Origin of the sequence: Pseudomonas abyssi, from assembly GCF_002307495.1 — a bacterium.
GTDB lineage: Bacteria > Pseudomonadota > Gammaproteobacteria > Pseudomonadales > Pseudomonadaceae > Halopseudomonas > Halopseudomonas abyssi.
Map to the genome: position 1 here is coordinate 56,419 of NZ_NTMR01000017.1, position 57,671 is coordinate 114,089.

At 55.7% G+C, this 57,671-nt stretch carries 46 protein-coding genes and 1 pseudogene (2 of these 47 only partly in view); 14 read left to right on the forward strand and 33 right to left on the reverse strand.

All coding sequences use genetic code 11. The features are described 5' to 3' along the window. The 3 genes from CNQ84_RS13565 to CNQ84_RS13580 form a co-directional block, all read left to right on the forward strand. Positions 1–122, forward strand: the final stretch of a protein-coding gene (locus CNQ84_RS13565) for a LysR family transcriptional regulator (protein ID WP_096005394.1). The gene continues 781 nt to the left of window position 1, outside the view; only the last 122 of its 903 coding nucleotides appear in the window; its start codon lies beyond the left edge, outside the window; it ends in the stop codon at positions 120–122. Between the two features lie 83 nt (positions 123–205). After that, on the forward strand, positions 206–955 hold the full coding sequence (locus tag CNQ84_RS13570) for a class I SAM-dependent methyltransferase (RefSeq protein WP_096005395.1): 750 nt from the start codon (positions 206–208) through the stop codon (positions 953–955). A gap of 1,153 nt (positions 956–2,108) precedes the next feature. After that, on the forward strand, positions 2,109–2,474 hold the full coding sequence (locus CNQ84_RS13580; RefSeq protein ID WP_342745765.1) for a DUF3742 family protein: 366 nt from the start codon (positions 2,109–2,111) through the stop codon (positions 2,472–2,474). A 4-nt stretch (positions 2,475–2,478) separates the two neighbouring features. On the opposite strand, the gene CNQ84_RS13585 is transcribed toward CNQ84_RS13580, so the two are convergent. The 5 genes from CNQ84_RS13585 to CNQ84_RS13605 form a co-directional block, all read right to left on the reverse strand. Continuing rightward, on the reverse strand, positions 2,479–3,987 hold the full coding sequence (locus CNQ84_RS13585) for a conjugal transfer protein TraG N-terminal domain-containing protein (protein WP_096005397.1): 1,509 nt from the start codon (positions 3,985–3,987) through the stop codon (positions 2,479–2,481). Positions 3,988–3,999: 12 nt separating this feature from the next. Next, positions 4,000–4,335: a hypothetical protein gene (locus CNQ84_RS13590; RefSeq protein ID WP_096005398.1), complete on the reverse strand. Its 336-nt coding sequence runs from the start codon at positions 4,333–4,335 to the stop codon at positions 4,000–4,002. Further along, complete coding sequence (locus tag CNQ84_RS13595) at positions 4,332–5,657, reverse strand: integrating conjugative element protein (protein WP_096005472.1); 1,326 nt, start codon at positions 5,655–5,657, stop codon at positions 4,332–4,334. Before CNQ84_RS13595 ends, CNQ84_RS13590 begins: the two co-directional genes overlap by 4 nt. A gap of 80 nt (positions 5,658–5,737) precedes the next feature. Further along, on the reverse strand, positions 5,738–6,667 hold the full coding sequence (locus CNQ84_RS13600) for a TIGR03756 family integrating conjugative element protein (protein WP_096005399.1): 930 nt from the start codon (positions 6,665–6,667) through the stop codon (positions 5,738–5,740). Then, positions 6,664–6,993, reverse strand: coding sequence for a TIGR03757 family integrating conjugative element protein (locus CNQ84_RS13605; protein ID WP_245841401.1), 330 nt, complete (start codon positions 6,991–6,993; stop codon positions 6,664–6,666). The genes CNQ84_RS13600 and CNQ84_RS13605 overlap by 4 nt, the downstream gene beginning before the upstream one ends. Positions 6,994–7,367: 374 nt before the next feature. On the opposite strand from CNQ84_RS13605, the gene CNQ84_RS13610 reads away from it, so the two are divergent. Next, positions 7,368–8,138, forward strand: a complete 771-nt coding sequence (locus tag CNQ84_RS13610) for a hypothetical protein (RefSeq protein WP_096005400.1) — start codon at positions 7,368–7,370, stop codon at positions 8,136–8,138. Between the two features lie 146 nt (positions 8,139–8,284). Here the strand turns inward: CNQ84_RS13610 and radC are convergent, their stop codons facing one another. Continuing rightward, positions 8,285–8,761 carry a RadC family protein gene (radC, locus tag CNQ84_RS13615; protein WP_096005474.1) on the reverse strand — a complete coding sequence of 159 codons (477 nt, stop codon included), beginning with the start codon at positions 8,759–8,761 and terminating at the stop codon, positions 8,285–8,287. Between the two features lie 470 nt (positions 8,762–9,231). On the opposite strand from radC, the gene CNQ84_RS21130 reads away from it, so the two are divergent. Next, entirely contained in the window at positions 9,232–9,945 is a 714-nt protein-coding gene (locus CNQ84_RS21130; RefSeq protein ID WP_425439971.1) for a trypsin-like peptidase domain-containing protein, read from the forward strand. A 50-nt stretch (positions 9,946–9,995) separates the two neighbouring features. Here the strand turns inward: CNQ84_RS21130 and gspF are convergent, their stop codons facing one another. The 17 genes and pseudogenes from gspF to CNQ84_RS13705 all read right to left on the reverse strand — a co-directional run bounded on the left by gspF (position 9,996) and on the right by CNQ84_RS13705 (position 29,126). Next, positions 9,996–11,198, reverse strand: coding sequence for a type II secretion system inner membrane protein GspF (gene gspF, locus CNQ84_RS13620; protein ID WP_096005401.1), 1,203 nt, complete (start codon positions 11,196–11,198; stop codon positions 9,996–9,998). A 7-nt stretch (positions 11,199–11,205) separates the two neighbouring features. Further along, the gene (gspE, locus tag CNQ84_RS13625; protein ID WP_096005402.1) at positions 11,206–12,651 is read right to left on the reverse strand and encodes a type II secretion system ATPase GspE; all 1,446 of its coding nucleotides are present in this window, start codon (positions 12,649–12,651) and stop codon (positions 11,206–11,208) included. A 347-nt stretch (positions 12,652–12,998) separates the two neighbouring features. Continuing rightward, positions 12,999–15,317 (reverse strand): annotated as a pseudogene (gene gspD, locus CNQ84_RS13630) (type II secretion system secretin GspD); the annotation flags it as partial. Beyond that, positions 15,314–15,856: a type II secretion system protein GspM gene (gene gspM, locus CNQ84_RS13635; protein WP_096005403.1), complete on the reverse strand. Its 543-nt coding sequence runs from the start codon at positions 15,854–15,856 to the stop codon at positions 15,314–15,316. The pseudogene gspD and the gene gspM, both read right to left, overlap by 4 nt. Beyond that, positions 15,853–17,061, reverse strand: a complete 1,209-nt coding sequence (gene gspL, locus CNQ84_RS13640) for a type II secretion system protein GspL (RefSeq protein WP_096005404.1) — start codon at positions 17,059–17,061, stop codon at positions 15,853–15,855. Before gspL ends, gspM begins: the two co-directional genes overlap by 4 nt. Beyond that, the gene (gene gspK, locus CNQ84_RS13645) at positions 17,058–18,053 is read right to left on the reverse strand and encodes a type II secretion system minor pseudopilin GspK (protein WP_096005405.1); all 996 of its coding nucleotides are present in this window, start codon (positions 18,051–18,053) and stop codon (positions 17,058–17,060) included. The genes gspL and gspK overlap by 4 nt, the downstream gene beginning before the upstream one ends. Before the next feature lie 8 nt (positions 18,054–18,061). Beyond that, positions 18,062–18,514: a type II secretion system major pseudopilin GspG gene (gspG, locus tag CNQ84_RS13650; RefSeq protein ID WP_096005406.1), complete on the reverse strand. Its 453-nt coding sequence runs from the start codon at positions 18,512–18,514 to the stop codon at positions 18,062–18,064. A 411-nt stretch (positions 18,515–18,925) separates the two neighbouring features. Continuing rightward, the gene (locus CNQ84_RS13660) at positions 18,926–19,906 is read right to left on the reverse strand and encodes a LysR family transcriptional regulator (RefSeq protein ID WP_096005408.1); all 981 of its coding nucleotides are present in this window, start codon (positions 19,904–19,906) and stop codon (positions 18,926–18,928) included. Beyond that, positions 19,906–20,367: a hypothetical protein gene (locus tag CNQ84_RS13665; protein ID WP_096005409.1), complete on the reverse strand. Its 462-nt coding sequence runs from the start codon at positions 20,365–20,367 to the stop codon at positions 19,906–19,908. The genes CNQ84_RS13660 and CNQ84_RS13665 overlap by 1 nt, the downstream gene beginning before the upstream one ends. A gap of 5 nt (positions 20,368–20,372) precedes the next feature. Then, complete coding sequence (locus tag CNQ84_RS13670) at positions 20,373–21,422, reverse strand: peptidylprolyl isomerase (RefSeq protein ID WP_245841407.1); 1,050 nt, start codon at positions 21,420–21,422, stop codon at positions 20,373–20,375. Beyond that, the gene (locus CNQ84_RS13675) at positions 21,394–21,915 is read right to left on the reverse strand and encodes a YbjN domain-containing protein (protein WP_051610876.1); all 522 of its coding nucleotides are present in this window, start codon (positions 21,913–21,915) and stop codon (positions 21,394–21,396) included. Before CNQ84_RS13675 ends, CNQ84_RS13670 begins: the two co-directional genes overlap by 29 nt. A 47-nt stretch (positions 21,916–21,962) precedes the next feature. After that, on the reverse strand, positions 21,963–22,622 hold the full coding sequence (locus CNQ84_RS13680) for a DNA repair protein (RefSeq protein WP_096005411.1): 660 nt from the start codon (positions 22,620–22,622) through the stop codon (positions 21,963–21,965). A 30-nt stretch (positions 22,623–22,652) separates the two neighbouring features. Then, positions 22,653–24,350 (reverse strand): putative porin, encoded by a 1,698-nt coding sequence (locus CNQ84_RS13685; RefSeq protein WP_096005412.1) that lies wholly within the window; start codon positions 24,348–24,350, stop codon positions 22,653–22,655. Between the two features lie 52 nt (positions 24,351–24,402). Beyond that, entirely contained in the window at positions 24,403–25,119 is a 717-nt protein-coding gene (locus CNQ84_RS13690) for an energy transducer TonB family protein (protein ID WP_036989886.1), read from the reverse strand. Between the two features lie 29 nt (positions 25,120–25,148). Continuing rightward, on the reverse strand, positions 25,149–25,571 hold the full coding sequence (locus CNQ84_RS13695; RefSeq protein WP_096005476.1) for an ExbD/TolR family protein: 423 nt from the start codon (positions 25,569–25,571) through the stop codon (positions 25,149–25,151). Positions 25,572–25,583: 12 nt separating this feature from the next. Next, complete coding sequence (locus tag CNQ84_RS13700; RefSeq protein WP_096005413.1) at positions 25,584–27,455, reverse strand: DUF2341 domain-containing protein; 1,872 nt, start codon at positions 27,453–27,455, stop codon at positions 25,584–25,586. Positions 27,456–27,515: 60 nt separating this feature from the next. Then, positions 27,516–29,126 carry a ShlB/FhaC/HecB family hemolysin secretion/activation protein gene (locus tag CNQ84_RS13705; RefSeq protein WP_096005414.1) on the reverse strand — a complete coding sequence of 537 codons (1,611 nt, stop codon included), beginning with the start codon at positions 29,124–29,126 and terminating at the stop codon, positions 27,516–27,518. Positions 29,127–29,599: 473 nt separating this feature from the next. Here CNQ84_RS13705 and CNQ84_RS13710 point away from each other — a divergent pair, with 473 nt between their 5' ends. From CNQ84_RS13710 to CNQ84_RS13725, 4 genes are all read left to right on the forward strand, one after another. Then, complete coding sequence (locus CNQ84_RS13710) at positions 29,600–30,286, forward strand: STN domain-containing protein (protein WP_096005415.1); 687 nt, start codon at positions 29,600–29,602, stop codon at positions 30,284–30,286. 85 nt (positions 30,287–30,371) lie between these two features. Then, complete coding sequence (locus CNQ84_RS13715) at positions 30,372–30,860, forward strand: RNA polymerase sigma factor (protein ID WP_051610880.1); 489 nt, start codon at positions 30,372–30,374, stop codon at positions 30,858–30,860. 30 nt (positions 30,861–30,890) lie between these two features. After that, positions 30,891–31,901 carry a FecR family protein gene (locus CNQ84_RS13720; RefSeq protein WP_096005416.1) on the forward strand — a complete coding sequence of 337 codons (1,011 nt, stop codon included), beginning with the start codon at positions 30,891–30,893 and terminating at the stop codon, positions 31,899–31,901. Between the two features lie 19 nt (positions 31,902–31,920). Beyond that, complete coding sequence (locus tag CNQ84_RS13725) at positions 31,921–32,259, forward strand: hypothetical protein (RefSeq protein WP_096005417.1); 339 nt, start codon at positions 31,921–31,923, stop codon at positions 32,257–32,259. A gap of 9 nt (positions 32,260–32,268) precedes the next feature. Here CNQ84_RS13725 and CNQ84_RS13730 read toward each other — a convergent pair whose 3' ends face one another. Next, positions 32,269–32,724 (reverse strand): hypothetical protein, encoded by a 456-nt coding sequence (locus CNQ84_RS13730; protein ID WP_096005418.1) that lies wholly within the window; start codon positions 32,722–32,724, stop codon positions 32,269–32,271. Between the two features lie 149 nt (positions 32,725–32,873). Here CNQ84_RS13730 and gspH point away from each other — a divergent pair, with 149 nt between their 5' ends. The 4 genes from gspH (at position 32,874) to CNQ84_RS13750 (ending at position 35,280) form a co-directional block, all read left to right on the forward strand. Then, positions 32,874–33,359 (forward strand): type II secretion system minor pseudopilin GspH, encoded by a 486-nt coding sequence (gene gspH / locus CNQ84_RS13735; protein WP_096005419.1) that lies wholly within the window; start codon positions 32,874–32,876, stop codon positions 33,357–33,359. A gap of 2 nt (positions 33,360–33,361) precedes the next feature. Beyond that, entirely contained in the window at positions 33,362–33,727 is a 366-nt protein-coding gene (gene gspI / locus CNQ84_RS13740) for a type II secretion system minor pseudopilin GspI (RefSeq protein ID WP_096005420.1), read from the forward strand. After that, the gene (locus CNQ84_RS13745) at positions 33,727–34,413 is read left to right on the forward strand and encodes a prepilin-type N-terminal cleavage/methylation domain-containing protein (RefSeq protein WP_096005421.1); all 687 of its coding nucleotides are present in this window, start codon (positions 33,727–33,729) and stop codon (positions 34,411–34,413) included. Before gspI ends, CNQ84_RS13745 begins: the two co-directional genes overlap by 1 nt. Before the next feature lie 162 nt (positions 34,414–34,575). Further along, entirely contained in the window at positions 34,576–35,280 is a 705-nt protein-coding gene (locus CNQ84_RS13750) for a hypothetical protein (RefSeq protein ID WP_096005422.1), read from the forward strand. 136 nt (positions 35,281–35,416) lie between these two features. Here CNQ84_RS13750 and CNQ84_RS20395 read toward each other — a convergent pair whose 3' ends face one another. From CNQ84_RS20395 to CNQ84_RS13790, 9 genes are all read right to left on the reverse strand, one after another. Then, positions 35,417–35,761 carry a hypothetical protein gene (locus CNQ84_RS20395; protein WP_133065903.1) on the reverse strand — a complete coding sequence of 115 codons (345 nt, stop codon included), beginning with the start codon at positions 35,759–35,761 and terminating at the stop codon, positions 35,417–35,419. A gap of 301 nt (positions 35,762–36,062) precedes the next feature. After that, positions 36,063–36,365, reverse strand: a complete 303-nt coding sequence (locus CNQ84_RS13755) for a hypothetical protein (RefSeq protein WP_096005423.1) — start codon at positions 36,363–36,365, stop codon at positions 36,063–36,065. Between the two features lie 56 nt (positions 36,366–36,421). Beyond that, the gene (locus tag CNQ84_RS13760; protein ID WP_096005424.1) at positions 36,422–37,252 is read right to left on the reverse strand and encodes a transposase; all 831 of its coding nucleotides are present in this window, start codon (positions 37,250–37,252) and stop codon (positions 36,422–36,424) included. A 76-nt stretch (positions 37,253–37,328) separates the two neighbouring features. Continuing rightward, entirely contained in the window at positions 37,329–50,564 is a 13,236-nt protein-coding gene (locus tag CNQ84_RS13765) for a filamentous haemagglutinin family protein (RefSeq protein WP_096005425.1), read from the reverse strand. Between the two features lie 276 nt (positions 50,565–50,840). Then, positions 50,841–52,082 (reverse strand): substrate-binding domain-containing protein, encoded by a 1,242-nt coding sequence (locus CNQ84_RS13770; RefSeq protein ID WP_036989900.1) that lies wholly within the window; start codon positions 52,080–52,082, stop codon positions 50,841–50,843. A gap of 646 nt (positions 52,083–52,728) precedes the next feature. Then, a protein-coding gene (locus CNQ84_RS13775) for an IS5-like element ISPst8 family transposase (RefSeq protein WP_096005426.1) occupies positions 52,729–53,582 on the reverse strand; the annotation gives its coding sequence in 2 pieces (ribosomal slippage) (positions 52,729–53,240 and positions 53,240–53,582; 855 coding nt in all). Positions 53,583–53,612: 30 nt separating this feature from the next. Further along, positions 53,613–54,833 carry a ComEC/Rec2 family competence protein gene (locus CNQ84_RS13780; RefSeq protein ID WP_096005427.1) on the reverse strand — a complete coding sequence of 407 codons (1,221 nt, stop codon included), beginning with the start codon at positions 54,831–54,833 and terminating at the stop codon, positions 53,613–53,615. Between the two features lie 128 nt (positions 54,834–54,961). Continuing rightward, positions 54,962–55,252 carry a FecR/PupR family sigma factor regulator gene (locus CNQ84_RS13785; protein WP_096005428.1) on the reverse strand — a complete coding sequence of 97 codons (291 nt, stop codon included), beginning with the start codon at positions 55,250–55,252 and terminating at the stop codon, positions 54,962–54,964. 9 nt (positions 55,253–55,261) lie between these two features. Next, entirely contained in the window at positions 55,262–56,185 is a 924-nt protein-coding gene (locus tag CNQ84_RS13790) for a hypothetical protein (RefSeq protein ID WP_133065904.1), read from the reverse strand. A 390-nt stretch (positions 56,186–56,575) separates the two neighbouring features. Here CNQ84_RS13790 and CNQ84_RS20400 point away from each other — a divergent pair, with 390 nt between their 5' ends. Continuing rightward, positions 56,576–57,671, forward strand: partial view of a hypothetical protein gene (locus CNQ84_RS20400; protein ID WP_133065905.1) — the 5' portion only. It continues 266 nt past the right edge of the window; only the first 1,096 of its 1,362 coding nucleotides appear in the window; the start codon lies at positions 56,576–56,578; its stop codon lies off the right edge, out of view.

Sequence of the window (57,671 nt, forward strand, 5' to 3'; positions counted from 1 at the left end):
GCCAAGGTTACTTTCTTGTTTGGCCAAAATCTTCTTCCAAAGAGGCCCTGATTCTGAGATTCGCGAAATTTTTGACCGAATCACTTAGCACGGGATCGCGGCATATCCACTCTCAGGAGTAAAACTCCTGATTGTCTGGAGTTTTTTCCGTTTTTATAAAAATTGAAACCCTGCAAATCTATGGAAAACCATAGGAAGGCAGGACATGAAAGACGAAATACACTTTCAAGTTTCGAACTATTATGATGAGCTTTCAAGTATATACGATGAAATATTTGATGACTCTGTGAGTAGGGCGGAAGACCTGATTATATCAGAAGTCCTTAGCCAGCTAATCCATGAGGGGTTTCATGTACTAGATTGCGGCTGTGGCACCGGCCTTGGTAAAGAACTGATATCAGCTAAAAACGTCCATTACCACGGAATAGATATATCAAAAAAAATGATAGAGCAAGCGCGTGCCAAGCATCCTGATTCCACCTTCCATATAAGCGACATGGCAGATCTAAGCCACTACGAAGACGAATCGTTCGACGCGATAATATCTATTAACGGTTCTTTCAGTCATGTCCATGACCCGACACCAGTTTCTAATGAGATGTATCGTGTACTCAAACCAGGTGGAAAGCTCCTGACCATGGTCTATTCTCGCTATTCGTTGGGAAGGCTGCTTCACTCGTGGCGACACGGTGTGCTAACTAAAGAAGCCCTATACTCAGTTAGAAACGCCGACAATGAAGTTCTAGTCCCAGCAAGCTTCTATGATCGAGGTCGACTGCTGAAGACATTCTCAAAATTCAAAAATCACGAAATTGATTGCCTCAATATAATGGCCGAACTAATTAGGTTGAATTTATCGTTATCCATTTCGTTGAAGATAATGAAGCTCGAGAGGAGGTTACCCATCACAATACGGCAACTAGCCCACGCCCTAACCATAACGTGTGAAAAGTAGAAATGGAACTGATAATAGTATCATTAAGCTTCATCCAGTATATACCTTATTTCATAGGAATGTGGAAGGGAACTGTACGACCCTCAGTTAGCGGGTGGGCTTGCTACGCCATTTCTTTACTTGTAACCATTGCCGCGTCCATCATGCTTGGCTCCTACAACGTCCTGATAGCATGCGGCTTGAGCTTATTGTGCCAAGTTTACATCATCTCTTACGGTCTTAAATCGGGATGCGGCTTCGCCCCTACAACTCTTGAGAAATATTGCCTTACAACCGTCGGTATAGGAGTGCTTTTATGGCTTGTTCTGGACAAACCGCTTTGGTCGATCTTTATAAATATTGCTGTAGACGTGGTTGGTACAGCATTCATTATCAAGAAACTTGTTATTAACCCCTTTACAGAGTCTCTTGCCACATGGGTTCTGGGAACGATCGCCTCCTTTTTGGCTTTGATATTCTTCTTGGATTACACTCTACTAGGTTCGCTTTTCCTGTTTGTGCTTTTTATATCCAATCTGCTAATTCTTCTTATAATTGTATTTCAAGAGTTCCATAGAACTGTTGTTGATGGGTAGTGTTGCTTCAGCACCACGGAACAATTTCCGCTGCCCCCAAGAGCTCGACAGAAACTCATCGAAGCTCCCATGTGAATAGTCTATAGTCTCTGTAGCCAAGCTTGGGTCGAACCATTGGCTGGTTTGGGCGATGACATGGCTGGGGAACCAGTCGTGTCATCGCCCTCCCCTGTAGACCGGGACCACAGCACAGTTATCGGTCTGTGCGGATTCACAACAGCCTGATTGGCAGTGTTCCTTTTCCCTTTTCCCGGATAGCTCCATTTCCCTTAAACACCCTTTCTTTATCTTAGCCTTTCCAGCCTACTCGGCTTTTCAGGTAGGGCCTTTCCCCCTTGTCCCCATTCCCTTCAGCCTTGTAACCTTTTAGAGCCTTTGGGTGTAGAGCCTCAGCCTTTCGCGTCAGGGTGCTGTTGCAGAGTTGCAACGTTTCTGGGAGTCTGTAGGGGAAGGCTCAGGAAGCAGGTTTTATCCTCTCCGGAGATACCGTCCGAACGGTTGACCGTATTCAAACGACTGTATGACGCTGGAACATATTTCAGAACCAGGCATGGGAGTGAGTGCCGCGGAGCGTGACCATGACAACTCGGAGCAATAACGCAGAACACTTTGGCCAGTCGCTTGGTCGCGGATGGCGTTCCTATCGACGCACTGAGCTGCGGCTGACTGACTGGTTTGTATCCAAGGGAATCCCTGCAGCAGTGGCAATGGCCCTACTTTGGGCGGTCAAGCTGGGAGTGTTGGCGCTGCTGTTGTATGTTGCATTTTGGTTTGTGCTGCTAGTGGGTTGCCTATTGCTGCTGGCGAGAGGGGTTGGCGAGAGCGGTGATGACGTCTCTGCACAGCATGAAGGGTTGCGCTATGGAGACGCGGGATTCGGATTTTATTCCTCTGACGGGCACCGTCTTGATCCCCATGACCCCAATGCCCCCTACGACGAGTAGAGCGTCAGCGCATCACTTTATTGACCGCTGACGACGCACTAGCTTTTGCATCTTTGCTACCCGTGGCAAGATTTTGCGCAACCACACCAGCCTTCACACCCACCCAACCCAAAGCCCCAATCCAAAATACAGGCAACACCAAAAACATCGCTGCCATAACAAAATTCAGCAACATATCTCCAAACGCATTATTCAGCCCCATGAGCGGGTTGAAGTTGGCATGCGGACGATTCCATCCCCAGCCTGCCCCATAAAGCGCATCCAGAATCGTACTGTCGATCCAACGTGCAAGCTGAAACCAGAAGTCGACATAGAACAGGGCAAATTGCACGATGCTGACGGTCACTACGGTCTTTAGATCATAGGTACCGATCAGCAGCACCAGGGGAATACAGATCACCAGGGCCATCTTGAGAAACGACAACACCATGGGTAGAGCCTGGCGCATGGCATCCATCGCAGGGAAAAATGCTGTCGAGCCGACCGCAAGCCCAACATTGCTGGCTGTGCGTGTGGCGATATTGGGTAGCGTTTTCTCGATCTGGCCACCGTAGTCGCTATAGACCGAACCGATGTTCAGCTTTTGCTGGCTGGGCGCCGAAATAGCCCGGATCACCGAGTCATCAACCTGGGCTCGGGTCAGGAAACCAGCCCATCCTGCCATACGACTCAAAAGACTAGGGTCCACTTGCTCCAACAGGCGGGCCCGCAGGCCATGCCCCCCATCCATCCACCACTGGCGACAGCTCGGGTACCCTCCTCCACTATCAACCTCAGCCAGGCCGGCATCCCGGGTATTGTTGTAGGGCCAGGCGGTACGGGGCGTACCGGAGCGATAGGTATCGTAGAAGCCGCTCGTATTGGTGAAGTGGTTCGATCCAATCCAGCTCACATCATCCAGCTGCTCATCAGTCAGCTCTGGTCGCGCCATGAACATTTTGGCCCGGGCTGGCCCGTAACAGTCACGAGTGAAGTCCGCAACTTCCTGGGCCAATACCGGATCATCGATGCGAGTCGCGTCAATGTCCATACGCATTTGCCGCAGGTCAACACCACAGGGTATCGCCGCCACCGATGCCCCGGTTATCGCCCTCGACAATGCATGCATGAAAGCCCACCACACCGGCACCTTGGCCGACTGGCTGTTGAGGGTGCTGAAGGACTGCGACCAGCCGGTGTCCGTGGGTAGTGGAACACTGACGTGGCATTGTGCCGAACGCGCCCGATCATACTTGATAGTGTTCAGATCGATATCAATAAATGGAATCCCGGCAAACAGAATAACCGCGATAGCAACCCAGACACGGTTTTCGATCCGGGCAGAAGACAGTACGCCCTTATTGCCTTCGTCAGCCCCCTCGGCACGGGCCTTGAGCCACTCCTGAACGATAATCGCGATAAACGGGATGGCAAAAACGCCACTGGAGACCAGCACTGCCCAGATGCCATTGTGAATGATCCAGGATACCAGCGTCAGGTAGTATTCCAGGTAGTCGGTGGTAAACAGCGTCATGGCTATGCCCTCTCAACTGGCCTGCATCAGCAGGCTGGTTTCCAGTAGCACGATGGCAATCCCACCAGCTATCTCACTGCGAACTAAGCGGCGTCTCGCTTGTACGTCAGCCTCACGCTCCAGCAAGCGGCGACGCATCCAGATCCAGCCGTACCCGGTCGCCGCATACAGACACAGCCGCCACACCAGGAAATAGCCCGCCGTCGCCGACAGCCAGTGTTCCCAGCCGCCAACACTATCGAGCAGATGGATACCGATGACATTGGCCACAAGAGCCAGAATAATCATCCCGATAACCCACAGGACCGCTCGTGCCGTGCGACGACTGAAGATGCCGAGGAGGTTCATGGGGTTCTTCCCGACGTCGGCCGCTGCAGCTGGTTGAGCCGGTCAGGCACAGGATCACCCTCAAAAACACCACGAGAACCAGCCGCACGGGTGCTGTGCCGCTGGATGATGGACATAGGCGAATTGCTGGCCAGCTCACGACGCAGCTCAAGCTCCGTCTTCAGGTTGCGGATCTCGCGGTCGAGCGTATCGCTTTCCTGGTTCACAGCCTCCACTGCCATCTGGTTGGCAGCGACGTTGGGTTCCTTCTTCCCCGTCAACAAGGTGCGTTGGAGCAGCAAAGCTTTCTCCAGCACCGACGCCAGAGCAACCTCGGACGCCAGCCGCCGCGCCAACAGATCCTGATCAGGCTCATCCCGCAAGGCTTCGATGACGCCGCGTGTGATGGGCAGCGAGGCGCTGCCAGCCTCGCGCAAGTTATCGAAAGTCGTGTTACGCGTACCGACAACCAGTTCCTTCAGGACTTCCAGCCTGGCCTCATACTCCTCCTGAATCAGCGGTGTCAGACCGACCCCAGGTACCGTCTCGGTCCTGGTGCAGGCATCGCATGTACGTTGCGCCTGTTCGCCCAGTACACGGGTAGCCCAATCGGCTGCTGCCTGCGGAGAAGGCCAGGCCTGGCATGACAGACTGCCGCAACGCCTGGCATCGATGGCAGAGGTATCGCCCACACTACGACCGTTGACCAGATTATAACCGGCTCGGGTCACGTCACTTACCACCTTGATGGGTGTCTGCCCTGCTCCTCCTGCATTGGTACCGCCCACCCAGGGCACACCGTCGTTGCCCCGACGAGTTTCAGCTTGCTCAACGGCAGACACCGCATCGGTACTCCCAACCGCATCGCGAAGCGCTATACCTTCAGCCAGTTGGCTCCAGCCCAACTGACCACCAGCAGCCTCCGCCATCCGCTCGGCCATTGCCCGACAGGTTAATTTGGAACGATCAAAATCCAGTCGTGCCTGCAGTACACCGTTGGTAATCAGGTTATACAGTCCCGGATCAGCTCGCTGGATGATCAGCGCCGGCAGCGACGCGACCGCACTGGTGGCGCTCTGGATCACGGATGACATGATGTTATGAAATCCGTTCGTCAGGCCATTGAGCTGATTCTGGATAGTTGTCGACATCGACATATCGCCACATACCAGATTACTGTTCCAGCCGACGCCGACCCCAATGGATCGCATGCCAGCGGCGCCGCTCATCGAGACAGCGTTACCGCCGCCGATCGAGTACATGACTTCGTCGCCAATCACACTACCGCTGTTCTGGAAGCCACCACTTTGTGGCACGGCGGCGTTGCCGGTTAGAACCAGCATGCTGGAAAACACAGCGAACCTACACAGGCGATGTGCAGATCGTACAAAGGTGATATCGATGAAATGATTCATACGAGACCTCAGAAGTCGACGCTACCCAGAAACGTCTGCCCGCGACGCTGACAGCAGCTGTATGGACGCCACAGTGCCCAGGCGTAGTCGCCCTGTTGCGCCTGAGGCAGATCCCCCGCATGGGGAAATACAGTGCAGTTATTGGAAAGTTGCGGTGTCAGTTGCTGCCACTTTCCCGTGCCGGCGTCGCTCTCGATCAGCTCACCGGCTGGCCAGTAGCCGTCACGTGCATTAGCCAGCAATGGTTGATAGACATGCAGTTGGCCGCGTCGGGTGACAACATCTCCGGCTCGCTGGGCCGCCACGGCAGCAGCCTTGTAATCATCAACCTGATGCAGGAATCCGCCACGCGGGTACACATTGCCCCATAGATTCAATGTGCTACGCGAACCGATTTCACGCTGCCCTGGTATCAGGGCTTCGGGATACACAGCCTCAGGCACGTTATGCCGCCAAGCCAGGGTATCAAGCGTGCTGAGCAGGTACGGGGCGAACGCAGTACCGGCTCCGACGCAGCTATACCCGGACGCCGAAGCGAACTGGCCGAACACATAGCCACCCGGATGTCCTATGACATCAGCATTCTTGAACTTCGCCTGGTTATTCTCATGACTGACGTTCGTGGTCCCGTCTCCACCGGCTTGCGCTGTGGCATTGGGCTGGCTCATGGGCCGGGTTTCGATCCAGGGGCTTTCTCCAGTATTGCTGTAACTCGATACAACCGCGTCGGGAACGTAGTGGCGAACCTTGGTCGACGTGCGAACCTGGCACCCGTACATAGTGCAAAACAGCCAATAGCAGATACCCACGACTCGGTATTCAAGGCAGCTCGGCGACAAGGTTGAAGAAACCACGGTGGCTGTATTCAGAGCAAAAGTAGATGAGCCAGCACTCAACAAAGCAGTGGCTACCGCAAACCGCAGTCGACGAGAAATCATGGCTGCCCCATGCGATATAGCTCTACCCCTGCCAGCGCCTGATCAACATCAGACACGCCATACACCACATAACGCTGATCTACGATGACGGCGGGTACCGTAACAACCCCAAGACTCCAAGCATCGACTATGCCCTGATAAGCCGTCTGTATCTGTCGTTGCAGAGGCAGCCCACCCTGTTTTATTCGCTGGTGAATTACAACTGCTGCGACCTTCTTATCCAAAGGCAGATCCGCCGATAGCTCACCTTCAATGAGCTGCGGTGCATCCAGCGCTATCAGGCGATCATATTTGCCGGTAACAGGATGCTGCTGATCGGTGATCACCCAAACCTCAGTAGCCATTGCGACTATCGGAAGAAGAAAGCACGGGAGGAACGCCAAGCACTGTACCGGTGAAATGTGCAGTTTTATTTGAAAGCTCATATCGTCGACCGCCACGAGAAAGAATAGCGGGTAGTTGAGCCGATCATCATTCTTGGCGCATCAAAGAATGCGATTCAGGTGTAAACCGAATAGGTCTAGCTTGCATTCTCGCTAAGTTTGAATACCGTACCAACCAGAGCCATGATCTCAGTAAGATGATCCCGTGCTTGCTGGTCGTACCGGCCTAGACATCGTCGATGCCTTATCGGCTCTTGAATCCGCTGAGCCTAATGAGTAATCAAGTAAATGCTAATCACAAGATTAATGGAGGTTAAATGGCAAGTGAAGATACAAGCAAGGAAGGCGTAACCAGCCTGGCTGATAAGGGCCTCGGACTGCTGGAACGAGCATGGAGTGCTCATTGGGCTTTACGGCTTCTCTGTGTCATATTGTTCCTCGATATAGCAATGATGCTGCGTACGGGGCGAGGACTATGGGAGTGGTCCCCGGCTGATATGGCGCTATTTCAAGATGTGGGTTTTGTTGCAATCCTCGTTGCTGCCTTCAGCCTCACTGTCGCCATTGTGATTCCGGTCGTATTGGTGCTGTTGCGTTACGTGGGTGCGATCGCCATGTATGGACTCTCATGTATTTTCCCGTTCCTGGCATCTACTGATCAGCCCTATAATCGCAGCTTGGGGTACGTGCCGGCGCAAACATTGCGAAACCAAGCGTTACGTGAGGGGGATGACTTTCTGTTCCGCCTGTATCGGGAACATGAACAAGCTCGCGCTGCCGGACAGGCATCTCGGGAACAAACTGGTAAGCTGACAGCAGCAGCGACCCTGGTTGTGCTGCTCGATTGGGGTGTTGCTCAGTGGCTGCAAAACAAAGCTAGTCTGGTTCATTCAACATATGAAGTGCTAGGTAGCTGGGCATCCAGCATCACGCTTGCTCTCTTGATTTGCGTCGGATTCATCATTAAATGGGCTTGGTTCACCTCCGCCCCGCCAGATGTTATCTATCACCCCTCCATGGACTACGAACTACGTGAAGATGAACGCCAAAAAAGGCTTACCGGCCAAGTTGACCGGATTAGACCGTGATCTGTACCGAGGTACCGTCACGGTAAGCTGTTGCTGCGAGCTGGCATAAGGAGCTGCCAAAAAATAAAGCCCATTTCGCGTAGCGACCTGGGCTTTATTAGTGAGGATTGTGAAAACACACGCAAGACAAGCTTGTCGTAACAGGGTTACAGCAATCCCGCTTCCGCAAAAGAGAAAGGTTCACCCTCCCCCACCACGAAGTGATCAAGCAACCTCACATCAATCAAAACCAGCGTTTCCTTGATCCTACGCGTCAGTACCTTATCAGCTTCGCTCGGTTCGGAAACCCCGGAAGGATGATTGTGAGCAATGATGAGAGAGGCAGCTCGGTGCTCCAGCGCTTTGTGGACAATAACCCTGGGATAGACGGACGCGGAGTCAATCGTTCCCTGAAACAAGGGCTCAAATGCAATAACCCGGTGCTGGTTATCCAGAAAAACCGCGCTGAAGATCTCATGAGGCTCCGCTGCAAGCCGCATGCGTAAATACTCACGTACAGCGATAGAACTGGTAAGGGACTCCCCACGGTGGAACATTCTCTTTTCCAGAATATGCAAAGCCTGGTTTATGACCATATCCTCTGCAGATAGAACCGGACCGAAAGCAGCCGTGCACGGTGCCATTTTGGCAACCGGTAAGTGTTGGACAGTCATCTGAGTATCCTCGAAGTCTATATTGAGGGTGACTGCCATCCAGAGGGATGAGAAGCCCCCTGGGATGAAATGAAATGCGCCTGCAGCCGCTATTAGGCTGCTGCCCGTGAAACTGGCGCGAACGGGCGGGTTGAATCAATACGATCAAACAGTATCGCAGCCTTGAAGATTCTGGCTGCCTGGGATGGCGCCGACCAACGGGGCGGCAGGCATGGAGCTCCTATACTCCGGAGGTACCCTACCAGTCAAACCTGACCACGCCCGTTGTACGATCACCAAACCGGCATTGCGACTGACCGGATTGTCTACCCTCTCAATTTTCCACAAGCGTTTTATAGTGAAACGTTGTCGATGAATCACTCACTTTAACAGTGCACCATTTGCGTTAAGCAATCGTGATACAATTGCTCGCAGACCAAACCCATTTTGACGTTACATCAATGAGCCCAAGTAAAAAAATCATACTAGCAGCACTTGTATTTTCCGTGCTTCCCGCTTGCACGACCCAAAGATTCTCATCTGCCGATATTTACTCCGGACGCGAAGCCTTGGATCGGCAACTGAAAATTGAAGTTACTAACAAAAACCAAACCTCACGCGGATCAGCCGCATGGATTCAACCTGGATTCGTGCTTACAGCATCCCATCTTTTTTTGGGAGCATCGGAAAATTCAATAATACGTGTTAGCAAAAATGGCATGACGTGGGAAAATGCAGAGATTTTTGCGATAAATGATCCTGCATATACGGATCTTGCAATTATTAAGGTCGACCAAAACTCCCTCGCAAATCTTGCACCACCTAACAGTCCCGTAAAGTTATGTTCTTTTCCTATCCAGCCCGGGCAAGAGGTTCTAGTGGCGTCGGGGCTATCCGGCGTTGTTTCATCGTCCTTCGGATCTCCAGAGATGGTCAGAAATAGTAGAGGACAATCCTGGTCAAGACATCTAACTGGCTACTACGCACCCGGCACAAGTGGTGCCGCGACTTACGACGCAAAAAGTGGCTGTCTTGGCGGAGTGGTTAGCAAGCGTCGAAAATCCACCAACAATCATGACTTAGAAATATACTCAACTGAAATCGTCACACTACCGCAAATAATCGAATTTCTAGATAGCGTACGAGAGTCAAGCACCAATGACACTCCCTTCTAGGAAGGCCAAAGCTGGCAGCTGTGATGCATGGCCCGACGAAGCGCACCCCATCACTGCACCATCTGATTGATCTCCATGATCGGCAACAACACGGCCAGCACAATCATCATCACAACCCCACCCATGCCCAGGATCATCAAGGGTTCCAGCATAGAGGTCAGCCGCGTTGCACGGCGCTCCAGGTCTCTGGACAGGTTGGCGGCAGCGCGCTCCAGCATGGGAGCCAAGGCACCGGTCTTTTCGCCACTGGCCACCAGATGAATCAGGTTGGACGGAAAGACTTTCTGCACCTTGAGCGAGGAAGCCAATGCAGCGCCCTCCTTCACTCTGGCCGTGGTATCAGAGACGCATTGCTGCAGGTAGTTATTGCCCATGGTTTGGCGGGCAGCCTCCAGCGAGCGCAGCAGTGGCACGCCGGCATCCATGAGAATGGCCAACGTCGAGGCAAACCGGGCAGTGTCCACACCTTGCACATATTTACCGATGGTAGGAATGCGCAGTTGCAGAGAGTGCCAACGCAGGCGCCGGGTGTCATCGCGCAATGACCAACGCCAGAGGCCGAAGGCTATCCCCATCAGCAGTCCCGCCTGCAAGCCCCAATCCCGGACAAAATCGCTGGCGGTTATCATCATCTGAGTCAGGGTCGGGAGATCTTGGCGGGCCTGGGAAAAGGCCCCTACCACCTGCGGAACAACATAACCCAGCATGAAGATGACAATACAGACGGAAACAAACGCAACGACACCCGGATAGATAAAAGCAGTCATCATCTTGCTGCGCAGGTTATCGCGCCCTTCAAGATAATCGGCCAGGCTCTCCATGACCCGTGCCAGGTCACCCGAGTCCTCGCCAGCACTGACCAGAGCGCGGTAGATGGGTGGAAAATCTCTGGGCCGTTCACCGAGCGCATCGGCAAGCCGCATGCCTTCTCGGACATGGTTACAAACGACACTCAGAGCATCGGCAACCACCTTGCGTTCCGCCTGCTCGATAGTGGCAAGCAATGCCGACTCCAGCGGTAACCGAGCGCCGAGCAGGCTGGCCAGCTCGCGAGTCGCCCAGCACAGGTCGGCTGCGGCTATTTTCGGGCCAAAGCGTGACAGGCTACTGGCCGAAGCGGTTTCCTGGATATCGAGGGGCGTCAGCCCGCGTTCACGCAGTTGGGCACGGGCTGTACGGGGTGATTCAGCATCAATGCTGCCCGACTGGATCTGGCCGACTGTATCGGCGGCTTCAAACTGAAAGCGAGCCATGACTCCCCTACCCCTCGTCGCGGGTTACCCGCAGAATCTCTTCTGTTGTCGTGATCCCTGCTTTGACCCAGCGCTGACCATCTTCCCGCATCGAACACATGCCACGCTGACGTGCAGCTTCACGCAGGGCCTGCTCGTCGCCTCCTGTATGGATAATGCGCCGCACATCATCATCAATCACGAACAGCTCATGAATACCGGTACGTCCTTTGTAGCCAGACTGGTTGCAATGACCGCAACCAACCGGTTCGTACACTGTGCTGCCGTCAGGCTGTGTTTCGGCGCGCTTGCATTCAGGGCACAGGCACCTGATCAGTCGCTGAGCCAGCACCCCAAGTAATGACGAAGACAGCAGAAAAGGCTCCACGCCCATGTCGGTCAACCGGGTAACGGCAGAGATGGCATCGTTGGTATGCAATGAGGCGAGTACACCGTGGCCGGTAAGTGAGGATTGAACGGCAATCTGCGCGGTTTCCAGGTCGCGAATCTCACCGATCATGATGTTGTCCGGATCCTGGCGCAGAGCCGCCCGCAAGGCAGCACCGAAGGTCATACCAATTTTGCTGTGTACCGGAATCTGATTGATACCTGATAGGTCATATTCGACCGGGTCTTCAACCGTGAGAATATTGCTGGTGCTGCGATCCAACTGGCCAATGGCGGCATACAGCGTCGTGGTTTTACCGCTGCCTGTCGGACCAGTAACCAGCACAATGCCGTGGGGCTGGCGAATCAACCGAGTCAGGTTCTCAAGCGTATCCGGGGCCAGGCCAAGCTTCTCCAGTTGCAAACGCCCTGCATCCTTCTCCAACAGCCGCAGTACGGCGCGCTCGCCATGCACCGTGGGCACGGTAGATACCCGAACGTCGATTGGACGTCCGCCAACACGTAGGGTAATGCGACCGTCCTGGGGAATACGCTTTTCGGCAATGTCCAGTTCCGACATGATCTTGATCCGCGAAATCAGCGCAGCGTGCAGCGCCTTACGTGGCGAAACCACATCGCGCAGCGTGCCATCAACGCGATAGCGCACCACTGATTCGGTCTCGAAGACTTCAAAATGAACATCACTGGCCCCTTCCCTCGCCGCCTGGGTCAGCAGCGCGTTGATCATACGAATGACCGGGGCATCATCCTTGGCATCCAGCAAGTCCGTGACGGCGGGAATATCCTGCATCAAACGTTCAAGATCGACTTCTGATTCGGCAGCTCCCACCAGCGCAGCGGCATCACTGCCTTCTGCGTAGGTGGCGGCAAGCAAAGCATCCAGCTCCTCGTCCGCAACGTCACGAAGCTGATGGATACCCGTACGGCGTTGAGCTTCAGCAATAGCCCAGCCGGGAGTTTGCACACACATTGCCAGGCTGAGTACGGCTTCACCGTCTGAACCTGCATCGCTGCAAGCGACGATCCGCTGGGCGCGAGCCCAGCCATGGGGTAACAGGCTGCTCATTCTGCTCATGGCGTTATCACTATTTCCGGGTGATAACCCATTGTGCGCAATTCACCGGTGGCGGCATCCAGGCGCGCAGCATCACGGGGCAGGTCAACGCGTACCGCAAAGCTGCTGCCGCTCGCGTTGCGCACAATATAAGCTGGCAGCGCACTACTGCGTGCACGACGGGTAATGTCTACCGCCTCCCGTTCACTGCTAACGTCAGCTATCTGCAAAACGGTTGTATTGGTGTCAGGGGTGGCATGCAGAGCAGTCAGGTCAGTCGTAATGTTGCTTATCTGTCCCGGTTGCTGCCGTACTTCACGTTGAGTTTGGGTAGCCGGAGCCTCCTGTTCACGGGTGGCCGGCCATTGCTCAGGACGCAGATCCACTTGCGGTTGGGCACCGGCTACAGGCATACCGGCTGGCGGCAGAATGGGTGCGCTGATATCAGGTAGCAATGGGTGCTTCTCAGGCTGCGAACGGCTCTGCTGCCTGCGCATGAAGTCATAGCGATCCAGCGTCAAGCCCCGACTGGCCTCAGCGTCACGAATGACATAGGGCCGTAGAAAGACCATCAGGTTGGTTTTCACCCGGTCACGGCTTTCATAGCGAAACAGATGACCAAGCCCGGGCAGCGAACCAAGCACTGGCACCGAGTTACTGGTCGTGGAAACGGTGTCTTCAAGCAGCCCGCCAAGTACCATGATCTGACCATCATCCAGCAGCACACTGGTATCCAGCGCCCGCTTATTGGTGACGATACCGCCGATGTTCGAGCTGGTCATGTCCAGGCTCGAGACCTCTTGGTAGATGTCCAGCTTGACCGTACCTCCTTCGGAAATCTGCGGGCGAATATTGAGTTGGAGCCCCACATCTTCACGTTCTACCGTCTGGAACGGGTTATCACTACTACTGCCGCTGGTAACGTAGCTGCCGCTGACGAAGGGAACCGTTTTACCCACCATGATGCTGGCTTCCTCGTTATCCAGCGTCAGGATGTTTGGGGTAGACAGGATGTTGGCGCCGCCCGAGGTTTGCAGGGCGCGGGCGAGCACCTCCAGGTTGAGTATCTCGCCAACCCCCGGCAGATTAATGGTGCCGTCGACAATTCCGAGATTGAGTCCGGAAGGCAGCAAGTCCAGGGTGTTGCTGGCGCTCATATTGAGCCCCGGCCCGCCCAGATTGGTGCCACCGATGAATCGGCCATTGTTTTTCATCCACTGAATACCCAGTTCAGCGGCATTGGTCTCGTTCACTTCAACGATCAGGCTCTCGACCAGCACCTGGGCACGGCGCTGATCAAGCAGATCAATCACCCGGCGCAAGCTGCGGTACATGGGTTCAGGGGCGGAAATGATCAGGGTGTTGGTAGTCGCATCTGCCTGCACGGTCACCCCGTTGGCCGAAAAAGCCATCCCGTTATCCATGCTCCCCGGAATACCCTGTTGCGCACCGCTGGCGTTGGCGCCAAAACGCTGGCTGTTGGCTCCACCACCGATGCTACCGGCCTGCGCGGTGGTGCCGCTGGAACTACTCGCACCACCGAGCATGCCACCTCCACCGAGCGTTGAACGTGCACTATCGACGCCACTGCCAAAGGCGCTCTGCCCCCCAGTATCACCGGTAAGCAAACCGCGCAGCACCTCGGACAGATAGGTAGCCTGAGCGTTGCGCAGGTACACCACATGTAGGTTGCCAGGATCTTCCTGCGCGTTGTCGAGCTTGATGATGAGGTCACGGGCCAGGGCGGTGCGCGCCGGGCTGCTGGAGCGAATAATCACGCTGTTGGAGCGTGGGTCAGCCAACACATTGATATTACTCGTCTTGTTATCGTCACTTTGCAGCAGCTCAGCAGCCAGCCCGGCAATATCAACAGCGACACCGTTGAGGACTTTCACCACATCGGTGTCAATTGACGACGGCGTATCAATACTGTCGATAACCTGAGCGATACGTTCCAGATTCTCGACATAATCGGTAACCACCAACGTATTGTTGGCAGCGTAAGCCTGGATGCTATTCTCCGCCGCGATCATTGGCTTGAGCACATCGACCAATGACTCGGCATTTTCATAGTCGAGTTGAAACGTGCGCGTCGCTATCCCGCCGCCGGGTTGCTCGGCATTGACTGATCCGCCTTGGGTCCTGGCATCCGCTACCGGGACCACTCGGCTGACATCACCGACATCAACAATGGTAAAGCCACGCATCCGCAATGTAGAAACCAGCATATCGTATGCCGTACCGGCCGGTATCTCGCCCTCGGATACCAGCGTGATATTGCCTTTCACCCGCGGATCGATAAGAAAGTTACGGCCCAAAAACCGGGACAGCCCAGTAATAACCGACTGGATATCCGCATCGACAAAGTTCAACACGGCCTGGTCTTCGATATCCGTGGATGATCCACCGCTCGACGACCTTCCAGAGCGGGGTGTGCTTTGCCCCAGCGGACGGGTCACGTGTTGTGAAATGCGGTCGGGCCGTGACGCTACGGTTGCGGCGGCAGAGTGATGTGTCTGAGATTGGTCAGCGTCTTCAAATCGGCTACTGGGCACATAGACACCATCGCGATACAGCGGCGGCTCCCCATCAATCGTCGCGCACCCTGCTATCGTCAGAGTCAGACAGCAAACCAATGTGTGGCGTCGAACAGCTACTGCTAACCTGCTTCGCATCATAACCCGCTCCCTGCCTGTTCCATTGCCATGATCACCTGAGCCCGAACCTGACCGGATAAGCCATGTGATTCATCTTGATCCGACCGCTGCATACTGAGCTGTTGCACAGTCATCACCGGGGATGCCGAGATAGTGAACAGCCAAGCCATCAGTTGTGTTGCATCAACTGGCTGTTGAAAATCGACCTGCACCTTATCCTCACGCTGGTTGATAAGATAAATACCGGTAAAACCGGCATGATCGAGACTGGCCTGCAACTGCTGGCTTGGCGTTTGCGAAGCCGAATCGGCAATAACCGGAGACCCGACATCAGCCAGCACCAGCTGCAAGGTATTGGCCTGGGTGCGCAGGCGTGGCAGTTCGTCCTCCCAATGCGCCAAGGTATCCAGAGCAGGTTTCACCAGCGTCAGCCAGATGACCGCCGCACCCACCACAACCAGCATGATCAGAATCTGCTTGCGCTCCTTGGCTGACAGCGCCTGCCAACGACCTTTGGCATTGGCGATAGCGGGTTGTAACGCTGTCAGGGGAATTTTCATTGCAAGGCTACCGAGGGTGCTGGCGGGACTGGTGAAATACCCTCCGGCGAAGCGACTGGATTGGTTTGGCTGGTATCCACCTGCAAGCGAATACCCGCCTCACTCGGCTGCACATTGAGACCACGCTCGTAGGCCTGTGTCTGTAATGCCTGCAGCTCCTCCGGCCTCAGTGCAGCCCCTTCGCGCCACTGGATATCCATCTGGCCATTGCGATACTGAACACGTTGTACCTGGCCATCGGCGTCAGTGAGCAGGCTCACCGTGGCCCGCGCCAGGGCAGGAAACGCCGGTTCATTCACCACACCGTCCCCACTTTGCCGGGCATCGCGCATTTGCCGCGCCTGCTGCAGTGGGTTGATGACCATACTGACTTCCGGGAAAGCCGCTTTCACCTGCGCAGCCATATTGCGAGAAATATCCCGCCCTTCAGATGCCACCTGCTCCGCATACACATTCAGCCCCAGCAGCCATACCGCGGTCGCGGCTGTGGCCCAGGCCAGCGCGGGTCGAAGCCAGTGGCGCGGCTGACCACTCGTAGCGGTCTTTTTGCCCGTAGTCAGCGCCCACGGCCAGTCAGCGCCCGTCCAGGGTATAACCCCCTCACCCGCCAGCCATTGCAATGCTGGTGGCTCTTCGAAGAGCTGTTGTAAACGTGCTTCAGCATCAACTGGAGCATGTTGCCCCGGGGGCAACGGGTGCATGATTCCCCGGTCAGCACAGGTACGCGCCACAACCCAGCCATCAAGCAAGGCAGCACTGGCGACGGGAAGAAACGCCGGAGCTGGCAACAGTGCCTGTACCGGCAAACCATGCTGTTGCAGGGTTTGCACGGCTGTCTGCAGCGTGCTGTTGGCAGTCCAGCAGACCGGCACCTTGCCGTCCTCACCACGCCGACCGAAACCGACAGCGAGGCTTTCCGGAGCATCCAACGCCAGCAGCTCCAGTGCCCCCAATACCGCGCTCCGTTGGCGCTTGGCCGGTAACGGCGGCAAAACAAGCTCAGCCATGGAAAGGTCACCTGGGTGCAGGCAGACTTCTACCCGTCTGGGCTTGTAGTCATTTTTTATTGCCGCAAGGTTTGCGTACACCGCACTGTGCCAGCCGCCAGCGGATGCATACCCGACACAAGCAATCTGATCCCAGGGAGCATCATGCAAGGGCGGCAGCAATAGACGCAGAAGATCAACCTGTTGGGGCATGCTCATACGCCCTCCCGCAGCCAAACGACTTGAGGCAACGACTCTTTGCTGTCATGCACCAGAGCCTGCATGACCAACGTGGTACGCGGTGTTTTCAACGCACTGGAAAGACGAAACCATTGGCTGGTGATACCGATCAGCACCCTGCTTTCATCAAGGTCAGGTATCTGCAACCGGTTGGCGAAGTCACCGCGATTGATGAACCATTGGCCGCTGTCGCGGGCTTGCAGCAGTGCCCGGGCACGATCAAGGGATAAACCGGGAACCCAGGCGGCCAGTACCTCGGCTTTGGCAGTATTGGAGTTGATCCAGGTGCGTTGCGGCAAAATAGTGGTATAGGGTCGCAATAGCGTCACGGTATCGGCATTGATACCAGGAACACCCAGCAGATCCTCCACCACCCTCAGTCGCGGCCCCTGATCAGTGACGGGCAGGCTGGCCAAGCCGATGTGTTGAGCGGCTCGGACAGCCTCTTCACGCTCCTGCAGTTGCCCGCTGTCCGAAGGAGACCGACGATCAGCCTCAACCAGACTCAGCACCACACGACGGGCGACGAGGCTGGCTTGATCTGAAGGTATTCCCAGCAGTGTGCATAAACGCTGAAAGGCAGCGCTTTCCACCGGATCGACCTGGCCATTATCAACCAGATTGCGCAGGTTGAACTTGCCCTGCTCATCCGTCAGCTCACTGAATAGATAGGTGCCTTCCATCCCACTGATGATCTGACCATTCACGGGCTGATTCCACAGTCCATCGAGCCGGGTTGCTGGCTCACGCTGGGCCTCCGCCTGCAACAGCAACTGTGCTCGACTGACCTCTCCGCGCAGCAACCAGCTGGCCTGAGCCCGGGTCTGCTCAGTTTGAGCACTGCGAATGGCAAGGGTCTGTCGACCAAGCAAGGTTGAAGCAAGCACAGCAATCACCGCCACCACCAGCAGCACGCTGATCACCGCCATACCCCGTTCCTGCCGTATGCAGTCGTTATAGGTCGGCATCATGATCAGCTCTACAACTGCCAGGAGCCAATATCAGCATTGGCTTTCTCACCACCCGGCTCGCCATCGGCACCCAGTGAGAACACATCGACCTCGCCGTAGGTGCCCGGATTCAAATACTGATATGGATTGCCCCAGGGATCATTGGGCAGTTTTTCCAGGTAGTTGCGCCAATTTGTCGGCTCCTTGCCTGAAGAAGGCTTCTCTACCAGAGCCTGCAAGCCTTGCTGAGCGGTAGGGTAGGAACCATTATCGAGGCGGTAGAGCTTCAGCGCCTGCATGATGGAACCTACATCGTTACTTGCGGCCGTGGCGCGAGCCTGGTCGGGACGATCCATCAGATTAGGAACCACCAGCGCAGCGAGCACGCCCATGATGACCAATACCACCATAATCTCAATCAGGGTGAAGCCGACCTGGCGCTGCAAACAAGAGGATATGTTGCTCTGTATACGTACCGTCATTCCGCTCTCCCAGATTTGCCATCTTGGTCATCTGATAATGACAAGTCAGCATGTCAGTTTGATTTCCCGAACACAGCACTTACCTGATCACAGCAAATACCCTTAACTTCGAACAAGAACGTGACTTATTAAAGATGATAGGCGCCCCTGCGGATACTGATCGCAGATAAGTTGAATATCTTATTGCCTGAACTGAAGTCACAACGTGATCAGGTAAACGTATCAACCCCCTCCCCTGCGAATACGTGTCTTGCGAAACCCGCCATGAGTCGAAAAACTACCCGTGTCACCGTTTAGCCAATAGCGAGTTGCTCGGTAACACGCGCTGAGTTTGTTCACATGGTAGGAACGAGTTTTTTGATAAGCCCACCACCAACCGCGTTTTACACTGACACGGCTCATAGTTTCGCCTCACTTTCGCTTGAGTACGCGTGTAATACGCTCGGCAATCATCCTGGCATCCGGATCATTTGCAGATCGCTTGCTGCGCCCTACCCACACCTCCAATGCCAACTTGTTATCCAGCAATATCGGTAGCCGCCTGACTCCGGCGTCCAGGTAGACTGCTTTGTCAGGCAATAAGCCTACGCCGTTGGCCCAACGTATCATTCGCCATTGCGCATCAGGCGTGTCGACATGAATGGTCCCATGCTGGCGCTGTATGACGCAGTCATTCCATTGCGCAAAGCTCGGAAACCGCTCATATCCCTGGTACTGAACGACCATATAATCATCCAGGTCCGCCAGGCTTACCGGCATCATGCGCCCCCGGATGCGGCGCTCAGTGATGTAGGGCGAAAAGCCAAGAGTCGATAAACTCCGAGAAGCAGTCAGTTGACTGCGCAATTCATTGCTTGCGTACGGATCCTGCAACCAGACCACCAGGTCAGCGCTCTGCTGCAGCTCTGGCGCGTCATTCACCAGCGATACCTTCAGCCCTGCGTTTTCGCGGATAACTGAAATCAGTTCTCGAAACAAAAATCCTTCGAGCACCATCGTCGGAATAGACAAGGTCAGCTCATTGTGGACACCGTAGATACTCGACGCGGAAACACCCTCGTGCTGTTCGTTATGCTGATAAAGCTGATATAGCTGATTACCCGCATCGGTAAGAATTACCCGGCTACCGTCCCAGTTAAAAAGTGATATCCCCAGCTGCTTTTCAAGCAAGCGTATTTCCGTACGTAGCCTGTGCAGGCTGATACCAAGGCTCTGCGCAGCCAAGGTGAAGCCTCCCCGATGCACAACAGCTAGAAAGCACCGCTTAGCCCGATGATCAAGTAAATGACCTTCAAGCTGTTCGAGCAGCACCGAAGTATTGCGAGCGGGTGATAGTTCGTAGTGAGATCCCCCGTCGCCAGCCCTATATCCTCTCCCATGATCCTCGAACATCACATCACCTTCGGCAACAGCTGCAAACTCACCAGCAGCGGCATGGGCATGCCTTCAGGTGGCATCACAGGAATAGGTTTTGTCATCAATATCTGTTTAATATCGCTGTCTGCCTGCGCGTTGTTCAACGCAGGTTCAACCCGCAACCTCACGACGTTTCCCTTATCGTCCAACCAGACACTCAACAACAGCGGTTCCGAGTCCTGGCCCAGGAGCAAATCCTTGTCCTGCAGGAATTCATGAAACCGAGCACCGGCTTCCGTATCTTCATCCAGATAATCCTGCAGAATGGTTCCGGCGAAGCGAGCGTAGGCATCCCACTGTCTCGACATCTCCTCTGCGGTATGACCATCAGCCGACTGAGCGGGAGTACCTGCAGCCGCTGCGCCCATCAGCCCCAGAAGCTGCAGAATGCGCTTCCATTGAGGCTGCCGCTTTTGAGTGTTCATCTCCTCCTTCAAGACATCTACTCCAGTGGTTGCTCAAGCAGCTCAGTAATCTGAGCACCATCGATGCTCAGAGCAGAGGACGTCAGCAACCCTTCCATATAAGCCTGAGCTGTCTGGGTCTGGCGTTGTTGTCGAAGTGCCTGGCGCAGATTCTCATCCACCTCATCCAGACTCGCGTAACGAGCCTCTTGCACCTCTTCCAGCTTGAGAATGTGCAAGCCTGTCGCCGTCTGCACTGGATCAGATACATCACCGACCTTCATGCCGCTGACCACTGGCCGCACTTCTGGCAATAATTGCGGCAGCGGTTGCAAGCCGATATCGCCGCCCAAAGCAGCGGAACGCGCATCATTGGAATGCTCTCTCGCCAGTACCGAGAAATCGGCATTTTTGGTTTTGGCCTGCTTGACCAGTTCAGTGGCCCGCGTACGGGCCGCTTCAACCGCAGATTCATCATTAGCGGGTGCGGCCAGGTAGATCTGCCGCAACCGATAGCGAGCCGGAATTACCAGTTGATCCTTGCTTTGCTCATAGGCCGCCGTCATATCCACCTCGGACGGAAAGTCCTCAGGCGGCTGGCTGACTGAATTCATATAACTGCGCAGCACTATTTCACGGGTCGCCTGCTCAATAGCACGTGCAACCTCCGGCCGTTGCTGCCATTCCTGTGCTGTCGCCTCAGCAAACAGGGCTCTTTCGGCCAACTGGCTGCGCAACCATTGTTCCAAGGGAGCCCGATTGCTCCGCAACGCATCGCGCACCTCTGTTGGCATGCTTGCCAACCAGTTGCCCACCGTATCCGCATCAATACTGACGCTACCCAGCGTCGCAACCAAGCGGGCATTGCCCATCGATTCCGCAGCAGCGCCCTGCACTGTCTCAACATCCTGCGAAACAGCATCAGCCGACGATGAAAACCCGCCACTCAGATAAGCCGCAGTCAGCCCGCCCACACCAATCAGTGCAAAGATAACGTTACGCTTTTTCACAGTTCTCACCTCTGCCACCACAACAAGAAAGGGAGTTGCACTGCTGAGGTCAAGCTTGCTGTTCCAGCGGCGCGTCATCTTCAAGCTGATCTGCTGCGGTGGGTTCTGGCTCAGCCGTAGACAGCTCCGGCGCGGATACCTGGCTGTTTTTGAGTGCAAAATTGCGCAAGAACAGTACATAGTCCTGCACCAGACGGTCCCACAGTTCCATGTTGGCCTGCAGATAACGCTCACTGACGCCCCCGGCTACTACAACATCCATCTCCAGCACCAAAAAATCATTTACGGGTGACAGGCGAGCAAAGCGTTTCTGGCTGTTCCACTCATAAACCAGGGCGGCTGGCAGCTCACCTTGCACCCGCAAGGCACAGCTCAAAACAAAGTCCAGCACCTGTCCTTCTTCGCCAGCCGGATTACCCAAGCGTAGAGTAAAGCCGATTCCCTGAGTCCCACTCAGCAGCTGAATGGCACCATTGTGCTCAGCATCGGTAGAGCGATAGCCAGACTTTTGCAGCATTTCGCGCAGCTGATTGATATCCATGCTTTTGATAATTACTGACTCATTGCTCATTGCATCACTCCCTCTATGTAAAACGGTATTACTTGAATGTTCTGTCCCTACTGGGCATCAACCTCAGAGGCGTCACGAGCCTGCACCTGTCCGCCATACAGCTTGTCGCCGTAGACCTGTGCCATTTCCTCGAACTTGACCCGCGCATTGGCTGCAAAGGGCTGTCGCAGCTTCAACAGAGTGCCGGTGCTGACCTGCTCGAACTCACCCAACATGTCCTTGCCTATCTCGTACATCTGCTCGTTCTTGGCAACGCACATGGCCAACGCACTCTCGCGTTCGGCCAGACTGGCTTCCAGGCTGGCCCGCTCGGCTTCCGTGTTGCGTGCCACCACCATCAGTTCGTCATAGGCCTGCTTGACCTCACCGGTCTGCTGGCGGCTTTCACGCACCTGGGCCTGCACCGCCTCCTTCTGCGATTGCAGGGTTTCGGCATTGCCTTGGGCACGCTGCAGCTGGGCTTCAAGCTGCTTGATATTCTCCAGCGCCGTATCACGCTGGGCTTCTGCACTGGTACGCGCGGCCTGCATCTGCGCCTGTTCCGATTGCAGGGCCTGCAGCTGCTGGGTGGTCATCCGCAGTTGGGTACGAAGCCGCTCTTCCATACTCTGCTCCTGGGCGTGGCCGAGCGACGGCAGTAACAGTCCACTTCCCAGTAGCAGCCCCAACAACCAGGATGGGCTCATCGGGCGTCTGATCTCTTTCATGGTGTGTCTCCACTCCGATGCTGACGGGGGTTAGAAGCGCGCATTGAGCTCAACCTGCAGCAGGTTTATGGAAAGCGGTGCACCATAGACTTCATCGGTGCTTATCCAGCGGCCGAGGGCGTAGACGTTATCGTCAAGACCGTAGGAGCCGCCCAGGTAATAGCCCTTGGCGTTGGTACCACCCAGGTGGAAGCTGGAATCGTTGTAGGCATCCGGCAGCGCGTCCGGCTCGATGTACTTGTACCCGGCAAACATGTTCCAGTCGCCCTGCTTCAGGCTATCCAAGGTGTTACCCAGGCTCGCATGGAGCATCCAGGCCATATCGCCGCTTTCATAATCATCGTCATCATCAAAGTTATTGATGATCTGACCTTCCGAACGCTTCCACATGTCGCTTTCGTCGTAAGCGAGGTTAAGAATGTAGTTACCCTGCAGACGCATTCTGAGATTGTCGAATACGGTGGTATCCCACATCATGTTCAGGTCAAGCAGGTTGAACTCGGAGGCCAGACCAACATATTGCGGCAAGGGTGTGGCAGCGGGATCACTGGGGTCCAGAGCGATATCGCGCAGCAGGAACAGGGTGTTGCCCTTCTGCATGAACTCCGGACGTGACCAGTCGGTGTCACAGGCAGGCGCACCGCTATAGAGTTCACATGGGGAAGAGCGCTGGCCTTCGATATTGTCAAAGTGGTAGTACGCCAGGGTACCGCGCAACTGATCCTGACTGTTGAGCTTCCATTGGGCACCTAACTGACCGCCAAACAACCATTTATCTTCGCTTTCGCCTTTGTCGGTACTGCTGGACGGCCAGGAATCCGAGCCATATTCGAGGGCAAAGGCCCCCACCGTTCCAAACAGTGAAAAATTATTTGCCACTTCAATGGGTGCCATGGTCCCGGAGATACCATCAAAGTTCAGGTCATTGGAATACAGCATATCGGTAGAGATAAAGGGGTTGGAGGCACGCCCCAGGGTGATGTTATCGCCCCTCCTTGACTGCCAACGCAACCAGGTCTGATCCAGCCAGATATCCTTCTTGCTCATACCGCCACCGAGGGTCTGGGTAGTGGACACCGGGCTGTCATCACTTCCACTGGCCAGGCGCACACCTGCTGACCAGTGATCAGTCAAGGCCGCCGTAATGCCCAGGCGAGCCCGGATGCGGAAGCGATTCTTGCGGTCTTCACGGGTATTCAATATGGGCGGCAAATACGTCGCGCTATCGGTGTTGACGTTATAAGGTCCGTCCGCATTGAACTCCTGAAAATCGATGATCTCCGGGCTGTTGGAGCTATCGAAGAAGCGCGATTCGTTGCGTATGCGCACGTCCCCATCCACCTTGATACGCGACACCCAGTCCGGGAAGGTATTGGGCGTAGCCCAGTTCTCACTCTTCGCCTGGGCGATGACCTCGGTCTTCACCTCATCACGAATCTGATCGCGCACGGTTTCGGGAATGTAGGGCACACGCACATCCCCCGCCTGCGCCGTCACACCCGTGCTCTGCTGGGTTTGCTGGCTCTGTTGACGCGCCTGCAATGCTTCCTGCTCGGCCTGACGCACCAGCGCATCAGCCTGATCAGCGGGTAGCACCCCTTGCTGAACCAGCAAGCGGATAAGGTTGATGGTTGCGTTTTCCGAGGGTGCCTGAGCCATACTGTGGCCCGCCGACAACGCCAGGGTGACGGCAACAACAGCGGCCAGTCGGTTCGGTTGAAAATTCATGCTCGCACTGCTCCTGATAAAAGCTGATCAATAAAGGGATGGACGGTCGCTGTTAGCCTGGTCGCCTGCCCTGCAAGGACACACGTACAGGTAATTTCAGGGATGCCGGCGGACGCTGCTCCATGGCAGGCGCGTTGCGTAACGCCGCAATAACCTTGTTATCCATATCCGCATCACCGCTGGATCTGAGCAACTCGGCTCGGGTTATCTGTCCGGCCTCGTTCAGCCACAGATTGACCTGCACCCGGAAGCTCTGATGACGCGTATCGTCGTTGTCACGCAGGATGCGTTGGAAGTTATGCGCCAGGTACTGCCCGTAGGTGGCATTACCTGCGCGGCCTGCACCCGATCCCCCCATACCGCGCCCGGAACCGGCAGCGATATTGAATGCGTCGCCCCCCGCTTGGGCTTCACCGTCGATCTGCATCGCTTCGGACTGATCATCCGCAGGGGTGGGCTCCTGATCTTCCGGCAGCGGCTCTTCCACCGGCGTGGGTTCAGGCTCCGGCTCAGGCTCCACCACTTCTTCCGGTTCAGGTTCGGGCTCCGGCACCTTCTCCGGCTCCGGTGGCGGCGGAGGGGGTGGCGGCAGCGGCACGATCATGGTCGGCTTGGGCAATTCGCGGCGCACCGAGCTGGTATCGCTGATCCATTCCCAGACCAGCCAGCCCAGCCCGGCCACAACCAGAACGCCAACCCCCATCTTGAGGTAGCCCAGCATGGGCCGCTTATCGCGGGGGCCCTTTGACTGCGGTGATTGCAACGGCATGGTGTTCCCTGTCACTTACAATTCTGTGTTTAGTTGGGCTTGCCCGTAACCAGACCGACCTGCGTCAGCTCCAGGCGGCGCAACATATCAAGCACCTCGACAATCTTCTGGTACTGCACCAGAGAGTCGCCGCGCAGGATTACCGGGAAGTCAGGATTGAGCGCCTTCTCAGTGCGCAGCCGGTCTTCCAGCTCAGGCAAGGTCACCGGATAGGCATCCAGGAACACCTGCCCCGCGTCATTGACCGAAATCGCCTTGGTCTTTGACTCCATCAGCGACACCGATGAACTGGCCTTGGGCAAATCCACCCGGATACCCGATACCTGCGCCGTGGCGGTGAGAATGAACATCACCAGCACCACCATCAGCACGTCTACCAACGGCGTGATATTGAGGTCATTTACCGGGCCATCACTATCGTCTTCGTCAGCCGATCTATTGATTGATGCCATGGTCATCTCTCCTCAAGCAGGAACCTGTTGTGCACTGTGCTTGGCTTGAGCCACCTCAGTACCGCCATCCCCGCCATGGACTTCCGCCAGACGGGTCACGAACTCATCGGTAAACATCCGCATATCGGCACCGACTTCACGGTTACGCCCGGCCAGGCGGTTGTAACCAAACAGGGCCGGAATCGCGACGAACAGACCGGCAGCCGTAGCCAGCAGCGCGGCCGCCATGCCCGGTGCAATCGCATTGATGTTGACGTCGCCGGCCATCGCCGCGCCCAGGAACACCACCATGATCCCCAGCACCGTACCCAGCAGGCCGATGTACGGGCCACCGGCAATGGCGTTGGACAGGATGCCCAAACGTGAACTCAACTGACGGTTCTCCAGGGTCCGCTGCACATCCATCGAAGCGCGGATTGAATCCAGGGTGGTTGAAGAAAGGGTGCGGGTATCCATGCCCTGCTCACGACGGGTGCGCAGCTCGTTGATGGCCACGCCGTAGAGACGCCAGGTCGAGGAGTGCTGCATGCGGGCAGCCAGGTTGTTGTCATCCCTGAGCGATTCCAGACGCGTTCCAACGGTGGAAAACGCCTCGCGGAACTCATCATTGGCACGGGCCATACGCGTAACGCTGCGGTTCTTGTTGATCATGATGATCCAGGACTGAATCGACATGAACGCCAGAATCGCCAGGATGATCCAGGCATCAAAGGGCACCGCGTTGAACAGAAAGCCCAGGCCGCCAAAATCGAAGCCCGACTGTTGCTCGTCCGCACCATAGGTCACCAGCAGCGAGTCCGAGCCCTGGGCAAGATAGTCTGCCTGCACCAGCGCCGCCGGCCGTGCCACCTTGGACAGACGCAACTCATCAATGGCACCGACAAAAGCGGTGTATTGAGCAGCGGGCGCACCCGCTGCGCTACCTGCAGCAGCATCCTCTGCGCTCTCGGCAACAGGTGTCGCATTGGCGTTAAACCCAGGCACATCACCACCAATGGCGGTTACCGTGCTCAAGGGCGGCAGTGCCACCGCCAGACTGCTGCTGGGCCGGCCATTGACATACAGCGTCAGCTGATCAGCGCTGGCGGTCACCGCCAGGTGCTGCCAGGACCCTGCCGTCAACGGTTGCCCCGGCGCACTGCGTTGGCCATTGACTTCAACAAAGGGCACGCCCTGACTCGTACCGATCAGCAAGGTATTACCAGCGTCACGACGGGCATAAACCAACTGCTCACCAGCCGGTTGATCCGCACGCACCCAGGCACTGAAACTGAAGGAGCCACCGGCAGGAATCGCCAGCGACGGGCTGGACGGCAACATCAGCGGTTCAGAACCGACAAATTGCGCGGCACGGCCCACCACCCCGTCCGTCAGCGACACCACCGAGGTCTGAGCGTGGTTACCATAGGCCGTGGTATCGCGTGCCGGCACACCGGCAGAGCCATCAAAGTGGTAGATAAGGGTGTAGTCAGGATCAAAGGTCACTTGCCCATTGGACGTAGCCGGCGCATCCGCGTTGCCGTAGTACATCCAGATATCCTGGCGCTGGGCCGCTTCAACCGCCGGCACATCCACCCACACCTGGGCCATCCCCATCAGCGGATCAAAGCTTTCGATCTGATGATTGAGTACCGTCTGGTCATCCGCCAGAACAAAACGGATATCCCCGCCATTCTCCTGGTTGCCATCAAAGACGAAGTTGCCGGTATGCAAACGCACCAGCAGGGGCACGCGCCCTGCTCGCTCATTAATCGCTCCACCTTCGGGCGTGGTATCAATGGAAATCTGTTTGCGGTAATCCCAGTCTTGTTGCCACCAGGCGTGTGCGACTGACGGCAACAAGGTGCTCAGGCACACAAGGAAAATCATCAATAGGCGTTGCATGTTCTAGCACTCCGAAAACGATCCAGTGTTAGTAGATTGAGGCGCTCAGCACCTTGATTATTAGAAGCTTGCCGTCACGCTGAAATGCGCATGGGCATCGTGCTTGTCGGTCTCCGGTCCTTCGACCAGCGGATAACCCAGGTCGAAACTGCCATGCAGCCAGTCAGTGACCTGTAGGCGAGCCCCCACCCCGACACTCGCAAGATCAAACTTGTCTTCCTGCTCCTCCATGGCATCGCGCAGCCGCATCTGGGCGCTTTCAACAAAGACATGGAAACGCAGCTCACTCACTGGCAGGTCCAGCCAGCTCTTGATCGAGGGGGTGCGCAACTCTGCGGAAAGCATGTAACCGTCATCCGCTGACTGTTCTGCCGCGAGATAGCCCCGCACGGAATAGGAGCCACCCGCCGAAAACTGCTCATTGGATACCAGCGGGCCACTGGCAAGTTGCCATTCACCCTTGCTGGCCAGCTCCCAGTTATGGGGCAATGTTTCAGTCAGGCCGAAGGTGCCTTTGAGAACAGAAAAGTCCGGGCTCGCCTTGTAGCGCTTGTACCAGAACTCTTCCCAGTCACTCCCCCCACTGATCAGCTTGTCGGTCGCGGTGACCAGGGTCACGCCGAAGTTGCCTGAACGCCGCTCGCTGAAGTGATAGCCGTTGTAGGACAGGGTGATGGGCGTGTATTCAATCGGCACATCATCCGCATCCTCGCCAAACCGCACCGACTCATCGAAACTTTTTCTATCCAGCCCCAGCGACACCGAATGCATCCAGTTATCGCTGAATGGCAGGCTGTAGATGGCTGCCAACCCGTATGAATGCCCCTTGCCCAGCACGTTAGTACCGCCCACCGTAGCCACATCGCTTTCTGAGTAGTAACCGGAAAAACGCAGGCTCCAACGTTCGCTCAAGGGCGCGCTGTAACTGCCGGACCAGACTTCCGCATTATTGGTATCTTCAGGGGCGGTAAAGAACGTCAACGAGGCACTGTGGCCTTTCTGCCACAGGTTGGAATGCCCCAGGGTGGCGACCGAGCGCAGTTCTTCGGTATCCGCGCTGTAATCGTTGTTCAGCGTCAGGCTGCCGCTCCAGGGGTTCTTGTCCTCAACCGTCAGCTCGACATCCATGGTGCCGGGAACCTGCCCCTCCTTGATCATCGGCATGACCTGCCGCTGGCCGGTACGACCCAGCTCGGTAAGCTGATCCTGCACCAGATCAAAGTCCGGCACGCCACCCTCAGCCAGCGCTGGCACTTCCTCGCGAATCGCCAGCGGCGATGAGTGCTTGGCGCCCACCACCCGCACACGGCCTACCCGGGTTTCCATGATCTGGAGAATGACCACCCCGCCGGTAACCTGCTGCTCCGGCAGCTCAACGTAGACCGACTGATAGCCCTTGCTCTGATAGGCTTCCTGCAACGCCTGCTGGGCGCTCTCCACATCCGCCAATCTGCGTTGTGGACCCAGGAACGGATAAACCGCCCGCTCGATTTCCCGAGCGGTCAGTACGGTATTACCGCGCACGATGTATTCATTGATATTGACCTGAGGCCCCTGCGTGGCCGTGGCATCCTGCGTCTCTGCATAGGCCACTGACACACTCAAAGGCAGCACCGCCAGCAGCCCTACCAACAGGTATGGCAACCTGTTTCCTTTCTCGAAGTCATACATTGAATGGACTCGGTTCCTGGTGAAACAATAAAGCTCCCGCCGTCGATGACGGTTTCCCTGGTCACTTGGCGATCGCTACATGACGCCCTGTGGCAGGCGCTCTCAAAACTGACACTCCGGTCACACCTAGGTAGTCGTTTGAGAAGGGACAACAGCGAAGCTTTGTCACCGAAACTTCATAATTTTATTTTCCAGCCCTATCGAAATAGCGTTGGTTTGCCACAGATGAAATTCATGCTGGCACTTGCAGATGACTTCCAGATGATGAACACAACGGCAAGTTGGAGATAAGAGAGATTGAGAGCTTGGATGCAGCTCCACAGGCCATGTGCCAGCACTGGTCACACGATTGACATGGAAATGTCGCAAACTCTATCCAGCCAAGATCTTTTTTGAAGATTAGGGTGACAGGTTGTCTGAGTTAAAGTACTGAAAATACTGGATGCAGTGTCGCTGCGTCCTCGAGGATCAATGTGCCTACCCTCCTGCTTACCCGCCATGGTTGTGCTCTGCTCTACGTCAGCTTCATGCTGCTGAGCTGGTGCTCCGCAGCAGTCACACTTGCCAGTGAGCAGCAGTCCTTACATCGCGGACAGACATTGCTGGAGTTTGATATCCCCGCACAGCCTCTGGAGACCGCGCTGCAAGAATACACAGAGGTTACAGGCCTGAATGTCCTGCTCGATCGCAGCCTGATCGCCGATCAGCATTCACCCGGGGCACAAGGCTCATTCACAGCACAGCAAGCACTACAGCAACTCATTGTCCACTCTGGGCTCGATGCCCAATACGCGAGCTCCCGCACATTTACCCTGAGGCCGCGCACGCAACAACAGCCTAAACCCGCCCAGCCGGTGCCCCCTGTCGCACTGCACGTCAGCCAACGCGTTACAGCATTCCAGCGCACCCTTGAACGAGCCATCTGCCATTCCGACGTACTGCCAGAAGGCAACTACCGCATGCTGATACAAGCCTGGCTGAGCCCCCAGGGCAGCGTTGACGCACTCAGGCTGGTCAAGCAGACCGACGACTCACAGCGGGACAAACAGGTGTTGGACGCACTGCGATCTCTGACGTTTCCCGCTTCATCAGGGAGCATGCCGCAACCTATAACACTGTTATTGCTACCCGCTAATATCAGCAACGGCTGCTCCGCCTGAAACCTGGCTGTAATATCTTTCTGCCACATTGGCCGTCTCGCATCTGGTTCTGAATCCACTCGGTGGTAGGAAGTCGGTTACGGTTATGCCTGAAAAGACAATTAAAAACGTATATCTGAATAACTATTCAGAATTGCGCAATCGCCTGAGGGCACACCTAGGCAGCTATCATCAGGCTGATGACATTCTGCATGACACCTGGATACAGCTGCAGCAGGCTAAACCCGTGACTGTCACCAGGCCACTGGCCTATCTCTTTCGTATGGCCAAGAATATATCGATCAGTGAGTTCCGCCGTCAGGCAATTTTTGATGTCGATACCGAAGCACTCCTGCACTTCACCGACGACGCGCTCGGCCCAGAAGAACACAGCTTCGTTGCCGATGAAATAAAGCAACTCAACCGGGCTCTCGATAACCTCCCCTCCCGCCGGAGAGAGATACTTGTCGCGCACCGCCTGTATGGTGTCTCGAAACAGGAGCTGGCCGAGCGATTTGGCGTTTCTACCCGAACGATCGAAAAAGAGCTAAAATCTGCTCTGGAATTTGCTGTAAGCTCCAAGGCCACGACTTGATACCTCGTTTGTCCCCCTTCGCAGGCAAGGATGCGTAAGGATCCATCAACCCAGACCCCCTCTATGCCGCCCAGTCCTGACGATCACACTTCCGAGCCAACCCCGTTAGACCCAGAGCTGATTCAGAGCCAGGCGAATGACTGGCTGCTGCGCATCACAGCCGGGGATATGACGCCGGAGGAAGCCGACGAATTCAAACGCTGGTGTGGCCTGAGCAAACTGCACGCCCGCACATTTGCAGAGACCAGCCGTGTCTGGCGTCTTATCGGCCCCGCAGCCGAACTTTCCGAGCCTCCCAAACAGCAGCAACCACCCCAGCTCAGCCGCCGGCGCTTCATTGCCGCCGCGGCGGGCGTAGCTGGCATAGCAGTCGTCGCCCACATGGGCATGCGTTCAGGCATCTCGCTGGATCTTGACAGCAGCATCAAAACTGCACGCGGCGAACTGCGGCGCCTGGATATCAGCTCAGACATTGCCGTCACCCTGAATACCCTGACCCGTGTTGAGCTCCTGGATACCGGATCGAGCACCAACCAGCACCACTTGCGATTGCTCAGTGGCGAAGTGGATGTACAGTGCAGCTCCTCGTTCGACGACGTTCGCATCCACGCAGCAGGCGGTGAAATACACAGTACGGACGCGCACCTCAATATCAAACATATCAATGACAGTGTGCATGTCACCTGTCTGCAGGGTATGGCACAAGTATCTTTTCAGGGCCGGCGCGAAAGCATCGGTCCCGGCGAACAAGTGCGTTACAGCCCATCATCATTTTCCACACCGGTTAAGGTCGACGCGAACGATGTCGGCAGCTGGGTAAATCGTGTGCTGGTCTTTAACGACACCCCTCTGGGTGAAGTGGTCGAGGAAATCAATCGCTATCGCCCCGGCAAGATCCTGTTGCTCAACTCTCAAGTTGCAGCACGCCGCGTACAAGCACGATTTGAACTGGACAGGCTCGATGAGGTAATAACCCTGATGACCAGTGTCTACGGTATCAAGAGCCTGTCGCTGCCCGGAAGCGTCGTCGTACTCACCTGACTCAGATGGAGGCCCGACAATGAATATATTCCTTCGCCGACAGTTATGGCTCTGCCTGGCCGCCTGCTCGTTATTCAGTGCGGTAGCGGCCTATGCGGACGATACCAGTCAGGCAGAAGCCGACTCCTGCATCGAGGTAGTGGTGGACGGCCAACGCGCATTACCGCTGGACTGCTATACGCGGATGATGACGCCAGAGCCACAGAAGACGCACCCGACACACAACCCTGCACTCGACTCGGCGGATGTCGCCAAACGCCAACCGAACGCAATCGGCCAGTTCAGCCAATCAGCCTTGCGCAACCGCATGGGCAACAACCTGGGTCACTCAGCCAAACCGCAACGCCCACCGCGCTGAGCCAAAACCTTATGCTTTGGGCACACGCCTGATTCCCTCCACACCTGAATCAGGTACAGCGGGAGCCGCTATCTGCGAGACAACACCGGCACGCTCAACGGTTACCCCATCGCGATCGATCGAGGCCAGCACCACATCAGTCATCAACGACTCACCTGCCATATATGCCTGCGGTGGAGCGCCATTGACTGACAACACAGCAACAGCGCGATCCGGCTTGCGCACCAGACCGATAACCTCCACATCCAGGCGCACCGGCTCTGATCCGAACCAGCCGGCCATCGCCTCGCCGGCAGCGTCAGCTACGATAGCAGGCATTTCTACGTCCTGAGGCGCTATTGTTTCAGCGGGCTGAAACAACAAATAACCCCAAACACCCACCCCTGTTGCCACAGCCAGAAAACCAGCCACATGCACAAGGCGCTCCAGGGGTACCGCCGACGGTAGCTTCCAGTTAACGGACATTGTCGCAACTCCTTCAACATGGTGATCAGCCGATCCCAAGCAATAGCAGGTTTATATGTGCATTTAATGTCAACGCCACATTCAGTCCGTAATATCAGCAAACGACACAGACGGACTCTCCCAACCACCACGTAGGGGCACCGCTCTTTATGATAAGCCAGCGCAACATCAGCGGCTTTACGCTCATCGAAATAATGGTCGTGATGGTCATCATCGGCATAGCAGCGGCCGCCATCAGCATCAACATGAGTCCCGACCCAGCTGAAAACCTGAGGCAGGATGCACGCGAACTGGCGCTGCGGCTGACCACGGCGCAAAACGAAGTACGCCTGGACGGGCGCGTCATTGCCTGGCAAGCGCTCGGTGATGGCTATCAGTTTGTGCGTGGCACTTGGACCGCCGCCCCGGGCAGTGTTGTGCCGGTGGTAACTACAGCCGGTGAGCTTGATCGCTTTGCCAACGACGAAGCACTACGTCCGCGCCAATGGCGTGCCGGACAAGTCGACGTATCCCCAGAGACACCCCTGCTGCTGACATCCGAATGGATAGGTGCCCCACTCCAGCTCGAATTGCGCAGTGGCGAGCATAACGTCGCCATCGTTCGCGATGGTACCGGCAGCTACAGGGTGCAATAGACATGACGGTAAAACAGACAGGCTTTACTCTGATCGAGGTACTGATCGCGCTGGCCATCATCAGCGTAGCGCTCGCCGCCTTCGCCAGGGTTACCAGCCAAGCTGCGACCAATATGAGCCATATCGAGCAGCAATCCCTGGCCATGTTATCCGCTCAGAACAGCTTGAACGAAATTCGCATCAGCACCCTCCCCCCAGCCGGAGTACATCAGGCTGAATGCCCCCAGGGGGAGCACGACTTCATCTGCCGACTGCAGATTGGCTCCGTTGAACAAGGAGCCCGCCACATCACCGTGGGTGTCTATGGCTCCCGCAACAGCGACCGACAACTCGCCTCCCTGCAAACATGGCTACCCGAGGCCCGCTGATGACGCTCATTACGCGAAGCTCCCGGCAACACGGCTTCACCCTCATAGAAGTCATGATTGCCATCATGATCATGGCCGTCATCAGCCTCATCTCTTGGCGCGGCCTGGACAGCATGACCCGCGCCAACACACAGCTGGAAATGCGCAGCGAAGAAAACACTCGCCTGATGCATACACTGCAGCAACTGGAGCATGACCTCGCCTGGCGCACCACCACTGAACTGCCCGCCGGTGCCTTGGACATGCCAGAGCAAGGCACCGAAACAACGCCGGACAAGCCAACACTGCAACCTCAAGCGCCGCTGATGTCTCTGCTACCGGTAGGCATGGATGTACGGCGCCTGAACCAGATCCCACTCCAGCTGGAACTGGTACGTGCCGCTCCGGCAGCACCGGGCCAATGGCAACGGGTTCGCTGGTGGCTGCAGGCAGGCACGCTCTACCGCAGCGCAGGCCAGCCGACCAACAGCTACCCCCTACCCACTCCCAAAAACGCAGACAAGGTCGCCGTACTGGAAGGCGTTGCCTCCTTTGATATCCGCGCCTGGGAGCCACAGCAAGGATGGCGGCAACTGCCTGCCACAGGTCGCTCCCTGACCCCGGCGTCCGGTCTGGAAATCCGCTTGGGCACCCGCCGCAGCGCCGGGCCGGTCACGCATTACCGCAGGGTTTTGGCGCTGAAGTAAAAGCTATGAAGGAACTTAAACGACCGGTGCGTCCTTGGGGACCGCAACCAGTTTGACACCCGAATAACTGCATCGTTGAAAAGCCCGCAGACCCAGCGCCCTAAAGCTCGCCCGTACTCGGCCGTTAAACTACCTACAACCGAGTCGAACAGGAGCCAAACAGTGGACGTTATTGCCAATCAACTCAGCAACCTGCACACCAACACGGCCACCACAAAGCTTGAACGTGCGGAAGCCAGCATCGAGTCCATCGTAGACCAGGTAACGCCGACCATCGCCTCAACCGTGGTTGATGTGAACTACCCTGAATCACATGCTCCAGTCGGATCGAGTGAACACTTAGAGGTCTATGGTATAGAGGCCCGAAATGTCTACAAGGTCCACGAGGAGACGTCAAAGCTTTCAAAAGCAATGGGATCGACGCAGAACGGCATGAAATCGGCTTGGGACCAGATCCATGCCAATTTGGAGAAAAGCAATCCCGCCCTGGCAGCAAAGGACTTTGGTTTTTCTCTTGATGCTGAAGGCAATCTTATAGTGCTGGAGCGTAGTGACAAACTCAGCGAGTATGAAATGGGTGTATTAACCGAAGCGCTCAACAGCTCGCACTCATTGAAGACGCAGGCCAACGACTTTGCCCGCTTGGCCATGGACTTTATCAAGGCTGACCACGTCAGTATGGGACTGGGTAAGTTCAACCTGGACATGAACAACTTTCACTCGACCATCGACTTTGAGCGCATGCTCGACTATGAGCAAACCGGGTCCAAAAGATGGAACTCGACGTGGTACAACCAAGTATGGAACAAAGGTGAAGAGCGAAACATCAGGATTGAGTATGAATGGTCTAAAAAACAGGGCAATTGACATAGTCCGCAACGACACTATTGTTACTGATCGATATAATAAAACCCTGTCTCAAGGAAGCACTCGAGCTTGACTCCCTCAGCCCGCGAGCAAGCCAGATTGCTCAAGGCAGGGGCTTGAGCAAACTATTCTATGGCTAATTATAGCCCAGCACAGAATATATATTCTCAGCAGTCATTCCCAATGCAACAGCCAAAACGAACGCCAGGCTTACAATAAATATCTTCAACCTCCAAGCAATGTAAAAATAACGAGCTGGCGGCGCATTATCTGGAAGGTAAGATTTAAGAATCCTCCTATAGGGACCTCCAACCGAGAAAAGCCAAGCCAAAGATATGAATATAGCAAACGCAGCGAATGGTTGCGGCTGATCAAATTGCAGCGAGGTATAACCCAGCGAAACCAGAAGTATCGATGCCGTGCCATTGGCTTGAGAGAAATACTCATCAGCTATTTCGTTCTCACGACCTAGTCTTATCATACACACCCCGGATAATATAATTAATACAAACAGCCACACGCGTACCGGAAAAACAATTACTGGAATTGCTTTAACACATAACACGATAGTCTGACATGCCTATTCCTTGCCCTTGCATTACACTCAGAACAGACATCACTGTCAGACTCTCGCCCACCACCCACATGAAAAAATATTCTATTTTTCTAGAACCACATTCCCTTTAGGGGTGGGTTTATTTTCATTTACATATTTTAACCGTTCCATCACTCACTTCTTCAGGTCACTCACCAGTAGCGATGAAGCCTCGATCGATTCAGTTTCAGTGCGGATAATAGCCGGATAAACTGGTGTAGTTTTCTGCAATCCAGCTGATAACCTGCGATCGCCCCTGAATATTAGATGGTAATTTCTCGTGAATCATCCATTCACAAATCTGCCGAGTTCGTACCGAAAGATCAGAATTATTTTTGCCCGTTAGTGAGTTCAACAACGTCAACACCTCATAGCCTTCTTTACGGCTAAAACGGCCAGCGTCGTCCTTTGTTTTAGTCGGGTCATCGCCCGGCACAGCCACCCAACTATAATCGTGGTAGTTCAGATCACTTCTCTTGATATCAGGCATACCTATCTCCTTATCGTTTACAGTCAAGAATTAACGCTGCGGTCTTGCCAAACACCCTACTTCCTACTCAAAATATCCACCACATTCGCAATCCCCTGCTGCCCCGGCACAAACCCCAGACTGGTACTATCAACGCTCAGACAGGACGACGAAGCAAATATGTCGGTTCCAGTGCCCAGGTAGACAACATTTCTGGCGTCGGTGAAGCCCTCGGAATACCGATAACTTTTCTTGTTCATACGGTGTTGCCATTCTGCACCGTCCGTCTCAGTATCCGCTGCATCCTGCCCGTGATGCTGCGCATGAAGGGTTTGCAGGAAGCCAAGATTGGGTAACAGATCAGTTGAGCCGTCCATGAGTTGCAGATTGTCATTCAGGTAACGATACACCACACCAACAACACCGGGATCATCGCTGACCAGCTGCACATCCTGTACGAACAACTCCTCGTCAGGCAGGCTGTCCGAATGGCCTTCAAAACCGACGAACCAGCGCCACAACATGTCGTGGATCAAGCGTGTGTACACCAAACCAGCGTGGTTAAGCGAGTAGAGTATCTGCAGAACCCAGGCACGGATGACAAAGGACAAATCCAATCCGCTTTCGCACCGGTCCGCCACGGTGAAGATCTCCCTGAAACTACTGACCAGTACGGCATCGATCTGCTTACGTAGCTCAACCAGCACATGCCCTTTGGGAATGTAGCTGTTCAGACTGTTCATGCAGCCCCATAAATCAGCAGAGATAATGCATACACAAGGAGAGGAATAGCGATGAACGTGCAGCGGTCGCTTCAGTGCCGTTGCAATATGCGTGGACAACTCCCGGCTCAACTCATACATCGAAATCGGACTACCGGCTTTTGCCTTCTTCGGAACCTGCTTCATCTTGACTCCCTCCAGTAAGGGCCGCGACTGCCTGTGGCAAGTGACAGATCGCGGCCACAGCCCTTTACTGTTCCACCTACAACTCCAGGCGCTCACCCTCCGTCATCTGCTGCATGGCCTCATCACTCACAGGCCCAACCCCCAGCACCTGAACCGGGCTAGCCTGGTTGTAAGACAGCGGATCAGGCCGAGCACCGCCCGGCTCCAGCCGCTCATGGCCATAGCCCAGAATCTCCACATTGATGATCGATGGCATATTGCGACGTGCCGCCTGGTTCACCTGCTCAGCAGCGGTTATCGCACTGCTGGCCGCCTGACTGGCCGAGGTCAAGGCACCCACGTTCACCGCCGCCACCACCGGAATACCTGTGGACTCGCCCTGCACCTGAATATTGTCCGCATTCAATACCTGCAAGGCCGCAACGTTGACGCTACCCGACACCCGAATACCTGCCTCGCCGGCATCTACGGTACCCAGAGGTGCAATCAGATCTATATCCCCTGGCGCCACTTCAGCAATCGGATTCAGCGTAGCGATACCGGCCCCCGTTGAAGGCACCTGCGGTGACAGAGTTACATTGCCCCACTGGTCATATACCCGCACCGGCGGTGTATAGAGCACCGTGGTGCTGGAACCACGACCGGCGTTGATATCGCCCTCGGCCGACCAACCTAGAATGTCGCCACCAAAGGTGGTCATCACCCGGCTCTGACCAAGCAGAATGCTATCCCGGGAGAACAGCTGGATATCGCCCTGACCACGGGTAATCACACCGGCAGTAGCAGGCGGCGCCGCACCCTCAACACCAAAGGTCTGCGCCCCACCCGGGGTCAGCATCTGAATGCTTCCCCCCACGTTGGTATGCACCCCGGAACCGCCATACATCAGAATATCGCCAGCGTAGGCAAGCGTATTGCCCGACACATCATGACTCGGGAACAGCGCCGCAATCGCATTACGGCCCCGCAGATAACTGCCAAAGCGTGCCGCATCCACGTCGTTATATTCACGGCCGCTGGCCTTCAACTCAGCAAAGTACAGTTCACGGGCAAACACCCGCTGCTGCTCCGCACCCAGACCGTCAAAGAACGCCAGCGCCTCATCCACTGCAGTCTCGTTGTCGCTGGCCGCAAAGCCATAACGGCCCAGCAGCCACTCGACCAGTTCGTCCTCATAGGTATGCGCCACCAGTCCATCCTGATCCGCCAGCGGCAGCTCGGGATCAGCCAGGTTCTCTGGATTCAGATACAAGTCCAGCAAACCGCTCCAGTCCGCACCTTGCTCGCCCAGACCTGCCTGCATCACAATCCCGGCACCGGGGCGATTGTCGCCAGCCAAGATAGGGCCAAGGCTGGTGATGGCGGTTTCGGCGTAGTCACCTCCCGCTTGCCCGGTCATCAGGATATTGCGCCCAGCATTGATCTCCAACGTGCCGGGGCCGGCCACATTGAAGCCGCTATAAAGGATGTCGCCCCCAGCATCAACGATAGAAACATCGTTGATGTCGTTATGCACAATAACGCTACCCGTATTGGAGCCACCACCAAAGTAAGGATCAGCCATCGTGTAAGCCATATCCATTGGCATAATGCTGGAGTCCCCCTGCAACATGCCAAATCGAACAATGTCACCCCCTGCCTGTGTCCAAACCGGTCCTGCCCCTTCATACCAGACCTGGCCAGCACGGCCACCGTAGTCGAACTCCAGGATACTTCCCGTTCTCAGCCCGACGATATCGCCGTTCAAGGCATACAGACGCACCGGTTGTGCTGCAGCAAACTCACCTGAGAAGGTATTGGGACCAAAAGCAAACAGAGAGAACCTGTTGTAATCCGGCACCTGCGCGTCTGCACTCAGGTTATGTACCCTGGTCGACAACAGGCCATCAGGGAACTGCGCATAAGCAGGCGCAAAAGGCGTCGTCAGAACATCCAGACTGGCGCCGGACTGGCTGATCGTATAGCCCCCGGCATAGATGGAATCACCCGCCAGCAGCTCCAAACTACCATTGACCGAGGGTGCCAGCAGCAGATGGTAGGTATCGTTGAACTGCGTCGTCACACTACCCAATGCAGACCTGCCCATGTAGATGCTGCCATCCGCAGCCACCACGCTCAATTGGGAGGGGAGGACAAAGCGGCCATCGGTGTTTGAATGGTTATGCCCTTGAACCGGAATGTTGACGTTCACCTGCACATCACCCAGTTGCACGCTGGGCGTCAGATCGCCACCCGCCGCGAACAGGTTGATCGCAGTATTCTCGGTCCAGAGTGAGAACCAGCTATAGCCGTCATCTACAGGCGTATAGGGCAACGCCACACGGCCCGGATCACCGCTGCCCGCCAACACCAGGTCACCCCGGCTGGTCAGCGTCGCAGCCGAATCACCCAGCATCAGCGCCAGCCCCCCCGTCGCGGTAGCCAGCGAAGCCGTATAGGGGTCAAACGCCCGGATTTCTTCGCGGTCAGCCTGCACCTGTGATGTGGCGTAATAAGTCAAGCCAATGCCACCTATCTCACCAGCCTGCAAATGCACACCACCGCGTAGGTTGCTCAGCACCCCGTTCAAGTCCAGGTTCTGCCGGGTACGATCACTGACCCGCGCCTGCAAACCAGGGTTCAGATCGCCACCCACCCGCAGGTTCAGATCACCGCCACCGGTCAGCAATAACTCGCCTGTTTCGGTTACCCGCCCAGTGCTGCCAATCGCCAGGGCCAAACCTTCACTGCGCGGCCGGTCGTTATGTGACACCCCTCGACGCGCCAGCATACCGGCATCACCACCAACATCCAGCGTCAGGTTACCGCCGCCAAGGGTACCAATCCCGGTAAAGCCAACCAGCTCGGGAATGGCCTCTGCTGCAGCCACAGCAGCACCATCCAGGTCATAGTTCTTGTTGGACACCGTGCTGCCCGGCACATAGGTACCAAAGTTGATCCACCAACTGGTAGCGGTCGGGTCAACCCCAGCGGTATCGCCACTGCCCTGACGCCACAGCCAATTACCCTGATCCACACTGCTGCGTTGCTTCCGTAACTCTTGACCAGGCCAGGCCGGGCCATAGGTAGCAATCAAGTCACCAGTCAGGTTACCGCCGCTGCGCAGCAACAGATCACCACCGCCATCCGGGTACCAAGCCGCGTAGGTACTGTCGGCACCGCCATCCACCAGCGCTTCATAGCCCGAACCACCATCCGGGTCGGAGCTGGCATCAGTACCCAGATATGTCTCGCCCTGCTTGGCCCGCCCCAGATTGAACGCTGCCGCCTCGGCACCCGCTCGTGATGCAGTTGAGGTACCAGCTGTGTAAACGCCATACAGCGATTGCATGGTCACATCGCCTGCGGCAATCAGATCCAGATCACCGATACCGGTACGCAATACACTGAAGTTCTGCACCACCGGGTAAACAGCAATAACTTCTTCGCTCCAGCCACCGGTTTCCGGGGCTTGCGCTACACAGTTCCATTCATCACAGGCCCATGACCAATCATCCGTTACCGGTGTGCCAGGTTCCTGTCCATACCAGTTGCCTTCCAGCCAAACCAAGATGGGATCTGGAGCAGGCGGTGCCTCCGTCACACAGTTCCAGTCATCGCAGGCCCACAGCCAGTCGTCCGTCACCGGCGTGCCAGGCTCCTGCCCATACCAGTTACCTTCAATCCAGACCAGCACAGGTTCAGGGGCGAGTGTTACTTCCGTACAGTTCCACTCATCACAGGCCCATGACCAATCGTCCGTCACCGGCGTGCCAGGCTCCTGCCCATACCAGTTGCCTTCCAGCCAGACCAGTACGGTTTCGCCCCCTGCAGCCAGCATGCTTCTCTGGTTGTAAAGGCTGTAATGGGTGTCAGCCAATACCATACGGCCAGTGCTGTCAGGCCGTGTCAGCCTGGGATCAGCCGCCTGAGTATCCGCCCCCGCCACCAAACGCATGCCCCAGGATTGTGAGCCTTCCGGCAACATCGCGGCCACCGCCCAGTTGCGGCCCATACGCTCACCATTGACGCTGCGCAGCGGTACCGAGATGGCATCACCCACCAGTTTGACATCGGTCATGGACGGAATCAGCCCGCCGACTGGCAAAGTGGTGTTGTTCGCCAATGTGGCGGCCACCGGCAGCGGTACCCCGGCGGGCCAGGTCATGGAGGTCAGCGCGGCGTTGGCTGGCAGGCGGCTGCCGGCATCCAGCCGTGTGCCCCGTGGCAGCACCGTGGCCTGCTCCAGCAGGGTGCCGGCGGCATACAGCACATTGTTATCGGCATCACGTACTGCCGCACTGAGTACCGTATTGGCCGGCAGCGTGATATTTGCCGCCAACTCCCCCTGCACCGGCAGCTCGGTATTGGCCGGCAGGGTCAGCGCCCGGATCGGCACTGCATAGTTCAGGGTCTTGTTGGCCGGGAACAGCGTGCCAGCAGCCAGCTGCACGCCTGCGCCGGGTACGATGACATCCCCACCGTAAGCCTGCACACCAGGCGTCAGTACCCAACCGTTGTCATCCGGGGTATCCGGCGGCGGTGCAAAGCCATCGTTGATGCTGCCGTAGATATTCAGGTCACCACCGGCGCGAATCGCCAGCGCCCCGGCCTCGCCCGAGCCATATACGCTGGTCTGCTGGCTATGCGGATTAAGGCTGGCATAGCGATGACCCGACAAGTCCAGATCGCCGCTGACCATCAAGTCACCATCCGCTGTCTTGCTGATAATTTCTACGCCAGGGCGCAGGTGGAAGGCGTTTGCGTACGTGCTGTTATTCAGCCCCGCCAGCTTGTTATCCAGCAGGTTGCTGTTATTGAGGGCAGCATTGATAAAGGCGCGGCTGTCCGCATGTTTGGCATCCAGATAGGCCTGGTCAATCACCTGATAAGGGCGACCACTGGCTGCCTCATCAGTACCGTAGGCGGCATCGTCATAACGCTGCAGCGCATTCAGCGCAATCCAGCGAGCACCGTCAATATCCAGCACCCCGCTGGCATCAATAGCCACATCCCCGGCGTCAGCACCACCCAGCCGCGGCGCAAACAGCTCTAGAGTGCCCCGGTCACGGCCATCGTGCAGGCTCGGGTCGGCCGCCACTCGGGCATCGTCAGTACCGTGGCGCAGGTCAATACGCGCGCCATTGGCCAGGGTCAGTTGCCCATCGCCGGAGTTCAGCTCCACCATAGCGCGGTTGGGTGCATCGATAATCTGCCCATAACTGTCCAGGCGCAGCAGGCTGCCATGGGCATCCAGCACGGCATTGCCGGTCAGGGTCAGCCCCTGCTTACCGGCCAGGCGAATGCTGCCAACCCGCTCACCGCTGGCGTCCAGCGTGCCATCCACAATCAGCTGCCCACCATCCAGCGATACTTCAATCTGGTTGGCGCGAACATCACTGCCAATGGCCAGATCACCCTGCTTGAGCTGGAAGCTGCGCAGGCCAGTTACCTCACCTTCATTCAACCGCTGGTTAAGCGCGGTAAAGGCCTCGTTCAGGTTGCTGCCCAAAGTCTGAGCACGCAGCTCGATACCGCCCGCCAGATAGGGCACATAGGTCCCCCCCGCTTCGTAATAGCCACTGGCAGCGGCCAGAATCTGCCCCTGCAGATCAACCAATCCGGCACTCTCGGCCAGCGCCACAGCGGTCAAACGCCCGCCTTGGTTATGCTCGGCAGACAGATCGATAGTGGAGCCCGCCGCCTGGCGAATATTGCCAGCGCTGCTCTCCAACGTTACATCACCACCCCAGCTGTATTGGGTGGCGTCTTCATCATCAAAGAACTCAACACTGCGGCCAGACAGATCCAGGTGGGCATTGTTGCCCAGGGTCAGGTCACCGTCAGCCGCCAACGTCAGCTTGCCGCTGGGCAGGGCCACCGCAGTGTCCAGACTCAACCCCTGCCCTGCGGTAAGCGAGAACTCCGCGCCCAGCGCCGACAGTTCAGCTGGGTCAGCTGCACCGGCTTGCGGGGCCGCAACACGAATGGTACCGCCCGCAGTAATGTTATTAACCGACCCAGCCTCACCGGTAATCAGCGGTGTGGTGATGTTCAGGTTGCCGCCGCTGTACGACACGCCCTCACCCGGCACATAGGCGCTCTGGCTCTGGTACACCGCCAGCGTGCCCTTATTGTTGGCCGTAATACGGTCACTGGCATTCAGGTTCACATTGGTAAAACCCAGCGCCAGCCGATCCAGCGAACTGATGCCATCCGGATGGCGCCAAAGGCCATAACCAAAGGTAATGCGTTCGGCATCCACCGTCAGGCTACCGCTGCCGGTACCTGCGCCATCGGTTACCACTGCACCGGGGGTATCGCCGGAACCATTCCAGATCAGGTGACCGGTTTCGATCAACGCCACATCACTGGCATCCCCATAGCCATAGATGGCCGGGGTGGTCAGCAGCAGATTATCCAGCAACGACTTGCCATTAGCATCCAGCGTGGACAAGGTGACCGAATCAAAGAAGTTCACCGAGTCAGCGGCAATCAGTTCCAGCGTTTCCAATGCCGGGGCACCCACTGAGGTATCCCCTTGCAGCAGACGCTCCATCACCTGCTGATTGAGCGCCAGGCCGGGTGCAAGCGCGTTACGCGCCGCTGCAGCGGCCAGTGCCTCGGTACTGCCGATATTGAAAGAACCAACGCCCAGACTCAGATGGCGGGTGCCGTAGCGGACGTCATCGTCCAGCTCAAAATCGTTATTGGTGACAAAAGAAATACTGCCTTCGGAATAGAGTTGAGTGGTGCCGGTGCAGTCAACTGTCGCACAACCGCCGATGCGGATATGTCCAGGACCTGAGTTACCAGAACTCTCCGCCGGTGCCAGCCACTGCAAAGTTCCATTGGACACAGCCACGACACTGGCTTTACCCGGCTGATAAATGAAGCCATCATTTGAATCATAGGCTGCATCGCCTTGCCCCAACGTATTGATGACAGCACCTTGTTCAATTTCAATGGCGCTACTGCTGTCACTTTGAAGGCCAGTACTGATCAACATCACTTCCGGCGCAGTCAGAACCGCACCACTGCGCACAGTAATACCAGCGACGGGGTTGCCGTCATCGACGAGCAGCATATTACCACCCTGCCCGTAGTTCACGCGTGGCGTCCCGCCGATGGTCAAGCGGTTCACAGCTATATTGTCAAGATCCGATGCTCGTAACGCGGTGGCATAACCCTCGCTGGGCAACCCGCCATCAGAAAGAATCTCTATCCTGTCGCGCAGGCTAAGTGCCGTTATAGCAAGGGTACTGCCATAGCCCCCCTCAGCAGCTTCGCCTAACACATTCCCGTCAAAGCGTAGGCTTAGCTCATCCTTATCCGTATCGCGACTGGCGAAATGCAAGCGCAGGCTTTTAGCATCAGCTTCGATCAGCGCACGTGGCACCCCAAGACGGGCAGCATCAGCACGTACAAAATCGGCATAGCAGGTTTCGTTATATTGCGAATAAGTGCGCAACGTATCCGCAGGCGTCAGTATCAGTTGGCTGGCCAAGCTGTCGCGAATACCCGTACCCGCCACTGACAACACACCAGAGGTAGCAAAAGAACCATTACGCATGGCCTGCGTACCCGTCGCAGTACCCTGCCCGGCCAAGCCATTGATCTCCACGCGGAAGGCACCGGGCAACAAGGCGTAGGTCGATGGCATCAAAGTATAAGTACCCGCCGCCAGCCCCGGTACCCCCGCGCCTATGGTGATCTGTTGACCAACCACAGCATCAACCGCGCCAGCTTCCCCACCCACAGGGGCAACACCTTGCACGCCCGGCACAATGGCATAGACCGGGTTGGTATCCAGGCCTGGTAAGCTCAATCCATCACTGCCAATCTGTACCAGCGGGTTGTAACGGGCATCCGTCGAACCACCACGACCAGACACAAAGCCTGCGCCGGTCAACTCTCCGCCACCGGACAGATCGATGACTGCACCTTGCTGCACATCAACTTGCTGCCCGGACAGGGTCACGCTGCCCGCCGCCAATGTGCCTACGCCCTGCAATTGCACCTCATCACCAGCGTATTGCCACGTCAGCCCATCAGTCGTGCCTCCGTAGGGCATAAGCAGCCCGACAGCACTAGCGGAGGTCAGGCTACCATCCTGTAAATTAACCACCTTGGTATAGCGAGCAGAGCCTGAGCCCGTACCCAAGCTCACGGCACCTAGCGGGGCACGGACAATACCACCTTGATTAATCGTATCGGCACCCAGGGTCAGACTACCAAATACGGAGTAAGGCACATCCGGCACAACTTCCGTGGTACGCGCTAAGGTCAGGGTGCGCTCGGGATCATAGTCAAAGTTATTGCCGCGCCAGCCTGCATATATTGCAGCGCTGGTGCCGGTAACAGGATAGAACTGTGCGGCAGCCAGAGTCAGGTCGCCCGCAGTATAGAAAGTGCCCGAACCGAATTGCAGGTCACCCCCGCTGACCAGATTGATATGGTCAAAGCCTGGGCGGACAACAAGCTCACCTCCAATAGTCAACTGACCACCATTACCCAAGCCCTGACCACCGCGCACCTCCAACAACTGACTGGCATCTAGAATTAGCCCGCCAGTCAAAGGATGCGATGTGATATCCATCCACCTGTCAGCGTAGTGCATTCCCAAGTAATCTATTCGTGCGTTTCCTGTTCCCACATTCAGGAACGAACTCGCCAGGCGAATATATGGTGCAGCCAAGCGCACTTGGCTATCTGCAGCCCCTTCAGCCAAGCCCAGCGAACCGGCATACAGATTCAATGCCTGGCCCATGGACAGATTCACATCGCCATCAAAGGCAATCATGCCGCCGCTATGCAGGGTCAGGCTATCAAAGGCGCCCGACTCAATCTGATCCACTCCAATCTTCGCGTGACCATAGACGAGCGAGTCAGCCGCCTGGGCTGCAGTGACATCCGTGGGCAACAAGCTGTCCACCTTCTGCTGGCTGACCACCAGTTCGCGAATCTGGTTTGTACGGCTTGGGGCAGTCCCCCGTGCTGCGCCACTACCAATGGAGATCGATAAGTTACCGCCCGCCGCTCCTGCACCGCCAGCATTGGCGCGTATCTCGCCATCCAGATACAGACCTCTGAGCGAACTCAATGAAATCTGCCCGCCGTGACTGGCAACGGCAGTCGTTCCTTGACCGGCTATATTCAGCACCGCACTGCTACCCGAGGCATCCAGAACCGCCCCTTCGCGCACCACCACGAATAGATCCATACCATCATTGTTGCCATCGCTGTGGTCGGTCTGGTTGCCAATAATGATGTTGCCGCCATTGTGCACTTGGCCATAAGTATTGCCCCAGGCGTCCACCGCTGTAGCAGCCCTTGCGGCCACATCCAGCACAGCGGTTTCACTCAACCAAACGGAGCTGCCAGCGTCTGTACTCGCAGTAGAGGACGTAGCCTGACCCAGCTCAATGCTCCCTCCCCAAGCTTGCAAAGTACCGTCCACAGTCAACTGGCCAATACTCTGTAGTGAGATGGCTTGGCCTGGGTCAACGGCGATGCGCGCACCACGATCAATATGCAGTTGAGTGGCGACGGCATCCGTGGAGTGACTATTGCCGGCCTGTAAACTCAGGCTCGCGCCTTTACGCTGTGTCAGTACGCCGGTAATTGCGTTCTCCAGATACAGCGGCGGTGTCCATAACTCCAAGGCCCCAGCGTCGCTACCGGTGGCACTCCCTTGGCTGTGCTCACCAAAGCGGTATACCGGCATGCTTACATCGACTTGCGCCCCTTCAACAACTAGAGCACCCAGTTGGCCAGTCACTGTATATTGAGAAAAGCCCTTGGTGAACACATCTTCGGCTAACTGCAGCGGTGCCTGAATAGCTACAGCCTGATTCACCAGAGCACCTGGCTTTACCAGGCTCCCCACCGGCAGCAGCGTATCTATCAGTGCCGCCTGGCCAGCTTGAACGGTATAGGTTGGGGTCGATAGTTCCGTTACAAACGCCGGCATTTCATAACCTGCAGGCAAGTAACCGCTGTTTATTCGGGTGACCCGAGTACCCTCCGGCACCACCCTGTTGGAGCCGGTATTCCCACGATAACGATTGGCGGAAGAGTTGCTGCCATTGACATAGACATCCAAACCGGTGCCGTTCAAATCCCAGCCGCCGGGACCAACGACAATATCCAAGGTATGCCCGGTATTGGTAAAGTTGATCTGTGTTGGCAGTATCTGATTGGCAAACACTTTGTCGTAAGTGGCATTTGCCGGCAAGGTCTCCCCGGCCAGAACAGTCAGTGGCTCATCCAGCCGGACAGCAATCGGCGCGGCTTTGCCTGCCTCCAAATACTCTGCGTTCTGAAACAGCGGCTGGTCACCTACGACAACGGCAGTCCCCGTTTCAATACTCAAAGTGCCGCCACCCTGCACGCCGTAACCGTGGATATCGCTGTTCAGCACCAGCGCACCAGAACCGCCTTGGGCAGCCGCCCCTAGGGTTACATTGCCGCCGCGCCCACCCTGCTGATTTCCACTAGACAACAAAGCCGCACCAGAAGATACATCAATCAAACTGCCTTCGTTCAGGGTGATATCGCCGCTGCTGCGAACTGAAACGCTGCCACCGTTCTGGTAGGGCAAGGCGCTGGTGTCCGTTGGGTCCAGCAACAGATTGCTCCATAGGCCTCTGGCGTTAATCTTTACACCGTCCGCCACCGTGACGCTAGGCGTGGTGCCAGTGCCCTCTGCCGCGTTAAGCACGACATCCTGAATATTGGTATTCAAGGTGCCGATCTGGTTAAGCACGTTGCCCATCTGGATAGCACCACTATGGGCGGTCAGGTCGGCATTGACATCGACCTGTGGGCCATAGAGGGTAATGTTACCGGCATGGCCAGCCGCGAGGTCATTATCCACTCTGATGCTATTGCCGGCAGCCACCTTGATGCCGCCCAGATTGAAGTCATTCAATTGGTCGGTATTCAGGTATAAGGTGCCGTTGCGGTCTTCCGGCAGTACCTCGGTCAGATCCAGGCCGGCGGCAATATTGCCCGCCGTATTGTTGAAGATAATGTCCTGGATGGTATTGCTGGTAGCGGTCAGCCGATGTTGAATGGTCCCACTGTCCTTAACATAGAAGGGTACGTAATCCCCCACCACCAGATTGGCACCACGGGCTACGGCTTTCTGCGATTGGTTATAGCCATCCAGCCCGGCTTGGGCGGCCTGATTCTGGCGATCGCCCTTATAGGTGTCGCCAACAATATCCCCTTCCAGTACCGCATTACTGGTACCGATGACCAAAGTGCCGGCATCCCGGCCTACGGTATAGCCGTTTTCCAGTCGGGATCTGGGGGTAATCAGCGGGTTCCACCAGGACTGTTTCTGGCCCCAGCGGTCGCTGTTCAGCTCATAGCCTTTGTAAATGCCGGTATACAGCAAATCACCCGGTGCACTGGAGACTTCATAGAGTCGGCCATCGACACCTTTGAGCCAGGACAGCTGAATCTCACCGCTCTGCACATCCAGGGTGCCGCCGGACAGGTTGATCTGTGAGCCTTGCTGGGTCACCACATCGTTACCGGTAAAGATAACGCTACCGCCCTGGGCCATCCATTCGCCTACACTGTGGCCCTGGGTACCCAGATAACCGCTGACCTCCAGTAATCCACCCTTGGTGTACCAGCGGTCGGTTTCATAACCGTTGGTACCGGCTGGCACATGCACCAGATCGCGCACATCGACCCAGACCTCGTTGCTGGCCAGATGGCTGCGGCCATTGTCCTCGTCGCTATCGCGGTTAACTGATGAGTCGCGCAGCTCGTTGCCCTGGATATTGACCTTGACACTGTTATTTTCCATGGCGACTTTAACGCCTACGGCACCGGAGACATCCAGAGTTGCGCCATCGCGTACCAAGCTGCGTTGTGCTGCATCCACCGCAATCTGGCCGCCGGTAGCGAGGGTCATGGACCCCGTCTCGAAGTCCACGGTGCCGTTGCTGGTGATTTCGATCAGTGATTGGTCGCGGCGATATTGATCCGCGGGGACGATATTATTGCCTGTTCCATCACCCTGCACGGGGCCCTGCAGGCCATCACGCTGACTATCCAGTGCGGTTGTATCGGTATCTTCCAGCAGGATGGCCGTTGTGCTGCCTTCAGCCAAAGTGATATTGGCATCGGTACCGCTGGCGTTCAGGTGTACTGTACCCCGGTTATTGACCGAGGTGCTGGAGAGCAACACACCTTCCTGCCTGACCTGATTACCGGTCAAGCTGATATCGCCGGTGCTGGCCTGGATAATACCGCTGTTGGTTACCGTGCCATTGCCGGTGGTAGTAACTACGTTACCCCGTACGGTGGATTGCAGATCACCACCCGTGGTGGCTTGGCCTCGTTTGATAATAAAGTTATCGCCAGCAGCCATAGCCGTCTGGCCGTTGACAGTATTGATCTCACCAGCGTTCTCAACATTCTGGCCCAGCAACAGGACATAACCGCCGCCCTGGGTGCTGGTTTCAGGTGCATGGGTGCTGATCTGAGCGCCCTGCTCCACCAGCACATCACCGGCTGCATTGGTAAAGGTGGCGCTATTGCCGTTATACAGGCCGTTATTCTCGAACTGGCTATCAGTGATGGTGCCTGCAGCAGCGACCATATTGCGCACGTTGGTTTGGCTGCTGCCGGTAAAAATGACGCCGTTCTGGTTGATGACCATTACGGTGCCGTCAGCCTGCAGTTTGCCGGCGATCTGGCTGGGGGCAATATCGTTGCCGACCACGCGGTTAAGCACCGCATCCCCGGCGTTCTGCTGGATTTGCAGACTGGTATCACGACCGATATTGAAGGTATCCCAGTTAAGGATGGCCTTGGACTCGGTCTGTTTGATGGTCAGGTCTCGGTCTCCCACATTGGGTGTACCGTTGGCCCATTGGGCACCTTTCCAGTTCAGTTGGTCACCCTCAGCATTGCGATCCCACAAACCACCCTGCGTATAACCTTCGGGGATCGGTGAACCGTTCTTGAGAGCCGCCTCGCGGGCAGCCTTCTGTGCGGATTGCTGTGCGGCAATCGACGCGGCGGTACGCCCGATATTATTCAGCGTGCGTTGCAATTGGGCATTATTTTTTTGCTGCTGAGCCAAAGGCGGCGGTGTACCTGGGACATGTACGCCGGGGCGATTGGGGTTGGGATTGGGATTGGTAGCTTGCGCAGCACCCTTGGCGGCGAACCAGTCGGAACTGAATGGGCGCGGGGCAGCTTCGGCAGTACCAGCAATCAGCAGCAGTGCAACAGCCTGAGCCAGCGGCCTGCGGACAAATGACGGCCGACTATTCTTGCGGCGGTAAGTGGAGGGTTGTCGCGTCATTACTCTTTCCTTATTGATGCTGCACTGTCAGCACGGCTGCGGGCTGGTCTGCTGGAAAAACATTGCTCTATGGAAAGAGTCGAATGGCAATCAAGAAGACCGAACCATGTCATAAAAATTTAATAATCCGCGCTGACGGAAAAATGTGATGTTGTGCCACATGGGCGGTTCGCGCAAAAAGAAGGCCGGACAGATACGAATACCTGTCCGGCCTGAATCAGCTTTGAGTACCGTGCTAGGGGAAGTCAGGTGAAGCACTCAAAGCCGGGACGCACCTTATTGCGGGCGGCCTTTACCATTACATACGTTGGCATTGCCGATGCTCAGGCTGCTGTTGCTTGCCCAGAAGTTATCACGCACAGCATTCAACCAAGCGGCAGGGAGCTTGACGAAACCGGCCTCTTCGATTTCCTGATCATTTAATGTGTAATTCACATCATAATGATTCCCAACGAACTGACGGATTTTGCTTTCATCACCGCTATCGGCATAGCACTGACTGAAGATCAGGTTGGTGGAAGCAACGATCGGGTAGCCAGTACTCGGATTGGCGTTGCTGATACCCCAGGCCAGCGGGTTGTTAACCAGAGCGCCGGCCGGTACAGGAGAGTCTTCAACAGCCGCTTGAACGTTAACTTCAGTTGGCAGGTAACCATTGATTGAGGCAACTACCGTAGCGTCGTCGAAGTCCACTTTATCGGGACTGACGTAGCCAATCGAATACGCAGTGGCTTCTACGGCAGTCACCACACCAGCGCTGCCAACGGCAGGCAGGAAGGTTGCAGCGGGATGCTCTGCAGGCTTGATGGCAGCAACAAAGTCCTTGTTCACGGACTCTACCGCACCGCTGTCAATAGCATTCAGGTGGCGCAGGAAGATTTCGGTTGTGCCACTTTCATCCCCACGGTGGACAACAATGATGTCCTCAGCAGGTGCATTTGTCAGGCCCAGCTGACTATCGTCCCAGCGGGTGATTTCACCACCGAAGATCTTAGCCAACTGCTCACTTGTCAGGTTCAGTGTGGGAAGCCCCGGTACGTTGAAGGGCACAGTTACCGAAGTAAGTACCGACGGCACTTGGATCAGCGCGCCGAAGTTGGCGCGACCATTAGCATTGCTTGGATTGTTGTAGGAACCCAGCTCAGCAGCACTCACCAGCGAATCACTGCCAGCATAATCAACGGTGACTCGGGTGGGATAGAACAGAACGTCAGGAGTCAGAGGATTGTCATCATGATCCCACTTGAACTCGTCCGAGTTGTTGTTGAAGAAAGCACGCTTGCCCGCGCCGCTGCCTACACCAACGTAGGGGTTGAAGCCTGCACCATCATGGAGAATACCAATGCCGTGGTCATCATATGGTTGGCCATTAGCATCAGTGGAAGCATTGGCCTTGCCATACAGACCTTCCGGCAGAGTAGCACCGCCACCCACAACGGCTGCCGAAGCAGCGCCAGCCATACCCATAACACCTACTGCAACCAACGCCGCCAGGGCGCTCTTACGAAACTTAGTCATTCTAACAACTCCTGCATTTAGGAAATAATTGGAATTACTGGTTACCGAATTACAGTGGGCATTCATGGTGTGGCTATGCCTGCCTCTCCTGCCCTCGCCACCACTCGGTGACAGCTCAAGATTGGCGCTTCCGTATGACATCCCCGCTAAAAAAGTTACGTAACATTGAATAAAAACACATTTCCTGGAAAAAAACATAGAAAACCCTATTTCTTCAATGATTCATAAAGAACCACCCTCAAGATGTTGATATCAAACAGAGTTTATCAATCCAGAACACTGATAAATCTACAGGCCTGGACTTTATGTTCTTAAACACAAAAGAGGATCCTAACAATTACTATATTATCTGGGATATTTTTTATCCCCTCATAGAACTTCCATGTAGGCTCAGGATAATTGAGAAAAATTAAAACTATAACAGTGGCGTTTGCCTTAGTGGTATCCACTGTCATGGTTTGTGGAAAATAAGGGGAAGCACCATCAGTTACATATTTTTCTGTAATGGCGCTTCAGAATTCCAGGCATCAGCCCACGTGCGAAAGAAACTCTGACGTCCGAGTACTTGTTTGCCAGCAGAGGCCGATATGATAAGAAATCAAAAAACACTTCGGGATGAGGATGACGTAGCCGTTTATGCTCGGGGTTAGGTTCTGTACGAAAAGTACTGACGCAAACACCGCAGCGTGCAAGCCAGCGTGACCATCGCGGCAAAACTTCTTGCCAGCTTGTCGTAACGAGTGCCGATCCTGCGGCTCTCCTTTAGCCAGCCGAACATGCGCTCGATGATGTTGCGCTGCCGGTATTTCGGGCGATCGAACAGCCTTGGTAATCCTGGCTTGGGCTTACGTTTCATGGTTCGCAGTGGAATCACAGGCTGCATTCGGTAACGGTCGCAGTACTGACGCAGCTGCTCGGCATCGTAACCCTTGTCTGCCAGCAACCAGCGGCAGCGCTTGCGGGGCCGACCTTGCTTGCCGGGGATGCGTACCTGATCGAGAAGTACCTGGGCATTCGATATGTCGCTGGCCTGACCCGGTGTCAGCAAAAAGCGTAGAGGTATGCCGTTGGCGTCGCAGACCATGTGGATCTTGGTGGTCAGGCCGCCTCGGCTACGTCCCAACGCATGGTCTACCGGCTCTTCTGGCCCCCCTTTTTCCCGGCTCCAGAAGAAGCTCGGGTTGCTCGCACCGCTGTTGAGTCGATCATCCAGGTATCCAGATCAATCAGGCCTTCCTGGTTCAGCCGGATGTGCAAACGCTCAAGCACTTGATCGAATGTGCCATCGTCGCGCCAGTCGCGAAAACGCTGGTAGACCGTCGACCACGGGCCGAAGCGCTCCGGCATGTCACGCCAGGCTGCACCTGAGCACAAGACCCAGAGGATGCCATTGAGCATCAATCGGTCATCACTGCGAGGTCGTCCCATCTTCTGTTCGGGGGAAACCAGATCCTTGATCAGCTCCCAAGCCGCATCAGGGAGCTCGTAACGCTTTGCCATGCGGATCTCCAGCCTGTCATGGCACCGATTCTATCTCCTCAGACTTTTCGTACAGAACCTAGAGCTGAATATACTGAAGTCCGGCTTGATTTTTTGCGCCAGACCAGCATGCCAACTATGCCGGGAGCCATGATGCATGACTTGCAGGGCACTGACTCGTTCGACCCGCTGGTAGCCCAAGAAGGATCGCATGGCAATAAAGCGCGCATCCGTGTCCAGGTAACCATCTCCGGTATAGAGCAGGTTGCCATGGCATGGTGTATTGAATTGATGATAGTAACATCTATTCTTTGCGCCAGATAACACGACCGCCTGCTGGCGGGCCGCCTCCAGTGCAGGTGTAATCGGCCCGCAGTACAGGAACAGCGATATCCTGTTGCCGTTTTCACGTTGCGTCGCGGAGTTGAATGCGTTGGCGTATACCTCTTTCAACTCGCTCAAGGTTGTTTCTTTGATACTCGCAGGCGCTTCGGCCAGCAGTTTTTTACGCAGGCCCGACACCCTTGCTATAAACTCTGCTGATGCCATTGGCGTCAAGTCCGCATCATTATATGGCATGAACTCCCAGCACCCCGCAACCTCGATGGCGGCCCCCGGCGCCATGAATTCCACAGCCGTTCCGGACGGCGCCGCCTGCGTCATGTTGTCGGCATCCAGAATGTTGTCGGTGCCTTGCACATCAGGCCGCTTTTCAGTTGGAACAACTACCGGCAGGGGACCTTCGCGGTAGCTTTCAGCTATCTGCCGTGGTGGTCCATCCGATGGTGCCTCGTCTCTGAGCAGCCTGTCTTCAGCTCGCCCCCCGGCAGGGACCAACAGAATACGTCGGACGCTTGCATTGGGCAGCCCGGCGATGAAGTCAACCGGATTGATCAGGAATCGGGTCAATAGCGAACGATTACCTCGGCCGGCCTGAAAGGCTATAACCAATCGCTGCCAGAGGGGCATATACGGCAGCAGTAAATCCCCCACTGCAAAACGGCTGAGCAGTTTGACAAGCCCACTGATGTGGTCATGATCGAAGTGCGAAATGGTCACAAGGTCAAGATAAAGGGGCTCATTCTTGAATTCGCATGCCAGCCCCTCCAGAGCAGTATCCAGGTGATACTGTTTTGAAGAAGTACCGCAATCATATACCCATCGAAATTGCTTCCTAGCTGAGTAAGCAGGCAACAGTGTCAAACACCCCGCACTGAACAACCCCTGCCCCACGCCATAAAACGTATAATCAACCTGCCAATCCTGGTTCATAAAAACTGATTCCCTTTGCATATGCCTGGCCCCTCAGCCGGGCTACTCCGCTTTTTTCAGCCATTTTACATCAACAAAAAGCCCAAGCAGCTGAATGGCATGCTCGACACAGGGCGGGCTCTGGGAGATCACCACTTTTTGATGCTGCGAAAGGCCGTGAAGATAGTCTGGGTAGATTCCGGTTCGACCATGTGCTCTGCCGCCTTACCCAGCAGATCCCATACTCGCTTGATCCGGGCGAATGCCCTTCTGTGTTCCTCGCTATGTGCACACCAGCGCCGAAAGGCGTTTGCTTCCTGCTCGGTGACACGCCCTGACGTCAAACGTAGCAACCATTCCAGAGCCTGATCCTGCACCTGTGATTCGGACCCGGACTTGGAAAGGCTGGTGTTTTTCGGCCTCGACGGGATCATGCTCATCCTCACATTTCAAACGTCTTCATACTCAATCGTGAGCGTGCCCAGTTTCTTGCCCAGGATGAGGCCTTTGCCAAGCAGCTTCTTCTTGAGCCGATAAAGTGCCATCGCAGTGCTCGAGCAGGCAGCAACAAAATGATTGTCTTCCGTGACGTAATACCCGAACCTGCATTCCACACCGTCGATGACGTCCTGCCAGGTCTTACGGGGCTGACATGGCAGAGCAATGCAGTGCTCATTGGCGATGGCACAGGCGTACTCGTGGCAGGTTTTCTTCATCGGTGCGTTTTCAATCAGCGCCCGGATGAAGTCTCTTTTTTGCTGTCCTGCCTCACCCAGCCTTGCATCGCGGTGGGGGTTATCTTCGATGATGTCAGCCATCTTGAACTTCCACTGCAAGTCATCCACTGGTTGAATGCATGGCTGCTGTTTCAGCCACACGTGCAACATCAGCATCAGAGGTTGTGTCTTGTTCAGTTCAAAGAATGCGCTGTTTTTCCTGCCGAGCCAGCGTTCGACGCTGCCGTTTGCGGGATGATTGACACCGTCCCGCGCAGACACCGCTGTCAGTATCTCGTCAGACACGTTCAGGTACATGGCTATATCGCGAAATAGCAGCTGATACGAAATGGCACCTATCGCCTCAAGAGCTGTATCCAGCATGCGGTGCACTGCCGGCGAGCAGCCGCCGTTGGTAAGGAACTGTTCATGCCCACCGCTACTGACCAGTTCAAGGTATCGCGAAACCTGCCTATGGTATTGCAGCGGCATCGGCAGCTCGCCGGCTGTATAGCGGCCAAAAACCATCAGAGCGTTGCTGATTTCACTCAGAGCCGCACTGAACCCATGGGGAGAGGCCCCGTCATACACGCCTCGGCGTACCGGCACGGTACGAATGCAACTCTCTTGAATATCAGCCCCATCAAAAGGACACATGCCCCACCCCACTGATGCCCTGACTCTGCCCTGCACCATGCTTTCGTATTCAGGAACGCAGAGCAGGACGCTGTTTCCGTCAGGAGCGTTAAAACTTGAACCCCCTATTTTCCGAAGCCATCGAGAGAAGCCTGGTGACGGCTTTTACGTGGCTCTTTCTATATAGACGTTTGGGGAGCCCCCAAACCGAACCGGGTTTCTGTTTTTTCCAAAAAAACCAGGGTCGTCATCAACACCCCTCAAATTACATAAATCTTTTAATATATCCGTCACAATCCACAGCAAGAATCACGCTGAATAACGTCGGCATATTTTTTACTGGACTTGAACAGAATAAAGACATTGGCTATAAGAATAATGGCACAGCGCCAATACAGGGATGGTAATACCATGAAAAGAACAAATTCAAAACGAGCTATCAATCTGACACTCGCAGTCACTACCTTTTTTTCGTTATTGATCCTCGGCGGCTGTGGATCACCTGCGATGCAACCAGGCAGTATCGCAAAACAATGGTCTGAAAACACTTCCCAGCTGGGGATCAAGCCTATCTTTCCTCCAAGGGAAGGATTCTATCCCGGAGATATTGTGTTGCTTGCAAGCTATACCCCAGCAGAAGACAGCAAGCAGAGATCTGCTCCGGTTGAGTTTTATAGTATTCACCCTGTCTACTATGACAATCTGGATTACTGCCGGGTGTTCGCGAACCATAGGCTCAGACCAACGCCACCAGAAACAAAAGACTATATTTTGGATGGCGAAGCAGTGACTCCCTGGACCTCTTCGGAACTCAAGTACTCCGACTTCAAATGCGATACTACCAATATAGGCAATTTTAACTTAAACGAGTCCACCGCTTTTCCTGCGTTTTCGTTCGCTTCTTTATCAACAGCGGGATTAGGTGCCAACTTTACTAGTGGCTGGCTTGGAGGACGCCTTGGAGCTGGCTCAGACAATCAGAACTATATAACTTATTCGGTCCCCAGCTCCGAAGTTTTATCCGTTAAAACCAAGCACATAGTATCACTGTTTTCAGAATACTGGACGGGGAAGAATCGAACAGCTGATGCCTCTATAATAAGAGCATTAGCAAAACCACAGATCCTTCCTGGTAAGGACATGCAGTCAACAAAACCTGTTATAGCTCTCGTTCATGAAGTCCATTATGCCAGATCAATGGACATATCCATTTCTGCCTCACAAGCACTTTCAGCTCAGGTCTCAGCTGCTACACAGGCGATGATTGATCTAACCGAGAAAAAATCCAAGGTACAAGAAGAAATAAGCGCCATAGAGCAAGCTGCGTTAGCCGACCCAAAAAGCCAGCCTTCTGCAGAGAGTCCTGCGATTGAAAAGCTGAAAAGTAACCTGCAGAACATTACAGGTAATATCGAAACGTTGGGCAAGCTGGTTGCCCCAGACGCACCTGGTGTCACGGGTCAGGTTACAAGATCCTCCAGCTCGGGCATAACGATGACGCAGGTTT

Excerpts from the sequence above, each read along its gene's own strand:
- CNQ84_RS13570 (WP_096005395.1), top strand. The coding sequence starts at position 206 with ATGAAAGACGAAATACACTTTCAAGTTTCGAACTATTATGATGAGCTT.
- CNQ84_RS13580 (WP_342745765.1), top strand. The coding sequence starts at position 2,109 with ATGACAACTCGGAGCAATAACGCAGAACACTTTGGCCAGTCGCTTGGT.
- CNQ84_RS13585 (WP_096005397.1), bottom strand. The coding sequence starts at position 3,987 with ATGACGCTGTTTACCACCGACTACCTGGAATACTACCTGACGCTGGTA.
- CNQ84_RS13590 (WP_096005398.1), bottom strand. The coding sequence starts at position 4,335 with ATGAACCTCCTCGGCATCTTCAGTCGTCGCACGGCACGAGCGGTCCTG.
- CNQ84_RS13595 (WP_096005472.1), bottom strand. The coding sequence starts at position 5,657 with ATGCTGGTTCTAACCGGCAACGCCGCCGTGCCACAAAGTGGTGGCTTC.
- CNQ84_RS13600 (WP_096005399.1), bottom strand. The coding sequence starts at position 6,667 with ATGATTTCTCGTCGACTGCGGTTTGCGGTAGCCACTGCTTTGTTGAGT.
- CNQ84_RS13610 (WP_096005400.1), top strand. The coding sequence starts at position 7,368 with ATGGCAAGTGAAGATACAAGCAAGGAAGGCGTAACCAGCCTGGCTGAT.
- radC (WP_096005474.1), bottom strand. The coding sequence starts at position 8,761 with ATGGCACCGTGCACGGCTGCTTTCGGTCCGGTTCTATCTGCAGAGGAT.
- CNQ84_RS21130 (WP_425439971.1), top strand. The coding sequence starts at position 9,232 with ATGAGCCCAAGTAAAAAAATCATACTAGCAGCACTTGTATTTTCCGTG.
- gspF (WP_096005401.1), bottom strand. The coding sequence starts at position 11,198 with ATGGCTCGCTTTCAGTTTGAAGCCGCCGATACAGTCGGCCAGATCCAG.
- gspE (WP_096005402.1), bottom strand. The coding sequence starts at position 12,651 with ATGAGCAGCCTGTTACCCCATGGCTGGGCTCGCGCCCAGCGGATCGTC.
- gspM (WP_096005403.1), bottom strand. The coding sequence starts at position 15,856 with ATGAAAATTCCCCTGACAGCGTTACAACCCGCTATCGCCAATGCCAAA.
- gspL (WP_096005404.1), bottom strand. The coding sequence starts at position 17,061 with ATGAGCATGCCCCAACAGGTTGATCTTCTGCGTCTATTGCTGCCGCCC.
- gspK (WP_096005405.1), bottom strand. The coding sequence starts at position 18,053 with ATGATGCCGACCTATAACGACTGCATACGGCAGGAACGGGGTATGGCG.
- gspG (WP_096005406.1), bottom strand. The coding sequence starts at position 18,514 with ATGACGGTACGTATACAGAGCAACATATCCTCTTGTTTGCAGCGCCAG.
- CNQ84_RS13660 (WP_096005408.1), bottom strand. The coding sequence starts at position 19,906 with ATGTTCGAGGATCATGGGAGAGGATATAGGGCTGGCGACGGGGGATCT.
- CNQ84_RS13670 (WP_245841407.1), bottom strand. The coding sequence starts at position 21,422 with ATGACGCGCCGCTGGAACAGCAAGCTTGACCTCAGCAGTGCAACTCCC.
- CNQ84_RS13675 (WP_051610876.1), bottom strand. The coding sequence starts at position 21,915 with ATGAGCAATGAGTCAGTAATTATCAAAAGCATGGATATCAATCAGCTG.
- CNQ84_RS13680 (WP_096005411.1), bottom strand. The coding sequence starts at position 22,622 with ATGAAAGAGATCAGACGCCCGATGAGCCCATCCTGGTTGTTGGGGCTG.
- CNQ84_RS13685 (WP_096005412.1), bottom strand. The coding sequence starts at position 24,350 with ATGAATTTTCAACCGAACCGACTGGCCGCTGTTGTTGCCGTCACCCTG.
- CNQ84_RS13690 (WP_036989886.1), bottom strand. The coding sequence starts at position 25,119 with ATGCCGTTGCAATCACCGCAGTCAAAGGGCCCCCGCGATAAGCGGCCC.
- CNQ84_RS13695 (WP_096005476.1), bottom strand. The coding sequence starts at position 25,571 with ATGGCATCAATCAATAGATCGGCTGACGAAGACGATAGTGATGGCCCG.
- CNQ84_RS13700 (WP_096005413.1), bottom strand. The coding sequence starts at position 27,455 with ATGCAACGCCTATTGATGATTTTCCTTGTGTGCCTGAGCACCTTGTTG.
- CNQ84_RS13705 (WP_096005414.1), bottom strand. The coding sequence starts at position 29,126 with ATGTATGACTTCGAGAAAGGAAACAGGTTGCCATACCTGTTGGTAGGG.
- CNQ84_RS13715 (WP_051610880.1), top strand. The coding sequence starts at position 30,372 with ATGCCTGAAAAGACAATTAAAAACGTATATCTGAATAACTATTCAGAA.
- CNQ84_RS13720 (WP_096005416.1), top strand. The coding sequence starts at position 30,891 with ATGCGTAAGGATCCATCAACCCAGACCCCCTCTATGCCGCCCAGTCCT.
- CNQ84_RS13725 (WP_096005417.1), top strand. The coding sequence starts at position 31,921 with ATGAATATATTCCTTCGCCGACAGTTATGGCTCTGCCTGGCCGCCTGC.
- CNQ84_RS13730 (WP_096005418.1), bottom strand. The coding sequence starts at position 32,724 with ATGTCCGTTAACTGGAAGCTACCGTCGGCGGTACCCCTGGAGCGCCTT.
- gspH (WP_096005419.1), top strand. The coding sequence starts at position 32,874 with ATGATAAGCCAGCGCAACATCAGCGGCTTTACGCTCATCGAAATAATG.
- gspI (WP_096005420.1), top strand. The coding sequence starts at position 33,362 with ATGACGGTAAAACAGACAGGCTTTACTCTGATCGAGGTACTGATCGCG.
- CNQ84_RS13745 (WP_096005421.1), top strand. The coding sequence starts at position 33,727 with ATGACGCTCATTACGCGAAGCTCCCGGCAACACGGCTTCACCCTCATA.
- CNQ84_RS20395 (WP_133065903.1), bottom strand. The coding sequence starts at position 35,761 with ATGATAAGACTAGGTCGTGAGAACGAAATAGCTGATGAGTATTTCTCT.
- CNQ84_RS13755 (WP_096005423.1), bottom strand. The coding sequence starts at position 36,365 with ATGCCTGATATCAAGAGAAGTGATCTGAACTACCACGATTATAGTTGG.
- CNQ84_RS13760 (WP_096005424.1), bottom strand. The coding sequence starts at position 37,252 with ATGAAGCAGGTTCCGAAGAAGGCAAAAGCCGGTAGTCCGATTTCGATG.
- CNQ84_RS13765 (WP_096005425.1), bottom strand. The coding sequence starts at position 50,564 with ATGACGCGACAACCCTCCACTTACCGCCGCAAGAATAGTCGGCCGTCA.
- CNQ84_RS13770 (WP_036989900.1), bottom strand. The coding sequence starts at position 52,082 with ATGACTAAGTTTCGTAAGAGCGCCCTGGCGGCGTTGGTTGCAGTAGGT.
- CNQ84_RS13780 (WP_096005427.1), bottom strand. The coding sequence starts at position 54,833 with ATGAACCAGGATTGGCAGGTTGATTATACGTTTTATGGCGTGGGGCAG.
- CNQ84_RS13785 (WP_096005428.1), bottom strand. The coding sequence starts at position 55,252 with ATGAGCATGATCCCGTCGAGGCCGAAAAACACCAGCCTTTCCAAGTCC.
- CNQ84_RS13790 (WP_133065904.1), bottom strand. The coding sequence starts at position 56,185 with ATGTGTCCTTTTGATGGGGCTGATATTCAAGAGAGTTGCATTCGTACC.